46 protein-coding genes and 1 riboswitch are annotated in these 57,671 nt (G+C 47.5%); of the genes, 20 read left to right on the top strand and 26 right to left on the bottom strand.

Annotated elements, in window-relative coordinates:
• Window positions 1–1,059: 1,059 nt before the first annotated feature.
• Together AB8599_RS20475 and AB8599_RS20480 are read right to left on the bottom strand one after the other, a co-directional pair.
• Window positions 1,060–3,768: an Ig-like domain-containing protein gene (locus AB8599_RS20475; RefSeq protein WP_407333576.1), complete on the bottom strand. Its 2,709-nt coding sequence runs from the start codon at window positions 3,766–3,768 to the stop codon at window positions 1,060–1,062.
• Window positions 3,769–4,402: 634 nt separating this feature from the next.
• Window positions 4,403–6,655: a peptidase U32 family protein gene (locus AB8599_RS20480; protein WP_407333577.1), complete on the bottom strand. Its 2,253-nt coding sequence runs from the start codon at window positions 6,653–6,655 to the stop codon at window positions 4,403–4,405.
• Between the two features lie 180 nt (window positions 6,656–6,835).
• On the opposite strand from AB8599_RS20480, the gene AB8599_RS20485 reads away from it, so the two are divergent.
• Window positions 6,836–7,489 (top strand): glutathione S-transferase, encoded by a 654-nt coding sequence (locus AB8599_RS20485; RefSeq protein WP_407333578.1) that lies wholly within the window; start codon window positions 6,836–6,838, stop codon window positions 7,487–7,489.
• An 85-nt stretch (window positions 7,490–7,574) separates the two neighbouring features.
• On the opposite strand, the gene AB8599_RS20490 is transcribed toward AB8599_RS20485, so the two are convergent.
• Complete coding sequence (locus AB8599_RS20490) at window positions 7,575–8,588, bottom strand: DMT family transporter (RefSeq protein ID WP_407333579.1); 1,014 nt, start codon at window positions 8,586–8,588, stop codon at window positions 7,575–7,577.
• A 149-nt stretch (window positions 8,589–8,737) separates the two neighbouring features.
• Here AB8599_RS20490 and AB8599_RS20495 point away from each other — a divergent pair, with 149 nt between their 5' ends.
• Window positions 8,738–9,193: an Lrp/AsnC family transcriptional regulator gene (locus AB8599_RS20495; protein WP_407333580.1), complete on the top strand. Its 456-nt coding sequence runs from the start codon at window positions 8,738–8,740 to the stop codon at window positions 9,191–9,193.
• Between the two features lie 115 nt (window positions 9,194–9,308).
• Here AB8599_RS20495 and AB8599_RS20500 read toward each other — a convergent pair whose 3' ends face one another.
• Window positions 9,309–9,782 (bottom strand): peroxiredoxin, encoded by a 474-nt coding sequence (locus tag AB8599_RS20500; protein WP_407333581.1) that lies wholly within the window; start codon window positions 9,780–9,782, stop codon window positions 9,309–9,311.
• Between the two features lie 670 nt (window positions 9,783–10,452).
• Here AB8599_RS20500 and AB8599_RS20505 point away from each other — a divergent pair.
• The 6 genes from AB8599_RS20505 to AB8599_RS20530 all read left to right on the top strand — a co-directional run bounded on the left by AB8599_RS20505 (window position 10,453) and on the right by AB8599_RS20530 (window position 14,296).
• Window positions 10,453–10,740, top strand: coding sequence for an acyl carrier protein (locus AB8599_RS20505; protein ID WP_407333582.1), 288 nt, complete (start codon window positions 10,453–10,455; stop codon window positions 10,738–10,740).
• On the top strand, window positions 10,733–11,983 hold the full coding sequence (locus AB8599_RS20510; RefSeq protein WP_407333583.1) for a beta-ketoacyl-[acyl-carrier-protein] synthase family protein: 1,251 nt from the start codon (window positions 10,733–10,735) through the stop codon (window positions 11,981–11,983). The genes AB8599_RS20505 and AB8599_RS20510 overlap by 8 nt, the downstream gene beginning before the upstream one ends.
• 26 nt (window positions 11,984–12,009) lie before the next feature.
• The gene (locus AB8599_RS20515; protein ID WP_407333584.1) at window positions 12,010–12,519 is read left to right on the top strand and encodes a 3-hydroxyacyl-ACP dehydratase FabZ family protein; all 510 of its coding nucleotides are present in this window, start codon (window positions 12,010–12,012) and stop codon (window positions 12,517–12,519) included.
• A 217-nt stretch (window positions 12,520–12,736) separates the two neighbouring features.
• Window positions 12,737–13,087: an N-acetyltransferase gene (locus AB8599_RS20520; protein ID WP_407333585.1), complete on the top strand. Its 351-nt coding sequence runs from the start codon at window positions 12,737–12,739 to the stop codon at window positions 13,085–13,087.
• Window positions 13,080–13,688: a GNAT family N-acetyltransferase gene (locus AB8599_RS20525; protein ID WP_407333586.1), complete on the top strand. Its 609-nt coding sequence runs from the start codon at window positions 13,080–13,082 to the stop codon at window positions 13,686–13,688. The genes AB8599_RS20520 and AB8599_RS20525 overlap by 8 nt, the downstream gene beginning before the upstream one ends.
• Window positions 13,685–14,296: a CPBP family intramembrane glutamic endopeptidase gene (locus AB8599_RS20530; protein WP_407333587.1), complete on the top strand. Its 612-nt coding sequence runs from the start codon at window positions 13,685–13,687 to the stop codon at window positions 14,294–14,296. The genes AB8599_RS20525 and AB8599_RS20530 overlap by 4 nt, the downstream gene beginning before the upstream one ends.
• Window positions 14,297–14,455: 159 nt before the next feature.
• On the opposite strand, the gene AB8599_RS20535 is transcribed toward AB8599_RS20530, so the two are convergent.
• Entirely contained in the window at window positions 14,456–16,153 is a 1,698-nt protein-coding gene (locus tag AB8599_RS20535) for an ABC transporter ATP-binding protein (RefSeq protein WP_407333588.1), read from the bottom strand.
• A gap of 923 nt (window positions 16,154–17,076) precedes the next feature.
• Here AB8599_RS20535 and AB8599_RS20540 point away from each other — a divergent pair.
• The gene (locus AB8599_RS20540) at window positions 17,077–17,358 is read left to right on the top strand and encodes a hypothetical protein (protein ID WP_407333589.1); all 282 of its coding nucleotides are present in this window, start codon (window positions 17,077–17,079) and stop codon (window positions 17,356–17,358) included.
• A 44-nt stretch (window positions 17,359–17,402) separates the two neighbouring features.
• Window positions 17,403–18,218 carry an alpha/beta fold hydrolase gene (locus tag AB8599_RS20545; RefSeq protein WP_407333590.1) on the top strand — a complete coding sequence of 272 codons (816 nt, stop codon included), beginning with the start codon at window positions 17,403–17,405 and terminating at the stop codon, window positions 18,216–18,218.
• 84 nt (window positions 18,219–18,302) lie between these two features.
• On the opposite strand, the gene AB8599_RS20550 is transcribed toward AB8599_RS20545, so the two are convergent.
• Window positions 18,303–21,293, bottom strand: coding sequence for a methyl-accepting chemotaxis protein (locus tag AB8599_RS20550; protein ID WP_407333591.1), 2,991 nt, complete (start codon window positions 21,291–21,293; stop codon window positions 18,303–18,305).
• Between the two features lie 238 nt (window positions 21,294–21,531).
• Between AB8599_RS20550 and AB8599_RS20555 the strand changes: the two genes are divergently transcribed.
• The 6 genes from AB8599_RS20555 (at window position 21,532) to AB8599_RS20580 (ending at window position 31,680) form a co-directional block, all read left to right on the top strand.
• Window positions 21,532–21,972, top strand: coding sequence for a hypothetical protein (locus AB8599_RS20555; protein WP_407333592.1), 441 nt, complete (start codon window positions 21,532–21,534; stop codon window positions 21,970–21,972).
• 433 nt (window positions 21,973–22,405) lie between these two features.
• A complete protein-coding gene (locus AB8599_RS20560; RefSeq protein ID WP_407333593.1) occupies window positions 22,406–23,863 on the top strand; it encodes a circularly permuted type 2 ATP-grasp protein in 1,458 nt (485 codons plus the stop codon).
• Window positions 23,863–24,807 carry an alpha-E domain-containing protein gene (locus tag AB8599_RS20565; protein ID WP_407333594.1) on the top strand — a complete coding sequence of 315 codons (945 nt, stop codon included), beginning with the start codon at window positions 23,863–23,865 and terminating at the stop codon, window positions 24,805–24,807. Before AB8599_RS20560 ends, AB8599_RS20565 begins: the two co-directional genes overlap by 1 nt.
• The gene (locus AB8599_RS20570; RefSeq protein WP_407333595.1) at window positions 24,804–28,142 is read left to right on the top strand and encodes a DUF2126 domain-containing protein; all 3,339 of its coding nucleotides are present in this window, start codon (window positions 24,804–24,806) and stop codon (window positions 28,140–28,142) included. Before AB8599_RS20565 ends, AB8599_RS20570 begins: the two co-directional genes overlap by 4 nt.
• 86 nt (window positions 28,143–28,228) lie before the next feature.
• Window positions 28,229–30,802 (top strand): circularly permuted type 2 ATP-grasp protein, encoded by a 2,574-nt coding sequence (locus AB8599_RS20575; RefSeq protein ID WP_407333596.1) that lies wholly within the window; start codon window positions 28,229–28,231, stop codon window positions 30,800–30,802.
• A complete protein-coding gene (locus AB8599_RS20580; RefSeq protein WP_407333597.1) occupies window positions 30,799–31,680 on the top strand; it encodes a transglutaminase N-terminal domain-containing protein in 882 nt (293 codons plus the stop codon). Before AB8599_RS20575 ends, AB8599_RS20580 begins: the two co-directional genes overlap by 4 nt.
• A 125-nt stretch (window positions 31,681–31,805) precedes the next feature.
• Here the strand turns inward: AB8599_RS20580 and AB8599_RS20585 are convergent, their stop codons facing one another.
• From AB8599_RS20585 to AB8599_RS20625, 9 genes are all read right to left on the bottom strand, one after another.
• The gene (locus AB8599_RS20585; RefSeq protein WP_407333598.1) at window positions 31,806–32,975 is read right to left on the bottom strand and encodes a UxaA family hydrolase; all 1,170 of its coding nucleotides are present in this window, start codon (window positions 32,973–32,975) and stop codon (window positions 31,806–31,808) included.
• 2 nt (window positions 32,976–32,977) lie between these two features.
• Complete coding sequence (locus tag AB8599_RS20590; protein ID WP_407333599.1) at window positions 32,978–33,265, bottom strand: UxaA family hydrolase; 288 nt, start codon at window positions 33,263–33,265, stop codon at window positions 32,978–32,980.
• 69 nt (window positions 33,266–33,334) lie between these two features.
• On the bottom strand, window positions 33,335–34,354 hold the full coding sequence (locus AB8599_RS20595; protein WP_407333600.1) for an alcohol dehydrogenase catalytic domain-containing protein: 1,020 nt from the start codon (window positions 34,352–34,354) through the stop codon (window positions 33,335–33,337).
• Between the two features lie 58 nt (window positions 34,355–34,412).
• Window positions 34,413–35,192, bottom strand: coding sequence for an SDR family NAD(P)-dependent oxidoreductase (locus tag AB8599_RS20600; protein ID WP_407333601.1), 780 nt, complete (start codon window positions 35,190–35,192; stop codon window positions 34,413–34,415).
• Between the two features lie 13 nt (window positions 35,193–35,205).
• The gene (hisD, locus tag AB8599_RS20605) at window positions 35,206–36,507 is read right to left on the bottom strand and encodes a histidinol dehydrogenase (RefSeq protein WP_407333602.1); all 1,302 of its coding nucleotides are present in this window, start codon (window positions 36,505–36,507) and stop codon (window positions 35,206–35,208) included.
• 84 nt (window positions 36,508–36,591) lie between these two features.
• A complete protein-coding gene (locus AB8599_RS20610) occupies window positions 36,592–37,902 on the bottom strand; it encodes a TRAP transporter large permease (protein WP_407333603.1) in 1,311 nt (436 codons plus the stop codon).
• An 8-nt stretch (window positions 37,903–37,910) separates the two neighbouring features.
• Window positions 37,911–38,426, bottom strand: a complete 516-nt coding sequence (locus AB8599_RS20615; protein WP_407333604.1) for a TRAP transporter small permease — start codon at window positions 38,424–38,426, stop codon at window positions 37,911–37,913.
• A 92-nt stretch (window positions 38,427–38,518) separates the two neighbouring features.
• Window positions 38,519–39,673: a TRAP transporter substrate-binding protein gene (locus AB8599_RS20620; protein WP_407333605.1), complete on the bottom strand. Its 1,155-nt coding sequence runs from the start codon at window positions 39,671–39,673 to the stop codon at window positions 38,519–38,521.
• A 26-nt stretch (window positions 39,674–39,699) separates the two neighbouring features.
• On the bottom strand, window positions 39,700–39,927 hold the full coding sequence (locus AB8599_RS20625; protein WP_407333606.1) for a hypothetical protein: 228 nt from the start codon (window positions 39,925–39,927) through the stop codon (window positions 39,700–39,702).
• Window positions 39,928–40,172: 245 nt separating this feature from the next.
• Between AB8599_RS20625 and AB8599_RS20630 the strand changes: the two genes are divergently transcribed.
• On the top strand, window positions 40,173–41,231 hold the full coding sequence (locus AB8599_RS20630) for a LacI family DNA-binding transcriptional regulator (protein ID WP_407333607.1): 1,059 nt from the start codon (window positions 40,173–40,175) through the stop codon (window positions 41,229–41,231).
• Between the two features lie 144 nt (window positions 41,232–41,375).
• Here the strand turns inward: AB8599_RS20630 and AB8599_RS20635 are convergent, their stop codons facing one another.
• The 8 genes from AB8599_RS20635 to ribB form a co-directional block, all read right to left on the bottom strand.
• Complete coding sequence (locus AB8599_RS20635; RefSeq protein WP_407333608.1) at window positions 41,376–41,954, bottom strand: hypothetical protein; 579 nt, start codon at window positions 41,952–41,954, stop codon at window positions 41,376–41,378.
• Window positions 41,955–41,959: 5 nt separating this feature from the next.
• The gene (locus AB8599_RS20640; RefSeq protein WP_407333609.1) at window positions 41,960–44,077 is read right to left on the bottom strand and encodes an LruC domain-containing protein; all 2,118 of its coding nucleotides are present in this window, start codon (window positions 44,075–44,077) and stop codon (window positions 41,960–41,962) included.
• Window positions 44,078–44,307: 230 nt separating this feature from the next.
• Complete coding sequence (locus AB8599_RS20645; protein ID WP_407333610.1) at window positions 44,308–45,417, bottom strand: ABC transporter permease; 1,110 nt, start codon at window positions 45,415–45,417, stop codon at window positions 44,308–44,310.
• Window positions 45,414–46,592 (bottom strand): ABC transporter permease, encoded by a 1,179-nt coding sequence (locus AB8599_RS20650; RefSeq protein ID WP_407333611.1) that lies wholly within the window; start codon window positions 46,590–46,592, stop codon window positions 45,414–45,416. The genes AB8599_RS20645 and AB8599_RS20650 overlap by 4 nt, the downstream gene beginning before the upstream one ends.
• Before the next feature lie 5 nt (window positions 46,593–46,597).
• On the bottom strand, window positions 46,598–47,590 hold the full coding sequence (locus tag AB8599_RS20655) for an HlyD family secretion protein (RefSeq protein WP_407333612.1): 993 nt from the start codon (window positions 47,588–47,590) through the stop codon (window positions 46,598–46,600).
• 6 nt (window positions 47,591–47,596) lie between these two features.
• Entirely contained in the window at window positions 47,597–49,069 is a 1,473-nt protein-coding gene (locus tag AB8599_RS20660) for a TolC family protein (RefSeq protein WP_407333613.1), read from the bottom strand.
• Between the two features lie 157 nt (window positions 49,070–49,226).
• Window positions 49,227–49,931, bottom strand: a complete 705-nt coding sequence (locus tag AB8599_RS20665) for a pseudouridine synthase (protein ID WP_407333614.1) — start codon at window positions 49,929–49,931, stop codon at window positions 49,227–49,229.
• Between the two features lie 123 nt (window positions 49,932–50,054).
• Complete coding sequence (ribB, locus tag AB8599_RS20670; protein WP_407333615.1) at window positions 50,055–50,717, bottom strand: 3,4-dihydroxy-2-butanone-4-phosphate synthase; 663 nt, start codon at window positions 50,715–50,717, stop codon at window positions 50,055–50,057.
• Window positions 50,718–50,837: 120 nt separating this feature from the next.
• A riboswitch (FMN riboswitch) is annotated at window positions 50,838–51,013 on the bottom strand.
• A gap of 222 nt (window positions 51,014–51,235) precedes the next feature.
• On the opposite strand from ribB, the gene AB8599_RS20675 reads away from it, so the two are divergent.
• Entirely contained in the window at window positions 51,236–51,844 is a 609-nt protein-coding gene (locus AB8599_RS20675) for a DedA family protein (protein WP_407333616.1), read from the top strand.
• A 114-nt stretch (window positions 51,845–51,958) separates the two neighbouring features.
• Window positions 51,959–52,435: a DUF2127 domain-containing protein gene (locus tag AB8599_RS20680; RefSeq protein WP_407333617.1), complete on the top strand. Its 477-nt coding sequence runs from the start codon at window positions 51,959–51,961 to the stop codon at window positions 52,433–52,435.
• Between the two features lie 15 nt (window positions 52,436–52,450).
• Here AB8599_RS20680 and clcA read toward each other — a convergent pair whose 3' ends face one another.
• Entirely contained in the window at window positions 52,451–53,896 is a 1,446-nt protein-coding gene (clcA, locus tag AB8599_RS20685) for a H(+)/Cl(-) exchange transporter ClcA (protein WP_407333618.1), read from the bottom strand.
• Between the two features lie 270 nt (window positions 53,897–54,166).
• On the opposite strand from clcA, the gene AB8599_RS20690 reads away from it, so the two are divergent.
• A complete protein-coding gene (locus AB8599_RS20690; protein ID WP_407333619.1) occupies window positions 54,167–54,712 on the top strand; it encodes a GNAT family N-acetyltransferase in 546 nt (181 codons plus the stop codon).
• A gap of 61 nt (window positions 54,713–54,773) precedes the next feature.
• Here AB8599_RS20690 and AB8599_RS20695 read toward each other — a convergent pair whose 3' ends face one another.
• Both AB8599_RS20695 and AB8599_RS20700 read right to left on the bottom strand, forming a co-directional pair.
• On the bottom strand, window positions 54,774–55,664 hold the full coding sequence (locus AB8599_RS20695) for a pseudouridine synthase (RefSeq protein WP_407333620.1): 891 nt from the start codon (window positions 55,662–55,664) through the stop codon (window positions 54,774–54,776).
• A 351-nt stretch (window positions 55,665–56,015) separates the two neighbouring features.
• Window positions 56,016–57,608: a diguanylate cyclase domain-containing protein gene (locus AB8599_RS20700; protein ID WP_407333621.1), complete on the bottom strand. Its 1,593-nt coding sequence runs from the start codon at window positions 57,606–57,608 to the stop codon at window positions 56,016–56,018.
• Window positions 57,609–57,671 lie beyond the last annotated feature (63 nt).

Below are 57,671 nucleotides of genomic sequence, written 5' to 3' on the forward strand. Positions count from 1 at the left end.
GCCGAAGCTCCACAACTGACATTCATTAGAATTCCCAACACTTTTTATGTTCGTCACCGCGATGAGATCGCAATACGATTTTTCGCCTAGCAGTCGACGTATTATGCAGTGCTGAGTGAGAAGGTACTGATATGACCGACGACATTCTGGTCTAGTACCTATGCAGAATGTAAATGTACAAAATTCTGTGACAAGGGGTAGGCTCAGAATTAAGTGGAATATGGAAAATAGTCTGACTTAAGTGTGACCATATTTCTTTTAAAGTATGTAGTACGGTCTAATTATAGTGGTAATAAAGACGGGGAAAGACAATATGATAATCTTTCTCACCAAGCGGTAAATCGCCAGAAATCCCTAGGCTTAAGACTTAAAAACCTTAGGGATTTATGAATATGGATTTTAAAATTAATCTCACAATGGCATTATGTGGAAAATGAATATTCCATGTGCATTTGTATGAGTATTTGTGCATAGGCTTGTGGTTGGCGCTATTAGGATCTCGACCTACGCTTAACGCCATCAATGCGAAAACATGTGTTTGGTTATGTAAAAAACAATAAATAAAAAAAACATCAAACAGATATAAAAAATCGGTCACCGCATCCATGCTCAATGGCTGTTCATGGTTGTCAATGTTTGGGTAGCAAGCTAGGTTGGACAGTCGCTTTTAGAGAAGCAGCGTTTAATTCAAGGCGATAAACTGTCAGAGGCAAAAGCTGAGCGATATCTTCTATTCTTCAGCCATTAAGCTTAAGAAAAATCGCCTGTTGGTCTAAAGGGTCGAAGACAGGTGAGGTAAGTTATATTTTCAAACCTGACTGATGAGCGTGTCCCTCCCCAAAACGGCGTCATGCGCCAACCTGAGATTGCGAAATCGCTTAATCAGGATCGTCTATACATATCCCGTTTTATCTCAGTTTAACCTTTCAAGTAGAGGCTTTTAGCCTTGAATCGACAGGAAATACGGAAGTTTGAAGTTCAATTGTAGAGTGTATGGAAAAGAAAAAATAAATAGCGCCTGATGATGTCAGGCGCTACTTGTATTGGACATATTTACAGTTAATTGCTGTCGTGGTCGTGAATGGTAATTACGTGAGTTTGGTAGTCACTCTTATCAGCTTTAGACCAAGCACCAATGGTGAAGGTTTCATTTCCTTCGGTGATTCGATCCAGTTCTGCCGACAAGAAAATTCCAAACGCTGTTGAACCCTTTGGCAAAACGATTCGTGTGCCTGAAGAAGTAAGTGAGTATGGAAACACTTCTCTCGATGGGAAAACACTGGTATTTCTGAATGACGAAATATCAGTACTGGAATCGGTTGGAACTCCCACTTTTGCAGAGCCGCTGATCATCTGTACATAGATTGGCATGTTGTCTGTCGTCGTGGCTTGAGAAAACTGAACGTTCGCATTGAAGCCTGTCGCACCATTTTGTTGACCGGAAGGTGCACCAGGTTCCCAAAGATCGGTACGTCCAATAATTTCTGTCACAAAGAAGCCATTGTTATTCTCGCCTGAACCCAACACAGTAATTGTGATAGTTTTCGGTAAACTCACTGCACCATCGTTATCTGTCGCTGTGTAGCTAAACGAGACATTACGGCTTTGACCTGACGTCAAATCAGAGAAGCTGCTACCAGGAACAAAGGAATAACTCCCATTTGCGTTGAAAGACAGGCTACCTGCGCTGACATTTTGCACTAGTTGATAGCTAGCTATCGAACCATCAGAGTCTGTTGCTGCGGGTACGCTGTTATTCAAAGTGGCATTATTGCTGGTTGAAGTAGAACCATCGTAAGCGATTGGTTTTACGTTTGGCTCTATCACGTTCGTGCCATGTACGGAGATAGTTATGGTTTTTACTTCACTTGCTGCACCATCATTATCCGTTGCAAGGTATCTGAAGGTCACATTGCGGCTTTGACCCGATGTCAAGTCAGAGAAGCTGCTGCCAGGAACAAAGGTGTAACTGCCATTTGCATTGAAAGATAGGCTGCCTGCGCTGACATTCTGCACTAGATTATAGCTTACTACTGTGCCATCAGAGTCTGTGGCGGCAGGTACATTGCTATTGAGGGTGGTGTCGTTATTGGTTGACGCTGAGCCATTATAAGCAACAGGGTTTGCATTTGGCGTTGCAGTATCTGTGCCAAAGACTGTGATCAAAACGGTCTTGAGTAAGCTCACTCCACCGTCATTATCTGTCGCAGTATAGTTGAAGAAGGTTACACGGCGCTGACCAGAAGTAAGGTCAGCAAAGCTGCTTCCTGGAACAAAAGTGTAACTGCCGTTTGCGTTAAACGAAAGGCTACCTAAGCCCACATTCTGTACGACCTGATAGCTGACAACGGTACCATCAGAATCTGTTGCTTGAGGTACAGCATTGCTGAGCGTTGCATTGTTAAACGTTGAAACTGAGTCATTCTGTGCAACAGGTATAACGTTAGCGCCATTTCCACTGTCGATGTCAACAATGGTTACGGTACTTACACGAATGTTTTTCGCTTCTTTTATTCTCGCTAAAAGGTTAAAGCTTTCCTCTGTTTCACTGATGCTATCGACGTTAGCAGATACTTCAAATTCCGCAAAAGTGACGCCTTTCGGTAATGCTATATCTACTCCCTGCTCCAAAAGAGTCGCATCGACGCTTGTTCCGTTTGAAAAGCGGACAACAATGTTTTGATCAAAATCATCAGCAGAGGCTGAGTATAAATTAGTCTCGCCAGCCAACAACAAAACATTATTCGCGTTTGGCGTGGCTTCACTGAAATTGATTCGTATTACAGTTGCCTTTCCTTCATCTACAGTGCTTACGGCCGGAGTAATGCTGTCAACTTCTACTTTTACATCTTCATTATCGCTCGGAAAGATGGTTCTCTCGTAGCAGGTGTGTTCTTCAGAAGTCACCGTTGCCATTGCGCTAATACGGGTTGGGAATAGGCCCACCTGTACTTTTTCACCGGTTTCTGGTTTGAAACGCCAAAGGTGGTTACTGTTGACATTGCCTGTTACGTTTTGGTTTTTTGCGGCCATGATTAACTGGCCATTTTGATCAGTTGTTACAGATGTGACGAAATCAACAAAGTGGAAGGCTTTTAAGGTGAGTGCTGCAGTGTCTAAGTCTACGACGAAAGTGCGGCCATTGGTCACATACAGCAGTTCATTGTTGTAAAATTCGAAGTCACCCCAGTTTGTAAAGCCACCTGCGCGAGCATTTAAAGGCAAGAGAGCAATCTGATTCACTTCACCAGTTTCGGGGTTAACTTTGAAGAGGCGAACACTATCGGACGCGTAAAGCTCTCCGGTTTCTGGGTGAAACGCCATGCGGTAGATACCAAATTTTGTCTTGGCGACTTCAACATGCTCTTGAGTGCCTACATCAAAATAGGCGAGTGTAGAAGGTGAAGAGCTTTTTGCGTGGAAATCTAGGCTTCTTAATTCATCTTCGGTAAAGAGCGTCTCAGCGTTAGCCATGTGGTAGGAAGTTGGAGCGGGTACATTAGCATAGTATATTCGGTCGGTATTTTTGTTGTATGCCATGGCTGAAGAGCTAAACAGTGCCTTGGAGTGAATTTCGGCACGGGTAGCAGCATCTTGTGTATAAGTTGAGCCTGGAGTGTAAGCGCTTTCTTTTATGTCAATAAGAGCACCAACATGTCCTCTTCCTGCGTTCATACTGTATACATTACCAAGACAGGCGGCATAACTTGTTGTCGATGCTACAGCACCAGTTAACATAATGAGTGATGCTAAGACGTTCTTTTTCATCGTTATTGGAATCCATCAATTGAATGATTGGTTAATTGGCTTGTTTATTGCCGATTTACGAACCTGACTTCAAACCCGATCGGAAAATCGTGATTGTTTATCGTCGTCCTTGAAGTTGCAGCACGATATCATCTTGTTGAGTTACCCTCTCTAAAATGCGACAAAAATCACTAATAAATAGTCATGAAAACTGTACTTTCGTTAAGGCTTTATTAGTATTTGCTAACTTTTCTAATGCTTTTTCCCATATTGAGTATTAGGAATGAATGTTTCTATTTTTAACGTATTGTATTTTATTAATGAGATGCTGAGTGTGTTTATTGATACAGTGCAATGTGTTTTATATTTGGTTACTGGAAATATTACTTTTTAATGCGCATATATCTGAGAAAGGAAAGTGCTGAAGAATATATGAGACTGTTTTGGGCAGTTATTTCAGAAAATCATGGTTTTATCTGTGTCATGAGCGTGTTATTTTCGGCTGGAAGACCTGAAGTGGTGGGGTATTTTCGAATTATCCATGGCAACAGAAAAATGTTTGGTTATGCCAATAAAATAAATAAAAAAGCCGCGATTCATCATCGCGGCTTGGTGTTTTTTCTAAAGTGCTTAAACAAGGTTCTCTAGGGAAGTATTACAACCCTTGTTGATACTGATCGTTGGTATTGATTGGCACCATAGTAAACAATTCTTCTCGAACACTGACATCGCCATTCACCAGTTTCTCGAAGTGTTTAACAAGCTCAACTTTGTCGGCTTGTTCTTTCGAACCACCGCCGATGTTTGTTAAATCAATAAAGAACTCATCAAACAGATATGAAAGATCAGCCACTGCATCCATGTTTAAGAACTGTTCATGGTTGTAAATGCTTGGGTAGCCGCCTTTTTGCTTATCAACCGCAAACGAAATGCCCTTCACATTGGTGATGGTTGTCGCTTTCTCACATCGCAGCATGCAGCCCGCTTCAATTGCGGGTTTGTTACAGCCCACCGTTTGTTGGAAGAAGCACTGGCGGCTTGTCATCATCAGAATCGGGTGATAGATGCTATACAGTAATTTGAAGTTTTCAGGTCGACGAATTTGTTTGATCTGAACTTTGTTGATCTCATTGGAAATAAACGCGCCCGCACAGTTCAGCGACTCTTTCATCGTGATTAAGGCGTGGGAATTCGTCGTGTTCAGGAACGGGCCAGCAATCCATTCAATGCCCATTTCAAAGGCTTTATAGGCAATACCCGTGTTATTGGTCACAATGCGTGCGGGTTTCACTTCTTCAAGCACTTTGACTGCTTCATCGTAATCTTTGCCAATAAGTACGGCAGGAAACCATGGGATCAAGCGTGGGTTGTCTAAGAAAATATTGATGTACTTACGGTCACGCTTTTTGAAGCTTTCAGGTAACTTGAAGTAAATATCCGCGTCTGTGACATCACAAACATTCAAGTCAGCGATATCAGCAATGAGCATGGATAGCTTAGGCTTCTCTTCTACTTTTGGCTGCTGAGGCAGGGCAGGGACTTCGACGTGCTTGATGACGTCTTTAGAGTCATTCAATAGGAATGCGACGCGATCTTTCACTTCGGTTAGCTCTCGGAACGGAATCGCCAAGTTTTCGCCTAATGCAGAGAAATCATAACCGAGCAGTTCGTAGTTAGGGTTGATCACGCCTTTGAAGCGTTTTTCTAACTCGTCTGACGTAATGGCTTTCTCGCCCGCTTCTCTTAGTCGCGAGGTTGATTGCACTTCAAATGTGTCGCGCGTGTTGTCACTCGGTGTAACAACGACACTGAATGGTTCACCCAGCGACGCGTTGAATGCAATGGTCACCGCTATCTTATCAATGCTTAGGCTTTCTACTTTTTCTCTCAGTGTTGCGCCAATCGCATTCTTATCATTATAAAGGTCGGTTCTTACTTCTTGAATTTGAACCACATCAATCGCATTTCTCTTTTCAACGGCATAGTTAACGCTGTTATCACGAGGGTTGTCGATAAACATGTCTCTGGTCAGATTACCTTTTAAGAACTTATTGGTTAAACCACGGTTGAAGACTTTATGTAGATTCGAATCGTCTTCATATAGCTCGCCCGTTTCAACGAACGTGTTGATATTCTTACGCCAGTTTTCCACCACGGTATAAACGTAGTGAGCACCTTTGATGCGGCCTTCAATTTTCAATGAGTCTACTTTCGCATCAACCAATTCAGGAAGATCAAAATACGCGGAGTTATCTTTTAGGTTCAGTGGGTACTTAGTGCCGACGTTGGTCACTTCGTATTCATCGCGACACGCTTGGCTGCAACGGCCACGATTGCCTGAGTTACCTACGCTCACCGAGCTTGAATAGCACTGGCCGGAGAAAGCGATACAAAGAGATCCGTGAACAAAGACTTCGGTGAGCATGTCATGCTCATGAGCAACAGCCGTCATCTCTTTGATTTCGTCGATGTTCAGTTCGCGAGATAAGTTAACGCGTGAAGCGCCGATTTTTGAAAGAAACTTGAGTTGGCCTTCATTGTGTGTGGTTAACTGAGTAGAGGCGTGAATATCTAACGTGGGGAAGTGTTTCTTTATCAGGTTAAACACGCCAAGATCTTGCACGATGATGCCATCAAGTGAGGTGTTCACTAATTGATTGAGCAACTTTACGAGTGATTTGATTTCATGCTCTAGAATCACCACGTTTAGTGTGAGAAAGACTTCACAACCGTATTCATGAGCCAAGCGCAACACGCCATTTAGCTCGTCAAATGAAAGATTGGATGCGCGGTTACGGGCGTTAAAAATATCTAAGCCACAATAAACGGCATTTGCCCCAGCAACGATGGCCGCTTTGATCGCTTCAACATCACCACCAGGTGCCAATAATTCAAGTTTTCTACTCATTGTGAGACTGCTCGCTTCGGTTTTTTGTAATCGTTTTTTTGAGCGGGCATTCTACTCGCCTCACGCTTTCATTGCCACTCATTAGGCTTTCGTTGATCTGGATCATGAATGAATTGGGGTGAAACCCAGTTTTCCTTCAGTTACTATCCAGTTAATGTCTTCATTTTAAAGCTTTTCATCATGACAACGCCGATTCTTTATTCATTGAGACAGTGCCCTTACGCGATGCGCAGCCGATTAGCGATTTTGCATGCGCGTCAAACCGTGATTTTGCGCGATATTGACATGAACAATAAGCCCGAAGAAATGCTGCTTATCTCGCCAAAAGGCACAGTGCCAGTATTGGACCTTGGTGATGGCAAAGTGATCGATGAGAGTATTGACATCATGGTGTGGGCGTTGACGCAATCAGACCCCTCAAATCTGCTCTATTCTCACGACGATACACAGCGACCCGCGATGCTTGAATGGATAAAAAACAATGACGTGGCGTTTGTCGGCGCATTACAAAAATACCGTGCGGCTTCTCGTTATCATGATGATAACAAAGAAGAGTATCGAGACATGTGTTGCAAGTGGTTGATGCCTATTGAACAGCGGTTGTCTCAACATGCCTATATCATGGGGGAGCAGCCCAGCTTGGTGGATTACGCCATCTTGCCATTTATTCGTCAATTTTCTCGCGTAGATAAAAAATGGTACGCCCAAGCGCCTTTGCCGAATCTACGGGCGTGGCTCATCAAGCATTACGATGATCCCACGTTTTCGAAAGCGATGGTGAGCCATCCCAAGTGGAAAACAGGTGATGAACCTATTGTATTTGGGAACGAGTAGCGCTGACAAAACAGCAGATTTTGACAAAGAGATGGATTAAAACCGTTCAAGACAAGTCTCTCTGGCTACTTGTTTTTTACGCCTATCATTGCTGATGGGAGGGCGGTTGATAGTGCATTGAAGTATCTTGTTTCAAGAAGATATTACTCGCCACCAAACTTCCTAAGCATACAAACACCAGCGCGAGACTTGTCATTGCATCAGGCTGTTCGTTGAAGATTGGTATGGCGAGTAGGGTAGCAACTACAGGTGTCGCACTACCAAACGCCGCACTTCGTTCCGCACCGAGTTGTTTAACGGCATATAAGTAAGTACAAGAGGCGAGAATTCCCGCCCCCACGCCCTGCAATAACGTATGACTTAGCACTTCTTGCCAAGGCCATGCTGAAGCAGGGGTGCTGCTCAGAGTGCTTGGTAGCCACCCCACACCAATGGCAACGCCTAAAGTCAGGCACGAAATAATTGCCAATATGCCTGAACATGCAAGGGCTTCAAGGTTGGCGACACGCGCACAAATCGTGAACGTTGCCCACATCAGACTGCCAAGCAGAAACAAGAGATGTCCTTTGGATTGCGCCCAATCATAACTGCCCTCGACGCCGCTAGATCCCATGTTTGTGCCAAGAAAAAGTGCTGTACCTATGGTAATGGCGGCGAGCCCAATAATGCGATGTGAGCTCAATGGCTGGTGAAAAAACACCACAGCAATGGCAGTAACAAACAGCGGCAATGTGCCAGGGACGAGTGCGCTGCCATGAGAAACAGGGACGGTTTGCATCGCGGTACTGGCCACCAATAAATAGGGTAAACCACTGCCGATAAACATCCCGAACATGTATTTACTTGGGATTGCCGCAATCCGGTGACGGGCTCGATAAACGAAAGGTGAAAGCAACAGTGCAGGAACAAGAAAGCGCATCAACGCGAGATCAGCGGGGAGGAGATCTGAATTCGCACCGCCTTTGAGTGAAAGAAAAAAGCCCGCCCACAGCAACAGCGTTGCAAGCATGGCCAGATAGCCCGTCACTTTGTTTTTTGATGATGTCTTGGATGTATCTGATGCCTTTTGCGTTTGCGATGCAAGCTGATTTGTTGCCATGTGTTCATCCCTTTCTGCACATGATCTTAAAACGCTATTATCGTGCACCACGATTGGCGATAGGTGGCAATGTTGAGCTTCATATCGGTATATATTGATGGTTTCCGCTATCATTCTTATATGTTTTGATGAATAGCGGTGTGTGATGAATGGATCGTATTGATAAGCAGCTTTTGGAATTGATGCAAAAAGACGCGAGGCTGACAACTGCAGAACTTGCGGATTTAGTCGGGCTTTCCCCGTCGCCCTGTGCAAGGCGAATCAAACGGCTTGAAAAGGACAAAATCGTCGCCGGTTATCACGCTTCACTTTCTCGCGATAAAATTGGCATTGCCATGACCATGTTTGTCGAGGTGAGTTTGAACAATCACCAAGTCACGTCTGTGGATGATTTTGAGCAAGCGATTGGCGATATGGCGGAGGTAGTGAGTTGCCACGTGGTGTCAGGCGCTTATGATTACTTGCTGGAAGTGGTGGCGAAAGATCTGGCTGGTTATGAGCAATTCACTCGCAAGCTACAATGCCTGCAAAACGTGAAAGACATTCACACACAATTGGCGATACGTAAGGTGAAAGATCGCGGCATTCTGCCTATCTACGTTTAGTCACTGTTATGCATTGCCATTGCGCAACGGTATGGCGAGCCAGAGAAATTAGATACAAAAAATCGGAAGCATTGGCTTCCGATTTCGGTATTTAGCAATGTTTAGCGCCAATCAATTACAGCGCAGTAAGGATCGCTTCTGCTGAACTCACTTCAAACGTTTTAGGTGCTTCCACATTCAGTTGTGTCACAACACCATTTTCGATGATCATTGCATAACGTTGTGAACGAATACCGCCGAAGGTTGCGGTGTCCATTTCCAACCCCAGTGCTTTTGTGAAGCTGGCGTCGCCATCAGCTAGCATCATGATTTCGTCAGCATTCTGTGTTTCGCCCCAGGCTTGCATCACAAATGCGTCGTTCACAGACACGCAGATAATCTCGTCCACGCCTTTTGCCTTAATTTGGTCTGCAAGCACGATAAAACCGGGCAAGTGAGATTCTGAGCAGGTAGGTGTGAACGCGCCAGGAACAGCGAATAAAACCACTTTCTTATCTGCAAATAAAGCGTTCGTGTCGTGATTGACCATCCCATCTTTGGTGAGTTCGCTCAAAGTGGCAGACGGAAGGGTTTGGCCTTGCTGAATCATGTTAGCTGTCCTTATTGTTGTGATTGCAACCAGACTAGCCCGATTTGTCTTTGAATACCACGGAGAGAAACTAGGTGTATAAATGATAGCTGTCAGTATCTTCTCTAAGTCACCAAATTGACTCGCAAAATAGCGACTGCCATCAACTAATCCACGGACTCGCTGTGACATTTAGTTCGCAAAGCGTTGAATAAATCGTTTAAATGACGATTGTGTCTTTTATTTGAAATTTGAGCGGTGCGTTTTTTACCATCAATCTCTAATTTGTTTATGGTTTATATCTAATTCTTTAGATGCGTATTTATAATTAGTGTGTCAGTAATTATCATGAGGTTTAGCTTATATTTTTAGCTGTAATATTAATGGCTGGCAATTTAGGTAAATGCGCTCTCACATCGTGAGGTATTCTGATAACCTCACGGAAAATCGCGCGTGAAAGCAGTACGCGCAAGGTTTTACTAGGCAACGGAAGATGTACAGTATCTAGGTCCTGCACAGGATTGATATACCCAAGCATCTTGAGTTTGTTTGGGTGTGAACACGCTTAGCGCAATGCATGTATCTCTAAGATAATTGACGATGATAAAAGCCATTGTTAGTATTTTTATTAATAATAAAAAAGAAAATACATTATTTCTTTGACGGTTTTATTGGCTTGAGTGGTAATAATATGAGCACTATTGTAAAAGAGACTAAATATTTAACAGACTCAATAATATCGGAAATCATGAGTCGATTAGAGTCCGAATCAGAAAATGCCATTGCAGCGAAAGACATTCTACCCTCAATGTCACTACGTAGTGATCTTGGTATGGATTCCATGCAGGCTGTGTCATTGACACTCGACTTAGAAGATTCTCTATCAATCTCTATAGATGACGAAGACTTAATCAAACTTGACACTGTTGGCGATCTTTTAAACATCATTGAATCCAAGCTCAGTGAAAAAAATGGATAATCGTAGACGTGTTGTGGTGACCGGCGTTGGTGTCGTTTCGTCAATCGGCAATGATTTTGATACGTTAACGGAATCTTTGAAGCTTGGTCGCAGTGGCATTCGCGCCATGGAATCTTGGTCTGAGTATGGATTGACAAGTCGCGTTGCGGGTTTCGTTGATTTAGAAGAATCAAAAGTACAGTCTGCGAACATCCCTTTGAAACTCCTCAGGGCGATGCCCACCTCAACGCTGTATTGCAGTGTTGCTGCCAATGATGCGATATCAGCCTCTCGTTTGACTCCTGCAGAACTCGCAGACCCACGAACAGCGTGTCTTGTTGGCAGCGGTGTGGCGGATGTGAGTGTGATACACAGAGAAGGGGCCAGGTACTATAACGGCCAGGTTCGCAGAACGGAGCCTTACACTGTCCTCAAATCCATGAGCAGCACCGCGAGCGCAATACTCACTAAGCTCTTCGGGATCACTGGGCGAAGCTATTCAATATCGTCTGCTTGCGCTACCGGAGCACACAATATTGGACATTCGTACGAGCTTATACGCGATGGGGTTATCGATAGAGCAATAACAGGCGGTTGTGAGGAAGTGAACGAGCTGATTGTTGCTTCTTTTCAAGCTTTGAGAATGGCGCTGTCTACTGGCTTTAATGACACAGCAGAAGGCGCTTCTCGTCCCTATGATCGTGATAGAGATGGCTTTGTGATCAGTGGTGGGGCCGGTGTTTTGGTATTAGAGTCGCTTGATTCAGCGTTAGCACGCAATGCACCAATCTATGCAGAAATCATAGGCTATGCAGCGAATTCTGACCCGTATGATCTAGTGCTACCTCAAGCCGATGGTGGAACATTTGTTGATTGTATTGCCAGCTCATTGGAAGACGCGGGAATGTCTTCTGCCGAGATTGACGCCATTAATACGCATGGGACAGGCACTGTGGCTGGTGACGTGGCCGAGGTCAATGGTTTACGTAGAGCATTTGGAGGCAATGTTCCGAGGTTCTCATCGACCAAATCTATGACAGGACATGCGATTGGTGCAGTCGGGGCCATTGAGTTAATTGCCTGCATTGCGATGCTGAAAGAAGGCTTTATCGCGCCCTCCATCAATATTGATAATATTGACCCTTTGTTCGCTGATATGCCCATCGTGCGTGAAGCCACACAGGCTGATCTGAAAACCGTGCTCTCTTTAAATTTTGGTTTTGGTGGCACAAACGCGGCCACCATCCTGCGAAAAATGGACTGACATTACTGTGTCACTGAGTTGGCTATATGAATAGAAACGTCATTGATGGGCTGAGGGATACGAAAGGCGTGTTGGGTAAAGCTGCTATTCGCTCCATTTTACCCTATGGCGATGCATTCCTATTTGTGGATTCAGTCAGTGATTTGACTGAGTCTAACGTCGTTGCGCAATACAAGATCCCTGAATCCTCTGAGCTGATTAATGCGCATTTCAAACACGTTAGCATGATGCCGGGCGTTTTGATGGGGGAGGCACTCGCGCAAGCCGGTATCGTTTTACTTCATTATCGAAGCGAGTTTGAAGAAGAAACGGATGTTATTGCGAGTACCGTGAATCAAATGCGGTTTAAGTCGCCAGCGCTACCTGGGGATACCCTAGAAGCCCATGTCAGCATAAAAGCCATCAATCGTTTAGGCGCAAGGTTAACCGGCAAATCCTATGTTAATGGACGTGAGGTACTGTCAGCCACGTTTGATCTTACGTTTATAAAACGGAAAAATCTTATTGAACATATTTCTCAACATGTCATGCGTTGAGCAACGGTTTCGTCAATATCCCTTATCTGATCGCTAATTTATTTCAAGAACACGTGAATAAAAAAACGGTTTAATTTTACGGTTGAGTGATCTGAAAATATGAGTGGTGATTTTAGTGTTGTTTAGATTGGCAACAGTGGATGATTTCTTAGATGTGGAATCATCGGATTTTAAGTGTTCGACGTATAAAAACCTCGCGTATCCTCTTGGTTGTTCAATGTCAGAGCTCGATTCGGCGTTGGGCGATGGCGATTTTGTTGTATTTAATGAAAAAAAGACCAAGGTTGGCTTTGTTAGAATAAAAGCCATGTTCGAGGGCATTGCCTATCTCGATATCCACTTGTTACATGATTTTGCTGATAGTCCTCTTCAGGCAGTCATGAGTTGGTTGTCCGAACACTATCACCTCGGAAAGTATTACATTCAGTTGCTTTCTAATGAGCAGCGAGAAATAGATTGCTTAGCACGTCTAGGTTTCACGGAAGAAGCGCGATTAGGAAAGCAGCTTTTTGTTGAGGGTGCGTATTGCGATTTATTGATGATGGGGAGTGAGGATAACCGTGTTTGATAGTGTTCGTGGAATCTACTGCGCGTTGCGCCGTCCTAACATCGAAGATATAGACACCATAGCGCGATGGTTGGATGATCCCTACCTCAATTCGACGGTCTTTGATAGCTCTACCTATGTCAATGGTGCTAAGGCGCAAGCCATGACGTGGCTTGAGCAGAACGCGACTGTCTATGGTGCAGAAAGCCTTTTGGGATTGGTGTATTCCGTCAAAAGTGGTAAGCCAATAGGGATGGTCTGGTTCAACAACATTGATTGGAAAAGCCGCACAGCAGATCTTCGCTACTTAGTCGGTGAAGAAGCGTACCGTACCAGCGTATTTGGGCCAGAGATTGCACTGCTAAGTTTGCAAATGGCGTTTAACGTCATGAATTTACATAAAATATATGGCTATGTTTTATCCGGCAATGAGGATTCCATTCGTCTTGCGGAGTTTGGTGGAATAAAAGAAGGGGTACTTAAAAACTACGTTCCTGTCGGTGATGGATGGAATGACTATCATCTGTATGCCATGTTTTCAGAAGACTTCCGAGATTTCTTACAAAAACACAAAGAGGGTGTTTTACGCCGTCACTTTAAAAAAGGAATTTTCCAAGAGTGAGCTTGCTCGCTTTCCTGCTTATTGCAGTTATCGCTTTATCTTTTCTTTATCCCCGAGTCATTGGGGATCGTCTTGCTTTTCTATTAATGCTGCCCGTGATCGCTTATACGCTCTATTTCTATATAGATTGGCAGGTTATACCTTTGTTGGAAATGAGTGTACTTATCGCAGGTGGCATGTGTGTTGGGGTCGCCTTGTTGTTCGCCGGATCACCAATAAGTTCACCAGATCCAAGAACATTTGCTATCAACTGTTTTAAGGGGGTCAAGCTTCTTAAAAAGAATCGAGACTATCTCTTGTTTCAAATCGGGATCACGGGATACGAAGAGATCATATGGCGAGTGTTTTTAATGAGCACATTGTTGTTGGCGCTTCCTCTGTGGGGCGCAATCTGTGTTTCTTCGTTACTGTTTTGGTTTGTTCACGAAGAAAACCGGCCGCTTGGATGGCATTCGCTAGAATTCTTTCTCTTCGCGATATTGCTTGGCGTCGCTTACGCTGTGACTGATTCATTGCTCTTTGTTTGGGTTGTGCACCTCACCAGAAATGTCCTTATCCTGTCTGCGGCATATTATGAACAGCAGCAAGCGAAAGCCATGCCGTCATGAATCCCTGAGTGCATCCACTTGATTGTCGAAAGCCTTGAAAAGTATGGCTATTCCTTCGGGTTTTCTCCTCAAATTGAAGATGATGAGAGGCTCTGAATCTTGGATCTTGAGGTTGCATAGGGATATTTACGTTCCCAGATACGTCAAACTGTCATCCAATTAAACTTCTTTGGTGGCAGTTTCTGTGACCCGAGTAGAGTTACGTAAACTATCATTTTCAAGGTAAACGACGCGATCGACTGCATCAAATAGGCGATCATCATGGCTTACAATCACAACAATTTTCGACTGTTTTTGTGACCTAATAATATCGATGAGCAACTTCACCGCTTCACTGTCTAAGTTGTTCGTAGGCTCGTCCATTAGCAGAATAGGTGTATCACGCAGTATGGCTCGTGCGAGACCCAGCTTTTGGATTTGGCCTCCAGATAACTCTGAATGCGCATCTTTAATGACATGATCAATACCTTCGTCTAGTCGATCAATCCACTTATCCAGCCCGACTAGAGACAGCGCTGTCTGAATTTTGTTTTGATCAATATCCTTGCCGAAAGTAACGTTGTTTCGAATGGAATCAGAAATAATGTGGATTCTTTGTGGAACCATAGCAATATACTGAGACCGATTTGATAAGTCACTTAGGTCAATGGTATCTAGTTTTATTTTCCCAGATTGAGGTTTCAGTTCTCCACTCAGGATGGTGAGTAGCGTCGATTTACCTGCACCGTTACCGCCATTAACCAAATGCGCTCGACCTCTATCGAAAACCAAGTCTAGGCGAGTGAATAAGGGGTAGCCTGGATGATAGGAAAAACTCATGCCTTCTAAAATCATTGATTCAAATACGGTGAAATGTTCCTTTTTTTGGTCAGGACTATTAGCTAAACCTTGTTTAGGCAGCACTTGAGCTAAATCGCACAATTCTTTTAGGCGCATTAACGCTGTCAATTCATTGGGGAGGCTTGAAACAAACTCAATAATTCTAATAAGAGAGGGTACCATCAAGTTTAGCGTTGCCGTATAGGTGATTATTAAGCCTATCGTGAGTTGCTCCTCAATGACCATAGCACCACCAAGATACCAAATAATAACCATGGCCAGCATAGGAATGCCCATAATAATCATGCTAACTTTGGTGTCATAGAGTTGCCGGATATAACGTTTACTTTCTAGTCGCTCAACGGCTTTTCTACAATGTGTAAGGAAAAAATTTTCAGCGTCGTATATCTTTATTTCTGCATCAGCTTCAATGGTTTCTTGTATGACAGTGAGTTTTTTTGCTGAGGCATCAGTTTCATCTTTAGATGAGGACCACAATGCGCTGTCGAACCTCATGTAAACAATGACCGCAGCAGGCAACAGGACAAGAAGTATTGAACTTAATTGCCAGTTCAAGAAAAAAACGATCACTAGCAACACGATAGATAAGACGATGTGATGAATTGCACCTGATAACCCATAGGGCATAATGACTTCAAACTGGTCTATATCTCTTGTAACGCGAGATAACAAATCGCCGTTATTAATGTTGAGTCGATGATTATAATTCATGCCCAGTATGCTTTTAATAACATCCTGATTAAAGTCAATCATGATCTCTTTCCGAACCTTTAGACGAAACCACGCGTTAACATAATTTAGTATCAGGAAGCAGCTATAGAGCGCTGCGAGTAAACAAACGGCCTGTAGAAGTAAATTAGAATCCTCGCCAGGTAGAACCTGATCGATGATGTATCCAGATAGATAGGGAAGTGGGGCTTGAAATGCTGTTAATAGCAACGCCAACAGTAAAAAAGAAATCGATTGATATTTTCTTTTTTTATAGATGAGATCATATAAATAAGAAATTCGGGTCACAGTCTGATCCGGATGTTGAGTGAGAATTGCTTATATTTTATAAAAATCTTATAGGATTTATTTTCAAATATTGAATCACAACGATAAAGAGGGGATGTTAATTCATCCCCCTAATTTATGGTTGAAACACCAAAACCGAAATTTTCTTTAAGGTATTTTAAATATAAGCCTATATATAAATGTAAGAATATATTCTATTGGCGTGATTTAAGGTGTCCCGCAGCAAGGGCCTGGATTGCTAGGGTCTTTTTTCTTCGTAGCAAGTACAGGTCCTTTTTTTGCAACAAATTTTAATTTTTTCATTATCTTTCCCTTCTATGAATAAAGCCAATTTTTGACGTGGTTAATGTATGTTGTTTACTGACTAAACAAATACCACACTATTGTTGTGGTCGTGTTTTTAAAAGTCAACCTTTAAGGTGGAGCATGGTGGGTTAACAAAATAGAATTGTTAAAATGATGAAGTTGTCTTTTGTTTGATACCTGAAAATATTATTTTCTTTTCATTTTTTTCTAATTGGTTGGGTATTTATATCTCATTAAACGCTGGTTGGTTTCTAATTATTTTCTCATTTATTTTTATGATGTTCGGCTTATTTTTTTGATTTCAAGTATTGGTTGTTCAACAACTCAGTTCTCTCCCTGCCCTTGGAAGGTCAGTCGCCTTTATTTTTGTGTTTTAGGACAAAGATATTCAGTTTAATGAATCAATGATGTTGTCAGCGCGCTCAGGATAAAGCACACGAGTAATGGCTTTGGAGAGGCTTGTAGTCGGGTGACGCATGAGTGTCTATTTTTTCGCTTTGAATTGACTGTTTTATCTGGGGATGGCGCTTCACGTGGTAAAATTGGTCCTTACCTGCCGAACCAGTGAGATGTCGCGCAGACTTTTTTCTGGATTTCAGTGCCTTCAAGGGGTCAGCATGAATGTAGACAAAGCGAAAAAACGAATCGCTAAACAGGTCAAAAAGGGCTTCAAGGGCTATCCCCAAATATCGATACAGTATTTTGGTCAAAACGCAGACTGTGCGTCTGAAGTGGCGGTGCAGTTCACCCTCGATGATGGCGGAGAGGTTCAAGAAGAGCGCTTTGCGAGTAAAACAGATGCCAGAGAAAATGAAGTGATCCAATCGGCGCTGGTGAAGATCATCGAACGCGCGAATGCGAATACGGTTATTGAAGTGGAAGGCGTCACGCCTTTATAGTCACCTACCTTGATGCACATCGAGAAAATTTACAGGGATTCGAGATGCAAAAAATTCGGATAAACGGCAGAAACATGTCGTATTTAGATGTGGGCCAAGGCCCGGTTGTTGTTTTCGGGCACAGCTATTTGTGGGACAGCGTGATGTGGCAACCTCAAATTGAAGCGCTGAGCAAACAATATCGCTGTATTGTGCCGGAGCTGTGGGCACACGGCCAATCTGACGCTGCACCAGCATCAACCAACACCTTGGTGGATTATGCTGACGATATTTTGAGCTTGATGGATCACTTGGACATTGAGCAGTTTGCGCTGGTGGGATTGTCAGTCGGTGGCATGTGGGGAACTGAGTTGGTGCTAAAAGCCCCGACTCGTGTGAAAGCGCTGGTACTTATGGATACTTTCGTGGGCTATGAACCAGAAGTGGCGAAGGCGAAATACGTGGCGATGTTCAACACGATTGAGCAGTTAGAAACGGTACCGCCGGCAATGATAGACGCCATTACCCCTCTGTTTTTTGCTAACGACGCGGAGCAGGATAACCCAGAGCTGGTCGCCGGTTTTAAAGCGATGTTGGCGGGTCTGTCTGGTGAGAAAGCGAAAGCCATCGTGCGCATAGGCCGTATGGTGTTTGACCGTCGCGATACGTTTGATGATATTGAAAAACTCACGCTGCCAACCTTGATCATGGTTGGCGCTGAAGACAAACCTCGTCCGCCATTGGAATCTATGCTGTTGCACGATGCCATCCACGGAAGCGAGTTTGTTTTGATCCCCAAAGCAGGGCACATCAGTAATCTTGAACAACCTGAGTTTGTGAACGAAGCACTGACGCGTTTTCTGGCGAAGAGTGTTGCCTGAGCCAATGTCATAGGCTTTAAAAAAAGCACGGTGTGATAGTTAGTCACACCGTGCTTTTTTGTGTTCTCTCTACCTATTGATTCATCAATACTTGAACCGCCCAATCATGGCATTGAGATTTTCAGCTTGTCCACTCATTCCGTCCATGTTGTCATTAATGCGGCTGAGAATGAGGGCGCTCTGTTGAATGCTATCACCGACACCATCTACTCCATCTGAAGCATCTCTCACACGATCAAACTGTGCTTTTATAGAGATGTCCACGCGCTCAAAGTTGGCGCACACTTCGTTGTTTGACTCGGTAATCTTCTTCAGCAAATCACCTGACAGATTCACTTGTTCTGCACCCAGAACAATTCGCTCATCAGACTCTGTGATCAAGGCTGAAATCTCTTTAGCGGCCTCTGCACTTCGCTGCGCTAAGTTGCGCACTTCTCCTGCCACAACAGAGAATCCACGCCCTTGTTCACCCGCCCTGGCTGCTTCGACGCTGGCGTTAAGGGCCAGCAAATTGGTTTGAAACGCAATGCCTTCAATGGTGCTAATGATCTGTTGCATTTTGCGGCTGGAGTCGATGATCGAGACCATCGCATTTTCAATTTGTTTGACTAATTCTTCACTTTCACGCGCGTGCTCCAGCGCCGTTTGCGAAACCGACACTGAGACGTTGGCGTGATCGAGCGCCTCATCAATGTTGCTGCGCATGGCACGCATTAGGGTGGACACGTCCTTTAGGCTTTTCACTTGCGTGTCTATTTGTTGATTTAGCTCTGAGACTTCTGCTGAGGTTTCTTCCGATTTGTCGGTCACAGTTGACGCTGTGCCTTGAATCTCTTGGAGCATGTCAGCCAAGCTGGCCATGGTTTGATTGATGCCGTGTTTCAAGGTTTTGTAATCACCTTGAACGTCGAGTGTAAAGTGGTCCGTCAGGTTGCCTTGTGCCAACTGTTCGAGCACTTGGCGTGTATGCGTCAAAATATGCTCGATGTTTTCCGCTGATTGATTCACTGAGGTGGCCAGTTGTAGCAAATCGCCAGACACCTTCGCAGTGTCACATCGTGCGGTAAAATTACCGTTTGATACTTGCCCCATCACAGACACAATGTTCGCGATGACAGCCTCGGTTGATGTTGATGCGCCGTTTACCGCGACTTTCATTTCATTCATCTTACCTTGAGCGTCCATCGACACCGTTTGTCCAAAACGTCCTTCGCTCATGGATGCCATGACATCGCAAATATTGACGATGATGCCTTCCGTATTCTCCATGGACTGGTTGATGGAATCTTTCAATGAGGCTAAATCACCCGCGGCAGAGGCGGTTACCCTCTGGTTGTAGTCGCCGACTTTTAGTGCCGCCATGGCGGTTTTTGCATCTAATATAAAGGCCGCCGTGGTCGCCGCAGAACAGTTCACCTGATTTTTTAGCGTCGCCAATTGACCTTGAGCATCCACGGTGACTCGGCTATTGAAATCGCCTTGTTCGATCTTTGCCATCACGTTGCCAATGTCTTCAACTGTGGTTTCTATTTCTCCTGCAAATTCATCAATACTGCGTTTCAGTATCAGTAAATCACCGTTCATATCAGATTCTACTCGTTGGGAGAAATCCCCTTTGGAAAGGCCTTTCATGGTTGACGAAATAGCGCCTACCGCGTCGTTGAGCGACGCCAGCATGGTGTTTAGCGCTTCGGCCGCTTGTCCTGTTTCATCTTTGCTGTGCACTTTGGCGCGGTCAGAAAAATGCCAGTTTTGTCTTAATGTGAGGATAAAGGAAGACAGTTCCTGAATCGGACGTGAAATACGCAGTCCAAACGTTTTTGCGGTGAACAGCACCAGAGAGACCAACACCACGACCACTAAAAAGTAAATGATTTGCAACGTGAAAACGGCAGCTAATGCCTCGCTAGATTCTTGTTCAACAATGATGATCCATTCCACATCAGGGCTGACGTTTACCTTTTCATAGACAGTTAAGGTTGGCTTGCTGTTATAGTTTTCGCCATACAATGCAGCATCGGGTTCGAGCGTGGTGCTTGTAAACGCAGCATTAACGGCTTCAGTATCGATGATGATGTTATTAATATATGAAGATGTAACCGTGAAGTTTGCATTGTGAAAAGTGTCTGAACGTAAGCGCTTGTCGGCGCCAATCACGAAAGATTCTCCGGTTTCACCAAGGCCGTAATCTTTGCTCATAACGGAAGATACTTGGTCAATTGGCATCTGAACAATCAGCACTGACACAGCCACGCCATCGTCATAAACCGGTGTGGCGATGAAACTTGCAGGTGCATCATAAGAAGGGCGATATTGCTCATAGTCAACAAAGACGGTGTCAACAGGTTGTCCTTCAGCAAGGTGGTCACGCACTTGGGTAAAAGCCTTGCCTATACCGGAATGGGCAAACGGGCCATCAATTAAGTTAGTGGCGAAATCGATCTCTTTGTAAACGGAATAGACAATATCGCCTGACGCGAGATCGACTAAAAATATGTCGTAAAGCCCAAAGCGTTGTGCGTAATTTCGAAAGTCATTATGAAAGCGACGATGAGAAAAGTCGTATTCTTGGTTTCCTGCCTGAGTAAGCGCTTCTTTCTGCCCAAGCGGGTTGGGATTACCGGCAATATAAGCATGCTGAAGCGCATAAGCTTTCGGGCCGATATCTTCAAAAATCTTATCCACATCCGGCGCTGTACCTGCACGTTCTGTAAATTTTTCGCGGAATGACTCTTGATAAAAACGCTGAAGCGAAGCCAGTTGGGTTTGTTGAAATGGCGGGTACAGCGCAAAAGTGCGATTAAACGCAGAGGCAGCAGATATTGTCATCGGGTTGTTGGCGATATTGAGGACCAGATTGTTGCTGTTTTTAAAATAGCTTTCTAATGCATCACTCTTTAAATGTGCGATTGCTTGGAGCGACTCGCTTTTCTGTGTCTCAATGGATGACCATGAGCTATACAAGCCAATCACTGCAGTAACAATGGTCGGCACCAGACCGATGAGGCAAAGAATCACAGTGAGCTTCTTTACCAGAGCAAGATCCTCGTATTTCCGCATCCACGTTTCAAACACAGCGCTATCCCGTTTATGAATTTAACGTCTCATTGTTAATGAGTGTAGGAAGGAATTCCAATACTGTGTAGTCAGTTAGGCAGGGTAGGTTGATGAAATTTCAGTAACATATATGATTTATAAACTTGGGAATAGCCTTGAAATTTTGGATGCTATTGTTAACTCTAGCAACGCATTGCAAGAAATACTGGGGATTCTCCGTGTGACAGGCGAGAGCAATACGTGCAAGTTTTAACAGATGCTAAGTACAGAAAATGGAGTATTAGAGTTGCACGACAAAATGGGCAAAGAACCCAAAAATGAAGCCGTACTGAACAAACCACTGTCGTTTGTTATTGTCATGGTGGGCATTGCTTTTGCGGTGTTAAATCTTCAATTAGTGTTGGGGGGCGATCAAACCAGCCTGTGGCAAATGATGCTCTATGGTGCATTGGCCTTTTTGTCCATTTTCGTTGTGATGTTTTGGGTGTTTGACTCTAAAAGCACCGTGGTCAATGAAGACTTTATTGCTAAAGGAAAAACCAAAATCTACTGGCAGGACGTCACGGCAACAAAAAGCAATGATTTCTCCATCGTTATCACGTCAGGTGATAAGAAAGCGGTGATTAACTACTACGCGTATTCCAATCCTGAACATTTAATGGCTCGTATTCATCATCTACTGGGAAAGCGGACATGATTTTCACGGTCCGGGATCGGCTAACTTTTGAACAATACGGTCATAATATTTCGTAAAACTCAATAAATTCCCACTAAATACCGTGATTCTCTCTGTTTATCTAGTCATCCAGTTTAAATAACTTCACTGAATTACCGCTCTTTTACGCCTGCGTCGCTTTTCATTTTACCCACAAATTGGCGTTTTTTTCGCGATCAGCACTTATAAGGCCAATTATCTAACATCCCCTTTATTCGTAGACTATATTTTTATCACCTGATGTCTCATTACTTGTCTTTGTGTGTGCTTGCTGCGTTGGGCGTTTAAAAGAGAAAGCAGGTGGGCTGGAAATTGTTTATAAAATCAGCATAAAACCCGACTTTCCGTCACATTCGAGGGTGCATTTTGCAGGTAATATTTGCAAAGTGGATCGCAAAAAAAGGAAGGACCCGCCATGAGTGATTTAATGGATAAATACAGCTGTGGAGAGTTCTTTGACGAACTCGTTGACAGTGAAGGCCAATGCCGCGTTGCGTCGGGTCGACTCATTAGCTATTTACAAGATCTACCACCTGATGAGCTTGAAAAAAGAAGGCAAGCTGCCGAAGCGACAATTCAAGACATGGGCATCAGCTTTACCGTGTATACCGATGAAGGCAACATCGACCGTGCATGGCCGTTTGATATCGTTCCAAGAACGATCGATGCTGATGATTGGGCCGTGGCAGAAAAAGGGTTAAAGCAGCGATTGACTGCACTTAACCGTTTTATCGATGATCTTTATCACGATCAAAACTGCATCAAAGATGGCGTCATCCCCGCCCATATCATCAGAGACTCCAAAAATTTCCGCCCTGAATGTGTTGGCGTGTCACCACCGTTTGGCGTGTGGGCACACATTTGTGGTACTGACTTAGTGCGCGCAGATGATGGTGCATTCTACGTGCTAGAAGACAATCTGCGTGTACCATCAGGCGTGTCTTATATGCTTGAAAACCGAGCGATCACAAAGCGTGTTTTGCCTGAGTTGTTCGAAAATGATGATATTTTGCCCGTCGACTCCTACACCTCTGAACTTTTCAATACATTGAAAGCGCTTTCCCCTAGAGCCGTGCGTCGCCCTGAAATTGTGGTGCTCACACCCGGCATTTATAACTCCGCCTATTTTGAACATGCTTATCTAGCTCAACAAATGGGTGCAGAACTGGTCGAAGGCGGTGATTTGTATGTTGGTGAAGACGAATGCGTTTATATGAAAACCATTTTTGGCCCCGAACGTGTTGATGTGATTTATCGTCGTATTGACGATTTATTCCTCGATCCTGAAGTGTTTGACAAAGATTCTATGTTGGGTGTGCCGGGGTTGATGCGCGCCTGGAAAGCAGGAAATGTTGCACTGGCGAATGCGCCGGGTGCAGGCGTTGCTGATGACAAAGTGGTGTATGCCTACGTGCCAGCGCTCATTCGTTACTATCTCAACGAAGAGCCGATTCTTCCAAACGTTGAAACCTTCCTGTGTGAAGACAAAGAGCAGCGCGAATATGTATTGGCCAACCTCGACAAGCTGGTGGTGAAGCCTGCCAATGAGTCTGGTGGTTACGGCATGTTGGTGGGCCCGCATTCCACGAAAGAAGAACAAGATCAGTTCGCGAAATTGATCACTGAAAATCCGCGAAACTATATTGGTCAGCCGACCCTAAAACTCTCCACTGCGCCAACGTTGGTTGAGCCCGGAAAGCTCGAGCCGCGTCATTTGGATTTACGTCCTTTCATTTTGCAGAGTAAGAAAACCTATGTGACAACAGGTGGTTTGACTCGCGTTGCCCTGAAAAAAGGCTCGTTGGTCGTCAACTCCTCGCAAGGTGGTGGCAGTAAAGATACATGGATTGTTAAGACAAAAGGAGCGAAGTGATGCTATCGAGAGTTGCTGAACGTTTGTTTTGGAGTGCGCGTTATTTAGAGCGCGTGGAGAACATTGCTCGCTTGGTCAGTGTTTATGACGAATTACTGTACGATTTGCCCCGCGACGTGCGTGTGTCTTGGTACAACTTGATTGAGATAAATGGCAGCCCCCAAGAGTACTCCGAGAATTACTCTGATCACGGTGAAAAAAGCGTGATGCGCTTTTTGCTCAGCGATAAAGAAAACCCGAGTTCTCTGTTGTCTTCACTCTTTATGGTGAGAGAGAACATTCGCACCACGCGAGATGTGGTCCCAGAAGAAATGTGGGAGCTGATCAACGAAGTTTGCCTCCACGCGAAAAAGCACATTCAGAGCGGCATTAACCGTGCCGATCGCCACGCCTATCTCAATACCGTTATCGAAGGTTGCCAAAAAATTAACGGCTTACTTGGAAGCGTGATGAGCCGCAATGAGGCATGGAGCTTTGTTTCCATGGGTCGCTATGTGGAACGTGCGGACATGAATACCCGCATTTTGGATTCAGCCGTAAAGTTGAAATTGCAGTCGCCACCAGAAGAGCATGTACTGCTCGACCAAGTCATCTGGGCGAAGGTACTCAAATCACAAAGTGCTTACCTTAACTACCTAAGAACGATGCGCATTGGTATTGACGGTGTGAATACCGCGTTGTTCTTACTTACCGACGAAGATTTCCCTCGCTCACAGGCGTTCTGTCTTAAACAAATCAAGAACGCAGCGGCCTATTTGCCGCGACATAACCGTGTGGTATCCGAAGTGACAAAACTGCAAGACAATACCTATGATATTGAGCAGGAAGGCGATATTAGCCAAGCACTGAGTGATTACCTCAACGATATTCAGCTAGCACTGATCGCGCTGCAAAATGACATTCGCGAAACGTGGTTCCACTTCTCTGAAGGAGAAGCTTCATGACCATCCGTGTTGCGATACTGCACAAAACCTCTTATCAGTTTGATAAGGAAATTAACGTCTTGCCGCATATTTTGCGGTTAAGACCTGCGCCTCATTCGCGCACTCACATTCACGCGTATTCGCTGAAAGTCACCCCAGAAGATCATTTCGTCAACTGGCAACAAGACCCATTCGGAAACTATCAAGCCAGATTGGTGTTCCCTGAAAAAACCAAAAAACTGGAATTTGAAGTGGAAGTGATCGCCGATATGACGGTGATTAACCCTTTCGACTTTTTTATTGAAGAATACGCCGAAACATTCCCATTTGATTATGATGCGCAGCTAAAACGTGAGCTAGAAGCATACCTCCATGTGACCGAACAGTGTGACGAACTGGATGAGTGGATCACCGGTATGGATTTGGGCGAAACACCCATTAATGACTTCCTCGTCGCACTGAACAGCAAGCTAGCGAACGATATTCAATACGGTATTCGTATGGAACCGGGCGTGCAAACTTGCCAAGAAACCCTCACGCTGAAAAAAGGTTCATGCCGTGATACCTCTTGGCTCTTGGTGCAAATTTTGCGTCGTCTCGGTTTGGCCGCGCGATTTGCATCAGGTTATTTGATTCAGCTGACATCTGATGTGAAAGCGCTCGATGGCCCTTCAGGCCCAGAAGAAGATTTCACGGATCTGCATGCATGGTGCGAAGTGTATTTACCGGGTGCAGGTTGGGTAGGTCTCGACCCGACCAGTGGCTTGTTTGCCGGTGAAGGGCATATTCCATTGGCTTGTACACCGGATCCGATTTCCGCTGCTCCAATCAGCGGGAGCACGGAAAAATGCGAGGTAGAATTCGATTACAGCAACACTGTGATTCGCATTCATGAAGATCCCCGCGTCACCAAGCCTTACACTGACGACGAATGGGAAAATATCAAAGCGCTTGGTTATGCCGTAGATGCCGAGTTGGAAGAAGGTGATGTGCGCTTAACCATGGGTGGCGAACCGACGTTTGTTTCTGCCGAAGACATGGATTCAGAGCAGTGGAATACCGAGGCGTTGGGCGCAGACAAATTGCGCTTAGCTAAAGATCTGCTGATCAAACTGAAAGACAAGTTTGGGACACATGCTTTGCTGCATTACGGACAAGGTAAGTGGTATCCAGGCGAAGAGCTGCCACGTTGGGCGTTGGGCTGTTTCTGGCGCACCGACGGTGAAGCCTTATGGCATGATCCAGAATTGCTTGCTCGTGTGGATAAAGACTACAAACACACGATTGAAGATGCAGAGAAAATCGGTAAACATTTATGCCAATCCTTGGGGCTCAATTCCCGTTATCTGCAACCTGCTTATGAAGATTCCCTCTACTACCTATGGATGGAACGTTCTCTGCCTGAGTCGGTTAATCCTCGCAAAGCCAAACTAAGCGATGATTTAGAACGTCGACGCTTGGCAAACCTGCTAAGTCGGGGATTGAATACCGTCTCTGGCTACATTCTGCCTATCCAGTTTGATGGGAAAGCGTGGACGAGTTCACTCTGGCCTGTTCGTTCTGATGTGATCACGCTGATCCCCGGTGACAGCCCAATGGGCTTGCGTCTGCCGATAGGATCGCTGCCGCCAGTGAGCCAGGAAGAGAGGATTCCTGAGCGCGACCCGTTTGAGCCAAGAGATGAACTTGAGGTTTATTCTTTCGAAAAATCAGATTCGGACAAGCAGAAGCAAGAGTCAGCACCCGAGCCGCGTGAAACGAAAGAAGTACCCGTGATCATTACTTCGCTGTGTGTTGAGCCAAGGGAAGGGCGAATTCATGTGTTCTTGCCGCCACTCGAAAAGCTCGAAGACTATGTCGCACTTATTCATCACGTTGAAAAAGCGGCAAAAGCGCTGTCTACCCCTGTGGTGATTGAAGGCTATGAACCACCGAAAGATCCGCGTTTGCAGAAGTTTCTGATCACGCCAGATCCGGGCGTCATAGAAGTGAATATTCACCCTGCGACGAATTGGGGCGATTTGATTGATAACACAGAAACCCTTTATCAAGCCGCTCATGAATGTCGTCTAGGGACAGAAAAGTTCATGCTAGATGGTCGCCACACTGGTACAGGCGGTGGCAATCACATTACGTTGGGTGCTGCATCCGCTGCAGACAGTCCGTTTTTGCGCCGACCGGATTTGCTGCGTAGCTTTGTTAACTATTGGCAGCACCACCCCGGGCTCTCTTACCTCTTCTCCGGCATGTTTGTCGGCCCGACGAGTCAGGCACCACGCCCTGATGAAGGTCGTGAAGAAATGCTCTATGAAATGGAGATAGCGTTCCAAAACTTCCCTGAAGGGGAGGTGGATCAGCCTTGGTTAGTCGACAGATTAATGCGCAACATGTTGGTGGATATCACCGGAAACACCCACCGCTCTGAGTTCTGTATCGACAAATTGTATGCAGCAGGCTCGAGTAGCGGCCGTCAGGGCTTGCTCGAATTCCGTGGTTTTGAAATGCCACCGCATGCGCGTATGTCTCTGGTGCAGATCTTACTGGTGCGTTGCTTGGTAGCACGCTTCTGGAAAGCCCCGTATCACAAGCCATTGGTGCGTTGGGGCACGACACTGCACGATAAATTCATGATGCCGCACTATGTGTGGGAAGACATCAAAGAAGTGGTGGACGATCTACAGCGTCATGGTTTGCCGTTTAAGCTGGAATGGCTGGCGCCGTTTGAGGAGTTCCGATTCCCACATTACGGCAGGCAACAAATCGATGGTATTGAGCTCGAGTTACGTTGGGCGATTGAACCTTGGCATGTGCTGGGAGAAGAAGTCACACAATCGGGCACGAGTCGATATGTGGATTCTTCTGTCGAGCGTTTGCAAGTCCGCCTAACTGGCTTAACCGAAAATCGCTACGTGCTGTCCTGTAATGGCCGTGGCGTACCGCTTAAATCAACGGGTCGACAGGGTGAATACATCGCGGCAATTCGCTATCGTGCATGGTCACCACCGTCAGCATTGCACCCAACATTGGGCGTTGATGCACCACTGGTGTTTGATTTGATTGATACGTGGAATGGCATGTCGATTGGCGGTTGTACATATCATGTCAGCCACCCTGGCGGCAGGAGCTACGATGATTTGCCGGTGAACAGCAATACCGCAGAATCACGACGTGTGAGTCGTTTCACTGATTATGGATTTACACAGGGCCCACTCACGCCGCCACCTGCTTTTAATGCGCTTAGGGAGTTCTATAATAATCAAGAGCCTCCGAAGCCCATGGCACCACCAAAAGAAGAAATCAGCATTGAATACCCAAACACGCTGGATCTTCGTAAGCAAAGTGGACGCATTGCGTAAACCTGAGACGTTAGGGTGTGATCATTTTATGATTTATCAGGTAACGTATACCGATATGCATTGCTAAGGTTGTAAAAACAATAATGATGAATCAGTCAGATTCTGAAAATAGCGGGGCGGCGGTGAACGCGCCCCTGCTTTATCCTTCTCAAACGCAAGGAGATGCGTTCGATGAGGTTTATGACGTCAATTTCCAGACGAAGAAACATTGGTTACCCGTTTTATCTCACATTACGCAGCTCAAAGAAGAGAGAGTGTGGGAGTTGCATCGCCGTGCGCAACGCATCCTTCGAGATGATGGCGCAACGTATGATCTGAAGAATGATCCCCTATCGCCGGATGTGTGGTCGTTAGATATCATTCCTAATGTCCTCAATATTGAGCAATGGCGGATCGCAGAAAAAGGACTCAAGCAGCGCTCTGAGCTGTTCGATCTGATTTTGAAAGACATCTATGGCGAACAACGCTTAATCAAAGAAGGCATTGTTCCAGCCGAGCTGATTTTCAACCATCCCGATTTTATTCGTCAGTGTCACGGCCTTGAAATACCGGGCGTGAAAAGGCTGATCTTGCACGCCTGTGATCTGGTTCGCGACATCAATGGCAACTTCATTGTGATTGGCGATCAAACCCAAGCGCCTGTAGGCGCGGGGTATGCGCTAGAAAATCGCACCGTGATTTCGCGCGTGTTACCTGCGGTGTTTCGTCAAAGTCATGTTCGGCGCCTGTCCGGATTTTTCCAAACGCTAAGAACAACACTGACGCAGTTAGCCGCCCATAAAACGGATGATCCAAAAATCGTGCTACTCACGGTTGGGTCTTCAAGCAGCACCTACTATGAGCACGCTTACCTAGCTAACTATCTGGGTTACCCCTTGGTGCAAGCGGGTGATTTGACGGTACGAAACGGCAAAGTATGGCTGAAGTCGCTGAACGGTTTGTCGCCTGTTGATGTGATACTGCGCCGAACCGATGACAGAGATTGCGATCAGGTTGAACTGAATGCGAACTCAATATCGGGTGTACCGGGGCTGCTTGAAGTCGTACGAAACGGCAACGTCATTCTTGCAAACCCCCTTGGCAGTGCCGTATTAGAGTCATCGGCCTTAATGGCATTTTTGCCGCGTATCAGTCAGTTTTTCTTAAACGCGCCGTTGTTGCTCGAAAACGTTGAAACGCGCTGGTGTGGTGATGCGCAAGCGTTGAATTATGTCGAAAATAACCTCGACAACTTGATCATCAAACCCGCGTATCGGCGCTCAAAAGGCCGTTCGATATACGGCCACTGTCTGACGCCAGAACAAAAGCAAAAGACGTTGGAAAAAATCCGCGCCAACCCAAGCGCCTATGTTGCGCAGAATTATGTGCCCGGTTCACTGGTGCCGGTTTGGGCCAATGCTACCCTTGAAGCGAGACCCAGCCTGCTGAAAGCTTTTGTGGTTGCCGACAATGATGGCTATTCCGTCATGCCCGGTGGCTTAAGCCGTGTGGCTGAATCTCAGCAAGATTACATGGTCACCCGTTTGTCAGGCTCGTTGAGCAAAGACTTTTGGGTGACCGGAGATAAGCCAGATCTCACGCATCAGTCATTGCTTGAAAACATCAAAATTGACGACGTGCAGGAAGGAAATATCCCAAGCCGCGTCGTTGATAACTTCTTCTGGTTTGGCCGCTATGCCGAACGTGCCGAGATGAGTATTCGCTTATTGCGCGTGGTGTTCAAGCAGCTAAACGGCATTGAATTGCTCGAACCGGAAAGTCGCGATGTGTTGCTCAAAGCGGTGTCGTATCAAACCACTTGTTTACCCGGCTTTGTCAAAGGTGAGCAATCGATGTTTGACAACCCAGAAGTAGAACTTGCCGATCTGGTGGTGAATGGCAACCGTGTGGGCTCAGTGAAATCGAATCTGTTGGCCATGTTGGCGTGTGGCGAACAGGTGCGAGAGCGTCTTTCTGCCGACACCCGTATTGTTCTCAACAAGCTCAGGGATAACTTGAACGAACTCGACAGAGCATTCATTCATGGTTTGCCTGAAGCGCCGGAAGAGTCGTTAGATAATTTAGTGACTTCGCTGCTTGCGCTGTCGGGCTTGAGCAATGAAAGCATGCTGCGAGGGCAAGACTGGTTGTTCCTGCAAATGGGGCATTGCACTGAGTGTGCTATTCAAACCGCGAAGTTGCTCAAATCAACGCTGGAGCCCCGTTTAGAAGGGGTTGCGCAGCAACAAGTGTTGGAGTCAGTGTTGCTAAGTGTTGAAGCCTTGATCTCCTTCCGTCGCCGCTATCGCACCAAAGCGCGTGTGTCGTTTGGTTTGGATCTTTTGATGGTGGATGGCACTAACCCACGCTCTCTGGTGTTCCAGATCCAGCGCTTGTTAGAATTCCTCGCGCTCTTGCCAAATCCAACCACCTATATTCCGGGTGGGCTGACCAATGAAAATCGATTGGTGCTGAAAACGCTGAGCGAAATTCAATTGACGGATCTCGAAACCTTATCAGTGTCGAATACTAAAAGTCAGAAGCGAGAAGCCTTGTCATTGCTCATGACGCAAGTCGCGGATCAACTCGAACTCTTTACTTCAATCATCGGCGATAAATACTTCGATCACACCGCTGGGCCTCAGCAGTTGATCAAGCCAAAATGGAAATTGGATGTATGAAGTATAAAGTCCGACATATAACAAGCTACGCTTACAGCTCACCCGTGACGCTTTGCTACAACATGGCGCATTTGGTGCCGCGAGACACGGAAAATCAACGCTGTTTTAACCGCATGATCCATGTGTCACCGACGCCTGTGTATCAAAATGAAGGGGTGGATTACTTCGGCAATCAAACCTTCTATTTCTCGATTCAAGAGCCGCATCAAACGCTAACAATTGATGTGATCAGTTATCTGGATGTGCAGCCTACCCAATGGCATTCTCTGATTGGCACTCACACGTTAACGTGTGGACAACTGCGTCAAATCTTGGCGGAGGCCGCCAGCGAAGAAGCCAGAATGGCGATTGAATACAGCCTTGATTCACTGCAAATTCGTCGCTCTGAGAAACTAAGGGGTTTTGTCGCTGAACTGTTTGTTGATCACGCCCCCGTTCTTCAAGCTGCCAATGCGTTGATGAATAAAATCTTTACCGAATTTACCTTTGATCCCACGGCGACAGATGTGACTACGCCACCTGAAAAGGTATTAGAACAAAAACGCGGGGTATGTCAGGACTACGCGCAATTGGCGATCGGTTGTTTACGCTCGGTGGGATTGGCGGCGCGCTACATGAGTGGTTACATTGAAACCCTTCCGCCAGAAGGCCAAGAGCGGCTGGTGGGCGCGGATGCCTCTCATGCATGGTTCGCGATCTTTATTCCGGATCTTGGCTGGGTTGAATTCGATCCCACCAACAACATTTTGGCGAGTGACCAACATATTGTGACTGGTTGGGGCAGGGACTATGCCGATATTACGCCACTGCAAGGGGTCGTCTTTGAAGGGGGCGATAGCCATAGCCTGAGTGTGTCAGTCGATGTGATGCGAATATAGCTATTTGCGAAACGCATCGCCGGATGTCGACAAGCTCGCTTTTACAACATCGAACGAGCACAAAAGAGAAAGACCCCGCAGTTGGCCTGCGGGGTCTTTTTTATTGCGCGGTTAGCGAGTGGAAATTATGCGCTTCGGTACAGCTTGGTCAGTACGAATTCACGGTGACCAAGTGATTCAGCAGCGGTGTAACGACCGTTCGCCGTGCGAAGTGTCATGTCGATCAGGGCATCACCCGCTGAGTCCATGTTCAATTCGCGGCGCAAAATACCAGACACATCCACATCAATGTGCTCGCCCATGGTGCGCACAGTACGTGGGTTGGCGGTGATCTTGATAACCGGCACAATCGGGTTGCCAATCACGTTACCTTGCCCCGTTGGGAATAGGTGAACGGCAAAGCCTGCTGCGGCTTGCAAGGTGACACACTCTGCCGCGGCAGAAGAGGTATCCATGAAGTACAAGCCAGGGCCTGCTGCTGGGCGTTCAGCTGGCGCAAGCACATCAACAAACTGGGTGGTTTTACCGATTTTCTGGTAGTTACCAAACGCTTTTTCTTCGATGGTGGTTAAGCCGCCTAAGATGTTGCCTTTGGTCGGTTGGCTGTCAGATAAATCCGAGGTTTTGTGTGGTTCGATAACCTCGTCCATGTAAGCCTGCCACGTGTCCAAGAACTTCTGGCCGATCTCTTCGTTAATCGCGCGTTTTGCACAGATGGTTTCAGCACCCGTTAGCTCAGAGGTTTCACCAAAACACAGGGTTGCACCTTGTGCAGACAGTTTGTCACACAAGTTACCCACGGTTGGGTTGGCAGCAAGGCCTGAGGTGGTATCAGACTCGCCACATTTCATGGAGATCCAAAGCTCGCTGATGTCGCACTCTTCACGTGTAATTTCACTGGCGGCCTGCACGTACTCTTTAGCAACGCGAGACGCGGAAGCAATGGTGTTGATGTCGCCGTTTTGCTCAATAGCAAAACCTTGAACCGGTTTGCCTGACGCCGCAATGCCTTCAACAACACGTGCCGTCCACTCAGGCTCGATACCGATAACCACAACCGCTGCCACGTTCGGGTTACAGCCCGTGCCGATCAGAGTGCGGAAGTGCAATTCCAGATCTTCACCGAACTGCAAACGTCCATATGGGTGTGGGATCGCCATGGTGCCTTTGATGTTGTTTGCGACGGCTTCACATGCTGCATTCGAGAGATCATCCAAAGGGAGAATGATGGTGTGATTGCGGACACCGACACGACCATTTTCGCGGCGATAGCCCATAAAAGTTGTATTGCTCATGGTTACCACCTCTTCGTTTTCACGTTTTGAACGTGGACATGTCCGCCTTTAGGGATGTCCGCGATTGCTTTGCCAATGTCGTTGTCGTACTTCAAAATCGTATCGCCTTCTTTGATGTCATTCAGCGCGACTTTATGACCCAAAGGAATGGGGTCGAGCGATACGACTTCAATGGTTTGGTCAGTATCCATGACCCATCCGACAAGCGTTTGGCCAGCTTCAATGCCCTCAACCACTATCACGCCGACGGAGTCGGTCGAATCGTGGACGAGAAAATCTGGTGTTTGCATTTTCATCTCCTTTTGAATAAACGTGTAGATGTTGCGCGTTACGTAAACATCGGTATTTCGTTTCTTGGGTTACCCTTCGGGCAGCAGCACAACCTTGGCGGCGGCAATACGTCCGTTAAGTAAGTCGTCAAAAGCGTCCGCACCTTCACTGAGCGGGCGTTCTTGAATCCAGTCCAACGCGCCAAGCGCGCCGTTATGCATGGCTTCCACTGTGGCGCGGAAGTCTTGCATGGTGTAGGTGTAACTGCCTGCAAAGGTGACTTCTTGCAGGGTGAACTTGCGTATATCTAAGCCTTCAAGACTGTCTTGAAGACCAACATGAATGATCACACCGCCGGGTTTGACTGCCGCAGAAGCACCCATGCGGGTGTGTTTGTTACCCACACAATCCACCACCAAATCCATGCTGTTATCGGCAACCAACGGGTTGCTGGTGGGATCGAACACAGTGCACACTGCAGCGTTGTTTACCGTGTCTCGGCGCAGTGCATTGGTTTCTGCTAGATAAATCTGACGACAACCTTGTGCATGCAGTGACAAAGCGGCGGCTAAACCGACCGCACCGCCGCCGTAAACCAAGGCTTTGCTTTCTGCCAATGGACGAGTGATTAAATTCGCGCCTTTGGTTACGGCGTGCCAACCTGTTGCGATGGGCTCCGCGAGGGATGCCGTTGCGAGGGACATGCCTTCTGGCACGGCCACAAGGTTGCGTCTTGGAATCGCCACGTATTCGGCAAACGCTCCTTGTCTGGGTGTCATGGAAATAATTTCGCGTTGCTGGCATTGGTTGGTAAGCCCGGTTGTGCAATATCCGCAGGTGCCACAACTGACTAAGGGGTTGATGACTACGGCTTGCCCATCTAAGTCGCTGTGCTGATCCGATGCACTACTGCGCACAATGCCAGCCCCTTCGTGACCTAATATCAGCGGGGCAGGGCGACGTTCGTCATGACCTAGGTAGGCATGAAGATCGGAGCCGCAAATACCCACTGCGCCAATTTGCACCAGCACTTCGCCATCTTTTGGCTCAGGCATGGCCTCGTCGCGAAATGTCATTTCTTTTGGGCCTGTGTATACCAGTGCTTTCATGTCGCTCATCCTTTGGGTACGTTCACGCGTTTACTTGCTGCTATGGCGCTGTTAGCGGCTACTTAGCGGTGTAACCGCCATCAAGAGAAATCATTTGGCCTGTGATGTAATCCGACGCATGAGATGCCAAAAACACCGTGAGCCCATCAAAATCTTCCAATTCCCCGTTGCGCCCTACCGCTGTCATCGACGCATGGTGCGCGGAGAGCGATTCATCGCTAAACACCCGCTCGGTGAGTGGTGTTTGGAAGAATCCCGGTGCAATGGCATTGGTGGTGATCCCTTCCGTTGACCAAGCCTCTGCCATGGCGCGCGTTAGCTGGGCCACGCCACCTTTGGACGCGCCATAAGGGATGGAGTTGGCAAACGCTCGGTACGATTGCAGTGACCCGATATTGATGATCTTCCCGCGGCCTTTTGCTCTCATGCCCGCTAAGCAGGCTTTGGCGAGAAAGAAGGGCACGGACAAGTTGAGATTGATTGTCATGTCCCAACTGTCGAGGGAAATATCATCCGCTGGCTGACGCAAATTCACGCCCGCTGCGTTAACCAAAATGTCAGGAGCGCCAAAAGGTGCCGACGCGCGTTGAACAAACTCAGTGAGCGATTCCCGTTTGAGGAGATCCACCGTTTCAACCGCTGAGTCTCCCCCTGCTCCTGCAATCAATGACGCGGTTTGCGCCAAGGTTTCGGAATGACGACCCGCCAGCACTACCTTTGCGCCTGCAAGGGAAAGGGCATACGCCATGCGCTGCCCAATGCCGGAGCCTGCGCCTGTGACAAGTGCCACCTGATCGTTGAGGTCGAATAAGTGCTGCATAGGATTGCTTGTCATCATTCCGTCCCGTCCGTTAAGGCTTCAGATCAAACTGTTCATCAGGGAAGTATTTCGCCAAGCGTGCATCACCGGTTTTGGCGTGCGCTTCCATGCCTTCAAGGCGAGAAATACGTGCGGTTACCTGTGCCACATCTTTGCTGGCTTCAATGGATGAACGTTGATAGGTCACCACCTTGATAAACTTGCCAACACTCAAACCACCGGTGTATTTGGCTGCGCCTTTGGTGGGCAGAATGTGGTTCGGACCAGATGTCTTGTCGCCAAAGGCCACATTGGTTTCTTCGCCGAGGAAAAGTGAGCCGTAGTTACGCAGGTTTTGCAGCCACCAATCGAGATCCGCAGCATGCACTTCTAAGTGTTCAGAGGCGTATTCATCGCTCACTTTTACCGCTTCTTCGCGTGTGTCGTAGATGATCACTTCGCCGTAATCACGCCATGCGGCTTCGGCAGATTGACTGTTAAGCTCAGGGAGTTCAGCGATGAGTTCAGGCAAACGTTTCATCACGGTGTGCGCTAGTTCTTCTGAATCTGTCAGCAACCAAGCTGGGGTATTCGGGCCATGTTCGGCTTGACCGAGCAAATCGACGGCGACCAATTCTGGGTCAGCGTCAGCGTCTGCAATCACCATAATTTCAGACGGGCCTGCAAACATGTCGATACCGACACGGCCGTAAAGTTGGCGTTTGGCCTCTGCCACAAACTGGTTACCTGGGCCAACAAGAATGTCCGCGGGGTGACCAGTAAACTGTCCGAATGCCATGGCAGCAATGCCTTGCACGCCGCCGAGGTTCAAGATGGTGTCTGCACCGCACAATTGCAGGGTATAAAGAATGGCAGGGTGTACGCCGCCTTCACGACCCGGCGGTGAACAAGCAACCACATGATCAACCCCTGCCACTTTGGCAGTGGTGACGGACATAATGGCGGATGCGATGTGTGAATATCGACCACCGGGCACATAACAGCCTGCGGCTTGCATCGGAATCAAGCGTTGTCCGGCAAATAGGCCGGGAGAGAGTTCGGTTTCAAACTCACTCATGCTGGCAAGCTGCGCGCTAGCAAAATCACGTACACGTTCATACGCAAACTGAATGTCTTTTTTCAGCTGTTCGGGGATTTTGGCAGCCGCCGCATCGATATCTTCTTGTGACACGATGATATCGCCGTGCCAGTTATCAAATTTTTGTGTGTAAGCGATGCAGGTTTCTTCGCCGCCTTTTTCTATGTCTTTCAACATATCAGAGACAATCGTGCGAACATCGTCTTCGCCGGTCGATGCGTTTTTTTCTGCTTTTTTCAGATACTTAACAGCCATGTCTTTACATTCCTCGTTAAAATTTGGACGCAACTTCCCTGTCTGGCTAACGGTGAGATAGCCAGAAGGGTTAGTGAGTGCAGGTTAATCTAGTGCCCAGAGCGAAAGTTCGGGGATGAATGCCAGTAGCAATACCACCGTTAGCATGGATAACACGTAGGGCCCCGACCGCGCGGCGATCTTCAGCACCGAGGTCCCCGTTAATCCGGATACAACAAAGAGGTTTAAACCCAGTGGTGGGGTGATAAATCCCACCCCCAACGCTGTCACCATCATGATGCAGAACTGAACATCCTCCATACCTATCTCCCTCGCGAGCGGAAGCAGAATGGGTGAGAGGATCAGAATGTTCGGCGTGGTTTCCATAAAACAGCCAGCCAGAATCAAGATCCCAATCATGATAAGAATCAGCAGGGTTCGACTGTCTGTCAGCGACGTCATCGATTCCACAAATGCTTGTGGCACTTCAAGCGCGGCCAATGTTTGTGCCAGCGGTAAACTGAGCGCGATAATCGGCAAAATTACGCCATTCACTTTGGCCGAGCTTTCGAGCATTTTCGGGAAATCACTGATTTTTAGTGTGCCCTGAAACAGCCCAATAATGATGGTGATCACCACGGCCACAGCGGCGGCTTCGGTTGGGGTAAATACGCCAGAGTAGATACCGCCAAGAATAATCACTGGCACAAGCAAGGCGTAGCGAGCATCGACAATTACGGAGAACCAGCGTTTAAACGAAAACCCTTGCCCTGCGTTTTCATAACCATAAATGCGGTTCATGACGACGTTGGTGAGCATGATTGCCATCATCACCATGATGCCCGGTACAGCAGCAGCAAGGAAAAGCGTAGAGGCAGATATTCCCAATACCAAACCAATGATGATGTAAGCGATAGACGGTGGAATAAGAATCCCGGTACACGCGCCTGCTGCAACCAGCGCACAGGCATACGGTTTTGGATAACCTTGTGAAACCAGTCGATCAATGGTCATGCGGCCAACGGCTGCAGCACCTGCGGCATCTGAGCCTGAGATACAGGCAAAGAAACCACAACCTAGTACGGTAGCACTACCAAAACCCGCTCTTGCGCCACCCACACTGGCTTCCGCTACATCGAGCAGTTTATTCGACAATCCGGTACGAACGAGCACATCACCTGTCAGGATGAAAAGAGGCACGGCAATCAGCGCGAACGCATCAATACCGTCAAACAATGATTCACCGAACAAGGATAGAGGTAGTACGTCAGTGAGAAACAAGAGGGTGATAGAACCAATGCCCAGTGACACCCAAACGGGCACCGCGAGTGCAATCAACACCAACATCGCGATCACTGTGCCATAGAAATCCCAGCCAAGTTCGACAGAGGTTTGCTGTACGTAATAATTAAGCATGCGTCCTCCTAATCGAACAGTTTATTGCCTTCAAACACAGGCGTGTTTTGAGTCAGGCTGCGAATGTCCCGATACATGGATTGCATGAGTCGGTACAACATGAGTGAAAATCCGAGCGGTACAGCCGCCATAAACCAAGCTTGGCTGATCCCCAAACCATGCGTCACAGAACCAAACTTTAGCGACACCAAAATAGGGTGGATTGACCAATACAAGGCAAACAGCGCAACCACTAAAGTGACAACGTCACCGAATAGATAGATCACGGCTTTGCCTCTGTTCGGCAAGTAATGCAGCAGCACGTCTATGCGAATGTGTGCTCTCTCTTTGACTGCTGCGGAAGCGCCAATCCAAGCGAGATAGATAAAGGCGTATCGGGCGACTTCTTCTCCCCAAATGGAGGAGTAGCTGAACACAAAACGTCGCAGTACTTCCATGGCGATAGTGAAAACGATGGTGGTGTAAAAGAACAGCAGCAGCCAGCGTTCACCATTTTCATCAATGTTTTTTAAAATCGATTTCATCAGCGGCATCCAAGGTGTGTGTCAGAAAAAGGGAGCCAATCGTCTGGGTGAGCATGGAGGCACCCAACCCAAACGATGGCGTTTTTCAGTCATTACACATCGTGGACGTAGGCGCCGTTGTTGTTGTTTGCCGCATCAAGCAGGCGGTTGAAGTTTTCTTTCGAGCCAGCAAGCTCCACTTTGAACGCATCCCATTGCGGCAGCTGGTGGCCTGCTTTATCAACCCAGAGTTTCATTTCGTCATCATCTGGGGCATAGAATTGCACACCCGCCTGACCGAGTTCCGCCATGGCATACGCGCGAGCGGCAGGGACTTTGGCGAGGTTTTGCAATGACGTCACTTCACTCGCAAACTCAATCGCTTCTTGAATGTTAGGTGGCAAGCTGTTGAACCATTCCAAGTTACATGAGAACACTTGTGAATCAGGCACTGCTCGGTTGAATGTCACCCAAGAAAGCACATCTTTAAAGCCAAATACGTTAAGTGCTTCTACGGATGGGTCGAGCGCATCTGCGACGCCTTGTTTAATTGCTGAAGGCGTTTCGCCCCATGCAACAGGCGTTGGGTTAGCCCCAAGCAGGCGGTAGAACTGTTGCAGGATCTTTGAACCCGGCACACGAAATTTAATGCCAGCGAGTTGGTCAGGCGTTTTGATTGGGCCTTCCAAACCTTGGCGGATTGCCACAACACGCGGGTCGATAACGACATACCAAAGTGGCTTAAAGCCTTTGGCAGCCACTTTTGGGTGAATTTCACTTTTCCATGCATCTGACGACACAAGGTTGACGAATTTTTGGTTTTCACCACACCAATATGGAATGTTGATCAGATCAACCGCTGGCGCAAATGGAGCAAAATTAGACAGCGAGTGTTGCGCCGCTTGAATAGTACCGGCCTGCACTTTTTGCGCCAGTGCACCGCCTGCACCCAATTGACCACCGGGTGCGAGTTTCACGTAAACCGCGCCGTTGGTCATGTTCTGGATGTTTTCTTTAAAATCGAGCTGCATGATCGGGTAGCTACGCGATGCGCCAATGATATAGGCCGTCGCAATGGTCATGGTGTATTTGGCGCGTTTTTGTCGTTCTTTCTCTTCGTTGACTGCGGCCTGCGCGGAGGTTGAAGTTAGCAACGCCCCCGATGCACCAGCAACCACTGCGGCGGTAAAGCCGACTTTCTTCGCTACTTCTAGGAAACGGCGACGCTCTGCACTTTGTGGGGAGTCATCCTTTTGGTGAACAGACATAAATCTACTTCCTTTCTGCGTTTAAGTTATTGTGCCGAACGGTTGTTTGCTTCTTTCTCAGCAGACAGCATTGCGACAACGAAGGTTAGCGAGGTAAGGATGAGAAGAAGAAACTCACCCACATCACCAACACGAACAATGGACGTGTTCCCTAAAGAAATTTGAGCCTTGGTGGCAAGCACATTGAGCAAGTACAGCGAGAAGAACACTAAAGGTAAGATGTAGCGTTTCTTGATGTGAAATACAGAGCTCATGGTTCAGCCTCTCAAGGTCAGTTGGCGAGCAGACGCCGTTTTATTATTTGTTTTCTAGGTATAGCACTTACTGCTTTGTGAAATGATTGTTAAATGTAAGCGCTTACATTGTGAAGCGTAGTGGGCGAGTGGAAGTGCTGTCAAGTTTTTGACGGCAAGAATTTCATGTGGCGCTATAATCAGTTAAATTGTGGCTTTACAATCTCAATAACGAGTCAAAGAACTAACGAGCTATGACACGAGCTATGACAAAAGAGATACAGCCTTTGCGTAAGCGCTTACAAAAACGACCTTCAGATGCACCCACAGCTGAAAATGTAGCTATTTCAGCAGGGGTTTCTACGGCCACGGTTTCGCGCTTTTTAGCGAATCCAGAGTCGGTAAGTGAGAAGCGGGGCATGCTGATCCGTGCTGCCATTGAATCGCTTGGCTACATTCCTCATGGTGCAGCTCAAGCGTTAGCATCACAGCATTCCAAAACCATGGGGGTGATTGTTCCCACCCTTGATAACGCGATTTTTGCCGAGGGCATCCAAGCGTTTCAGCGACGGTTGCAGGAAAAAGGGTACACCTTGTTCATTGCCAGTTCTGACTATTCGGTGGATGAAGAATTGGCACAGGCAGAAAGGTTGATCACACGGGGCGTGGACGGACTCATGCTGGTGGGCGCAGAGCACCATCCGCAGTTGTTTGACATATTGAATAAGAAACAATTGCCGTATTTGTATACGTGGTCGTTCAAACCCACGTTGGATCATCCTTGTATTGGCTTTGATAACTACCGTGCGTCGGTACGACTCACTGAGTTTCTCCTTCAACTTGGTCATACGGAGTTTGCCGCCATTCCCGGCATTACCCGCCTGAACGACAGAACTAAAGATCGTCTGGCAGGCTGTTTGGATACGCTGGGAAAAAGCGGCATCGCATTGACGAAAAATCGCATTATTGAATGTCGTTACGATCTGGCGGAAAGCCGGCAGGCACTGCGAAAGTTGCTCGCGACCAAACCCAGACCGACCGCCATTGTGTGTGGTAATGACATCATTGCGATGGGCGCACTGCTTGAATGCCAAACCATGGGCGTTCGTGTTCCCGAAGACGTTTCCATTGTTGGGTTTGATGACGTGGCAATGGCGTCGCATATCCATCCTGCATTGACCACGATGCAAGTGCCCTCTCGGGAAATGGGGGAGAAAGCGGCGGATTACTTGCTTGCGAAACTCAGCCAAGAAGCCGTTGTTGATAAATTAGAGCTTGAAGCCAAATTGGTGGTTAGGCAGACCACCGCAGCGGTTAAAAAATAGAAACCACCGATACGATAAACGTTTTCGCAATAGCAACAAGGGCAGATTAACTGCCCTTCGGACTATTGGCCTGAATCCAACATGGTTAGGTTAATCGGGTATAACACTCACCTTTCGAACACCTGTTGATGCACCTCGTGTCGATCACCAAACCCAGCTAGTTTGCTCATTGGTGATTCGCGTTTGGATTGGCATTGAACCATCATAGAAAAACACTTCAGCGAGCATGTAATACTGCGAATCCGCTATTAAGTAGTCCAAACTTATGGTGCCGTTCTCCATCGTGGCAGCCTTGATCCGGCTGTTGTAATCCGCGGTGTATGAACCATCGCTGTTCTGTGTAAATGCCCCGTAAATGGAGATGAAAGCACGGCTTGTGTTGTAACTTGTGATATCGACCAATACGTTTTTTGTCACCACAGGGTTGTAGCTAAATGTGTCGGGCACAATGGTATTTGTCATCGCTGTTGCGGAGCTGGTGACCGTTGGCGGAATGTTGGCTTCCAGCACTGAGGTGTCAGTCATCATGCCTAAGCTGGTGCTTGTTGTTGATGGAACGTTGTCGCTCGAAGCGCTAGGGCTCGTTGATGAACCACTACTGACAACGTCACCGTCGCTCACTTCCGGCGAACTTGATGCACCGACGGTACTTTCACCACCACCTCCACCACCACAGGCGGTAAGGAAGCCTATAAGAGTAATGATTGATAAAGGATATTTCATGACGATTACTCCTCTGCCATATAGTAAGTGTCGGTCGCAGCGTTCTCTACCGCGTTCCATGTGGTGTTGTTTGTGCCACCTGTTTCTGCATAGCCCGCAAACTGTGGGTAGGCAGTAACAAGGTCCACGTGTTCTTTGGGCCACTTCCACTCGCCGGGGATTAACAGTGCCCACGGATGATTGGATGATGTTTTGAAGTAACGATTTTCTGTAGGGTTACCCGAATCAGACCACCATCCATACCAGTAGGTATCAAACTTTTCAGTGGGCGCTTGGTCTGTCACATGCACTTCTAAACCGCGTCCCGGGTTGTACCACAATCCATCGCGAACATAAGGACCAGGGGTGGCGAACATAAACGGGTCGTAGGGCATATCCATTAATCCGTAGGTATTCACGCCTTCGTTTAAATAGATATCGAGCTCGAACTCAAACGCGATGTCTTGCTGGCAATGCTGCGCGGTGCGGTAATACATGCATCCATCAGGTACATGCAGTTTGACATCGTTAGCAATAATAAAGGTGGCCTCATCGGAATCACTTTCAAGCCCATTGGATTCTTGAATCACGGCATTGTGAGAAAGCGAGGTGGTAAGATTGTCGATGTCGGTCCGGTTTAATCCCGGAATTCTGAAGGCAAACCCGTTGTGATAACCTGCCCCATACGCAGCCAGATAGCCTTGAATGAGAATACGTGTTGCTTGGTTGTTCTCATCCAATGTTTCTGTCATGCGAAAGCGGATCACCATGTCGTTCATGTCATAATCGCCTGCTTTCGGCCAATTATCTTCAAACGCCAATGTGGCGTAGCCTCTTTCGTTAGGGTAATGAATCAGTGTTGTGCCCGTTTTGATGATGGTGACAGGGTGATCTTCGACCTCTCCACTTGCTGCGCCGCCGAAATAGTCGAGACCCGCTTGTTCTGAAAAGCGAAAGCGACTGTATGTTGAGCCAATAGCCGCATCAACAGGTACCGAAATGATCATGGTATTGGCACCCGCGCTCAATAGGTTGTCGCTAACGATTTTCTCGCCGCTGTCTTCGAAGTCGCCATCTTTGTTCCAGTCTATCCAAGCTGACAAATAGCCTGCCATTGACGCTTGCACTGAGATGATGGCGTTCTCCCCCGCCTCAACTGCGGTCACAAAACCCACACCGTCTTCGTCGCTCAATCCGGCTTTGTTATCATCAAGTGGAGAAATCAAGCCGTCCCCCTCGCTGTCTGGTGCAACCATGCCTAGGTAGTGGCCTGTCCCTGTTTGGTGACGAGGGCCATTTGATGCGAGTAGGGTTTTGTAGCTGTCTGGCGCATCACCAAAGTCAATGGTGGAGTCTTCATCGATGACGGGGGCGTTGGCACAGCGCGCACCGTCATTTTGGCTTGAGTTAGGGCCATCTGCGAATTTATCCGCAGTGACAATGCCATTTGCAATATTGTCTGGATTGGACAGATCAATACGAAAAATGTCACCGTCGCTGTTGCGTGAGATGTAGTAGTAGCCATTGACGTCGAAATAGCCCGCTCCAAACGTGCCTGTGACGCCAATATCGCCGATATACGTTTCCATACCTGTGGTCGTATCAAACTGGAACAGTCTTCCGGTAGAGTTATCGACACCGTAAAGCTTTGAGTCGCCAGGATGGAATGCAAAATCAGTCAAACCGATCACGGCTCGGGCGCTAATTCGTTCAACTAGGAGAGTGGCATTAGGATCGGCATCCAAAGGCGCAAGGTCAATTTTGAAAAGGCCTTTGTTTTGGCGGTACAGATAATAGGTATGCTCGAATACGTCGCCCACGAAAAACGTGTGGTCGGTGGGGAGGCCTGAAGTGTTTAGCGTTTGCGCCTGGAAATCTTTGCCTAAGCGAACCACTCGCATCCTTGAAGTATCGTAACCATAAATGTATCTGTCCTCGAAATCGAAGCCAACACCATTGATATTGCCACTCACTCCCGTGTCGGCAGCATATAGCGTGGTCTGTCCGGTGACCAAATTGACGCCATAGACTTGAACAGGTTTGGACTGAAACAAAAAGGCTTTGCTTGGGCAGGTATCAAAAGGTTCTGCCATTGCAAATGGCGAGGCGAGGGCAAGCCATGCGAATGTGGTGAGACGAGACATGTTTCTCTCCTGTAATCGAATTTCTATTCATGACATTACAAGGAGTGTGCCAGTTTTATCTCATTGATTTTATGGGTGAATAAATTTATGCCGGTAGGGCGGTATTGAGAGATTTGTCAGATTGACAGTCAATTGAACAAAGCGCCATGGCTTTTCTCAAAATGAGAAATTGACGTGGGAGGGGGGATCGTCGGTGAGAAAAAGACCTCATTGCTGAGGCCTTATCTGTGTTAATGCGTTTTGCGGGTGGATGGCGTTAACAGCAATGCCGTGCCCAACAATCCGATGGCCAGCAACCAAAGCTGAACCAGATGCCCAGATTGACTGTGTATCGTCGCGCCCATTTGGTTGAGCTGAATGGTTGCCTGAATGGCCGGCGTTGACGGTGACAGTTGTGCCAACATGCTGAGCCATTCCGGCAAGGCGCTTGAAGGCCAAACGAAACCCGAGGTGAATAGCAAAGGCATGGAACTGAGCAAGACAATCAGCGTAATAATTTCAGGTCGATTGATGACTTTCCCTAACAATGCGCCGAAGCCAATGGTTGCCAACAAGAATGGCAGCATCACCATGGCCAGTTGCATAGGTTGGGCGAGACGGTTGACGCCATTGATGTCCAGACTCGCGCCGAGATAGTACATGGCCATGACTGTGTATATCACTACCAGTATGGTGGTGCGAGCCACAACGTTTCTTCGACTGGTTTCTTTATCGCCGCAGCCTAATAAACCCGCAGCAATCAGAAGTGTCTGCTGCAAGATCAAAATAAACACGCCGGGTACGACGTAGTTGCCGTAACCCATTGTTGGGTTGAAAACAGGCACCAGATTGAGTGAAAACGGAGAGTTTTGCTTGGCCGCTAGCGACAGTGGCACATCGTTCATCATCGCTTTGGTGATTTTAACCTTTGCGCCCAACGTGCTGCCTGCGGCTATTACGCCTTCCGCAATCGTGCCGTAAGTGAGGAAGAACGACGCATCGCCACCGACTGCGACTACCGGGCTTTTTCCAAGCAATAAATCACGATAGAAGTATTCAGGTACGCTGATCACACCTTCAATGTCGGCATTGGCGATGTGGGTTCCCGCCTGATTTTCGCTGCTGAGTTGTGACACCACTTTTAGTTGTGGTGTGGCATCGAGCATGCGGATAAAGGTGCGGCTCTGTTGGCTTTCGTCATGATCGACCACCGCCACGCGTAGTTCTCTTGGCAATTGATTGGCATAGGGAAGCGGATACAACAGCGAGTAAATCACAATGCCGCCAAACACCGTGAAGACCACGGCCGGATTAGAGAACAGCTTTTTCAGTTCAACAACAAACGATGTGCGCCAATTCATGATGCGATCTCCTGTTGTGCGTTGCTATTCGTGTTGGCGTCTACGGTGCGTTTGAGTTTCAGCACGACGAGCGGCCATAAAATGGCAAATGCCCCAAGCGCCAGAAGCGATGGCATGGCTTGTTGTAAGGTCGCGCCGTAATTGAACTGTCCGATCTGTGCCGTGATGTAGTGGCTCACTGGCAATAAAGCGCGCCAGCATTGGGCAAGAAAGGGCATGTCGCTGGCAGGGAAACTTACCCCCATAAACGCGAACGCAGGGGCGGTGAAACCTGCGACTAAGCTCATGGCTCGCGTCGCATTGCGTGTACCAACGTAAAGCAGCATGCCAACAGCAAGCCCCGCCAGAACCATTAACCCTTGTGCCGCAAACACTATCTGCCAACTGCCGTTCATTGGCCAGCCCAGCAAGAAGTGCATCGCGGTGGCGAATCCTATCCCCAATAACCAAAGTGGGATTAATAAGCCAACCACTTTTGCCGCTAACGGTTTCGCAATAGAAGACGAAAATGCGGTTTCAAGCGTGCGTTTTTTGTCCGTTAACGCCATTGATAGCATTCCACAGGCCACAATGGTGATTTGCCAAAGAGCAGGGATAATCGCTGAAACTAGAAACTGTGCGTAGTTTGTGCCGTTGTTGAACAAGGGCACGAGCTGGAAGCGAATTGGGACCGATTGCGCAGCGGCTTGCGCGGCGACAGTTGTGCCGTGCAGCATTTTGCCTTTGGCTTCGACCATGGCAGCAAACGTGCCTTGGCTTTGGCCGATGGCGGCGCTGACTAACTTACCAATCAAAATATATTGGCTGTTATAGAACGCGGTTACATCTGGGCTTTCACCTCGTAATGTGTCTTTTTCAAAGCCTTGCGGAATGATAACCGTGGCAAATGTTCCGGCACTGTTCAGCGCATCGGAGGCTTGTTCCACATCGCTGAAAGCTTGGGTTTCAAGGGTTGGGCTGGCGTTGTAATAGCGAACTAGCCCGCGAGACAGGCTGCTGTTATCCAAATCCACCACGCCGACAGGTAAATCTCGGCCTGTGCCGGATGAGAATATCGCCCACACCAGCACAAATAACGCCAAGGGCAAACCGCACAAGAGTAGGGTTAACCAGCGGTCTGACAACGTAGAGCGCCATTCTTGCCAGAGTAGGGGAAAAAACGAGGCACTGTTCATGATGATCAGCCTTGCGCGTCGTTTTCAGTCACCAACACACTCATGCCTGCACGAAGGCCATCAATGGCTTCAACAGGGCGGGCTTCCACTTCAAAGGTGCGCATGTCATAACCTTGCTGACTATTGGTCGCTCGCCATGTGGCGAAATCGCCCATCGGTGCAACGTGTGTCACTTCGAACGCATAGGCTTGGTCGCTCAGTGAAGGGATCGAAGCGTTAAATACCGCCCCCTTTTTGAATTGGTTCAGCTTGTCTTCACGGATATTAAATACCGCCCAAGCATCTTGCATATCAATGATGGTAACGACAGGAAAACCTTGTGGCGAGAGCTCACCCGGTTGCAGCAGAATTTGGCTCACTTCACCTTTGTACCAGCTGTGGATCTTGGTGTCTTTGGCATAGGCTTCCACTTCTGCAACGGCACCTTCCGCCATGCGGACTTGTTCTTGCGCAGCACGTTTGGTTTCAGAACGTGCACCTTCTTTTGCCATGTCGTACATCTGACGCGCCGCATTTTCGGTGTATTTGGCGGCTTGCCATTGGGTAAAGGCTTCATCGCGTTTTTGTTCAGCGGCCACGCCTTCACGATATAGCGCATCGACGCGTTGAAACGTTTTCTCTGCCAGTTGGGCTCCAGCGCGTGCTTTTTGCCACTGATCACGCGCTGCATTGATTTCTTGCGCACGCGCGCCGCTTTCCGCTTGCTCAGCCATCGCGCCTGCGGCGGCTTTTCCGGCTTTCGCTTGTTCAAGCTTCGCGGCGATTTCTGGGCTGTAAAGGGTGAAAATTAAATCCCCTTTGTTCACAAGTTCACCTTTGCGCACCAGCACTTCGTCTATGCGCCCCGCTACTTTGGATGACACAGTGTATTGCTGCGCTTCAATTTGGCCTTGAAAGCGCTCGGGTTGTGGCTGGTATGCTTGATAAAAACTGTATCCCACCCATCCAATCAAAGCAGCGGCTGGAACAGCCATAAATGCGGATTTCAATTTACTCATGATGGATTATCCCTGTTGTGATGGTAGAGAGTGGGTAAGGGCGGCAGCTTGAAAATCGGGGAAGCGGTTCATTTCTCCGCTAATCGCCAATAAACGAGAGAGCGACAAGACGTATTGGTAAGACGCTGCAAGTTGTTGTGTTTTGATGCTGGCGAGATAGAGTTCTGCATCAACCACATCAAGCGAGGTTGAAAGCCCCTGCGCAAAGGCTTTCTCGCGCAGGCGAAGGTTTTCATCCGCGAGCGAGATGCTGGACGCTAAACCTTGGTATTCTTCCAATGCTTGGTCGGCTTCACGCCATGTTTTTTCAACCAATAGCGACAGGTTTTGTTCAGCCTGTGCGCGTAAATAATTGACTTGAAGGGCTGTGCTGTGTGCAGCTTTAAGTTTGTCTGAACGACCGCCGTTATCAATCAGTGGAATGCTCACACCTACGCCAACCGCCCAATCTGGTGCCAGTTCAGCGGTCAGCGAGTCGCCTTCATACAGGTTGTAATTGCCGTATAAATAAACTTGAGGGTAGTATTTACCCTTTTCGAGGTCTACAAGGCCATCAGCCTGACTGCGTTTGGCATCCAAGACTTTCAAGCCAGGATAACCTGCGAGTGTTTTTTGCAAAAACGGTGACATAGCCGGTGCTTGGGTTTGCGTAAACAAGGCACTGGAAGGAGAAACATCGCCTGTGCTTTTCACCAAGGTTCTTAATGCTGCTTGGGCAATTTCCAAATCACGTTCTGCTTTTTTGCGCTCGGTTTTGGCTTTGTCGTACGCCACTTCGGCTTGTAGGCGTTCAACGCGAGCGATTTGGCCTTGCGCTTCGAGTTTCTTGGCATGATCGAAATGCTTCGCCAGCCCTTGTTCGACCTCAGCGCGAGTCTGCAACACTTGTTCGGCCAACACGGTTGCGAAATACACCTTGGCCAAATCTTCAAACTTGGCCTGTTGCTCCATTTGCATCAAATACGTCGCTTCGTCGCGTTGCGCATTGGCAATGTCTTCCGCCGCGAGAATGCGCCCGCCCGTGAATATCGGCCAAATAGCGCGAATCGAGCTGGTGTAAATGTCGCGATCGGCGAGGGTCGTTGTCATCAGGTTATCAAGATTGCTGACCAAGCCACCAATGCCTGGCACTGAGGCAGCTATTTGACCCAGCGCGTCTGCGCCATTCATGTGGTTGGCGAGTTGGGATGGTTTGAGTTCTACGTTTTGATCAAGACGCGTGTAGTTGCCACTTAGCGACACACTCGGCAGATGGTGAGCGGAGGCTGCGTTGCGCATGTGTTCAGCACGTTGCACGTTTGCGCGTTGTGCGGCAATACCATCGTTGCGTTCTTGAACCGCTTGCCACGCCTGCTCGAAAGACAGGGTTTCCGCATAAGACCTTGTTTCCGCATAAGAAAATGTGGAACACAGCATGAGGGTAACGCCGAGTGTTAGGAGGCATAAAAGTGGCGTAAACGACGTTTTTCTGATCAACATAAAACTTACCGTTTGGGAAAGAGAAATACAGTTTAGAGTTTATGCTCTAATTTTTCCAGCGGTAAGTGAAAATGCAGCAAAGTTAGAATGCGAATGAGTGCATGGAGGGCTTCATGCATAAGGGTTAGCGAGTTAGTCGGCATTGATGCCGCAGCCTTCAAAAATGCCTTGATGAGGTTGCGAGTGAGGCGACTTCATCGTCGGTCAAAAAGCGCCAGTGACCGACTTCAACATCTAACGCAACATTGCCAATTCGCTCTCTGTGCAAGGAAATAACGCGATTCCCAACCGCAGAGAACATCCGCTTAACTTGATGGAATTTGCCTTCAGTGATGGTGAGATAAACATCTTGAGGCCCAATAATTTCAAGCTTTGCTGGCAGGGTTAATTGGTTTTCTCCTTGCAGCTGAATGCCTTGTTCAAATTGGCGAGCTACGCCGTCGCGAAGAGGGCGAGAAAGTCCAACGCGATACACTTTTTCGCAATGTTTGGTGGGGGTGGTGATGTTAAATGACCAGTGGCCATCATCTGTGATCAATACCAAGCCCGTGGTGTCCGCATCTAGGCGTCCGGCAATATGTAATTCTTCAGTGTTATCGAGTTCGATTAAGTTAAACAGCGATGGATATACTTCATCAACATTGGAGCAAATCGTTCCCGCAGGTTTGTTCATCAAGATATATCGAAATGGGCGCGGCCTGAGTGTTTCCCCCGACAGGGTGACGGTATTGTTTTCGTGCACCTGCGCTTTCTCGTTTGTCACTACCTCACCGTTGACACTCACCGCACCCTTGTGGATAGCGTCGGTCGCACCTTCTCGGCTTAACGCGGTACTTTTACAAACAAATTTATCTAGGCGCATCAAACCACTCCGGATGGCGTAATCTCTAACCAGTCAGACAAACGAAACAAGCTCAGGTTTGAGCATCTCAAAACCTGAGCTTGAAAGCTGACGACGCATTTAACCATGAAAAATGGCGGTCAATTAGGCAATTTTTTCCGCATTTGCGAGACGGTATTGCACCATGTCTTCAATGGTTAACACGGGCATATCATGCTTTAGGCCGAACGCTATGATCTCTGGTGTTTTCGCCATGGTGCCATCTTCGTTTTGTACTTCACACAGAACGCCTGCTGGCGATAAGCCCGCCATTTGCATCAGATCAATCGTGCCTTCGGTGTGACCACGGCGAGTCAATACGCCGCCATTACGGGCGCGAAGCGGAAACACGTGACCAGGACGTGCAAGATCAGAAGGTTGTGCATCAGGGTTGGAAGCGGTTTTGATTGTGGTCACGCGATCTGCCGCAGACACACCGGTAGTCACACCGATTTTGGCTTCAATGGAAACAGTAAATGCGGTTTGGTTTGCGCTGTTGTTGTCTTCCACCATGGGTTTAAGTTCGAGCTTGTCAGCTTGCGCTTCTGGCAGGCAAAGACAAACAATACCGCTGCATTCGCGGATCATGAGCGCCATTTGTTGGTTTGTTAGGTGGTCGACTGAATAAATAATGTCACCTTCGTTTTCACGATCTTCGTCATCGAGAAGCAATACGCCTTTACCTTGACGAAGCGCCTCAAGGGCTGCATCAACGCGTTCAAACGGGGTGCCAAATTGAGCAAGTAGCGAGGTGTGAGTCTGATTCATGGTAACTCCTAGGTTAAATACCAGAATCAGGGCATAGATGAGCAGTGGTCGCCAGTAGCCGCCACATACAATCCACCTAAACATGCGCGCGTGTAAGCCGCCGTGTTACGGGTGCATTTTTATCATCCTCTTTCATCCGGACTGTAACCGTCGGCCTTGGCATCGCACCAAGTCTGCTGACCCCGAACTCAGTTCGGGCGCTCGCGGGCTCACCTTTGCTTCGCATTGCTTTGCTACGCTCCGCTTTGCATCGGTATACCGCCGGTGGGGAATTTCGCCCCGCCCTGAGAATAATTGTTGATTGTGATGCTCCAATGATGGAGCCATTGAATACTACTGCGTTTTCAATCAAAAAGGGAAGAGCAGCGCGATTGATTGGGTAATTTGTCGGCAATCGTGAAGGTTTTTCTATCGCTAGGTCATGGTTCCTAACCTTTTTGAATCTAAACGTGGTGATCCAAATAGCTTAGACATAAGTATCAATAGGTTAGCATTCATAGTGAGCATCTGTTGATACCATGGAAACCATTTTAAATATTGTGCGTGATTACGGCCTGCTGAGTTACGCCATCCTCTTTTTGTACTGTGGTTTGAAAAGCGGATCTTTACCGCTTTTTGCTGGTATTGCCGCCCATTTTGGCGCGTTGAACGTCGCATTGGTCGCGACAGTGGTTTTCGCTGGTGGCTATCTAGGTGATGAATTGCGTTTCTACTTGGGCAGAAAATATGGCGTTGCGAAGCTTTCTTCGAACCCGAGATATCGACAATCGGTGAACACCGCCAAACTGCTGCTCGACCGTTATGGCAAAGCCTATATCTTCCTTTATCGCTATCCCAAAGGCATGCGAACCATAGGTGCCTTGCCAGTGGCATTAAGTGATATGCGCTGGCCTGTTTTCACGGCATTGAATTTTGCGTCGGCAGTGACGTGGACGTTTGCTCTCGTTGGCACCGGCTATCTGTTTGGCTCGGCACTTGAACACACAGTGGGGGATAACTGGGGGCTATTCAGTGTGGGACTGCTTGCTGCGTTTTCGTTAATGACCTATCTCGCTTGGCGTCGCGTGAGTGCATTGGCGAAAGAAACACCAAGGGCTGAATCAACGACGTTAGCCACTCGGCTTTAGACGTAATTAAAACAGGTCAGCTGACGCTGTCGTCGCAGAAATCTTGCCAATGCTACGAGCAGAATGGGATTCTTCGCCCACGCTTAAACATTCATTTTTGCGTGTGGCGAAAGCATGTTGAAACAACCGAAAGCGCTTAGGGCAATTGCCTTGTTGGAAGCATCAAAAGGTACGCTGGCGATCATCGTCGGTTTGTCCCTTCATGAACTTGGCGGACGGGAAATACAGTCTCTGTTTGAAGAGTTAGTGCAGCATCTGCATTTAAATCCTGCGAGTGAGTATCCCAGTGTGATCCATCATGCGATTGCCAAAATCAACGACAAAAACATCACCATTATTGCACTGGGTTCATTGCTGTACGCTTCAGTGCGGTTCGTCGAAGCCTTCGGCTTATGGCGCGGATACGCTTGGACAGAATGGTTTGCGCTCGCGAGTGGTGCTATTTATTTGCCGTTTGAGATCTATGGTGTGGTCACACAAAATAGGTTGTTAGATTGGCTAGCTCTGGTGATTAACCTTATCGTGATAGGTTACATGGCATTGTTGATACAGCGGCGGCGTAAAGAAAAAAGTGCCAGGCATTTTCCGTAATCCGAACCCCAGTTTTTAGCGACTTTGGTTCGTTTCTGTTTTGTTACCCGCTTCATCTTCTTCGCTACCATTTTCTGGCGGCAGCTCCGCTTTTTGCTTTGATAAAGCGCGATGCAAAAGTTGGCTATAAAGCGGCTTGCCGCCCACTGCCTGCGCTGTCATGGTCGCGCCGAGCGACGTGATCAGCAGGGGCAAGATTAGCTCGTAATTGTGGGTGAGCTCTATCACCAATAAAATACCGGTGACAGGCGCTCTGACTGTCGCGGCAAACAACGCGCCCATGCCCGCCACCGCGAACATTCCCATCGTGATATCGAGATCAGGGAACAGCATGATACAGACAGCGCCAAAACAGGTGCCGAACAATGTCCCTAGCGCCAGCATAGGCGCAAATACGCCACCGGGTGCGCCTGATGAAAAACACGCCAGCGTGGTAATAGCTCTCGCAAAAAACAGCATCAGTAACAGCGACAACGAGAAAGTGCCGGAGACGGCATCAGGGATAAGATCCGCCCCCTCACCTGTAAGTTTGGGAAGGAATAGAGCTAACAGGCCAAACACCGCCCCCAATGTTGCGCCAATACCCACGAAGCGTTTTGTTTCATGACGATGAAAGCGCTCGAAGCCGTCCATTGACATAATCACAAGACGATTAAACAACACGCCGATAAAGCCAAAGACCAAGCCTAAAACCAAAAATAGCGCCAGTGACGCGAGTGGCACTTCATCATGGGCGGGAAGGGGGATCATTGCGCCTTGCCCAAGAAAAAATCGGTAAGTAATGGTCGCCATGATGGAGGCAATCATGACAGCTTTGATGGAAATAAGGTTGTATTTAAACTGCGGACGCATTTCCTCAATCACAAACATGATCCCAGCCAACGGCGCATTAAAAGCGGCAGCAAGGCCAGCCGCTGCGCCAGCCGCAACCAAGGAATGGCGGCTTTCATCGCTGTCAATTTTGAATATGTCTGTCAGCATTCTGCCGACACTCGCGCCCATTTGTACGGAAGGGCCTTCCCGACCAAGCACCAAGCCTGCGCCAATCGCGCCAATACCGCCAAAAAACTTCACGGGGATCACCCGCCACCAACGTACAGGGCGAACACCATCTAGTGCACCTTCAATCTCAGGGATGCCAGAGCCTGCCGCTTCAGGTGCCACGCGTATCACAAGATAAAAGCCAAACGCAGATAAAATCGAACTGCTCAGCATAATGACAAGAATGGTCGACCATGCCAGATCAGAGCGCCCATCCAGCCAATGCTCACGTTGATTGATGACCCAATCGATAGTGATATCAAAGAAAGTACACAGAAGCCCTGCAAATAGGCCAACAAACACGGAGAGAAATAAAATGGGCAGGGAGCTTTTGTGAGTGGCAAGAAAGCGCCGCATGACGCCTGAAGTTGGCTTCCTTTCTGGATTGCTATCGGTATCATCACCAGATGGGGTGGTCATACAGCTTCATTCCCTATGAATTACTAGATACCTAACCAGCATAGAGCAGTTATGTGGCTCACTATTCTTCGGAAATGATACAGGTCGCGATCAAACGCTTACTGATGTAATCGACGTATAAAAAACGTCATCACAAAGGCGACGAGGCTCAAGATAAGCAAAAGCCAAAATACAGCACGTTATTTGACGCTGACTGCTTTTGAACTACGTGTATCATTCCGCGAAGCACAATTTGTAATGACGCTTTAGCCGCGCGAAAAGGAAGTAGAAATGAAAATCGTAAGTGCGCGTTTAGAAGATATGCCTGATTTGTTTGCGTACCTAAACCGCCAGTTAGAACAAAACGGGGCAGAGGGCGGAGCCTTGTTTCAGCCATTGTCTCGCGACGAATGTGTTGTTTCTGACGATTTAAAGAAGCGCTTTAACGATGGTGTCCTGGCCGACCGAAAATCGTCAAACTGGCGTAAGGTCTGGTTGGCGAAAAACAGCAGCGGAAACATTGTGGGTCACATTGATTTACGGCACTATGCCGACGCGCATTGTAGCCATCGCGTGTTGCTGGGGATGGGCGTTGATCGCGCTGCTCGTCGTCAGGGGTTAGGTGAATCACTTCTTAAAGCCGCGATCGCTTTCTGCCAGAACGACGAAAAAACCGAATGGCTGGATTTGAATGTGATTGGCTGCAACGAGAAAGCCATCTCGCTATACCGTAAGCTCGGATTTGAACAACTGGGCGAGATTTCTGATTACTACCGTATTGATGGCCAAAGCTACTCGGAGCTGACATTTGCATTGCCAACATCTCATAAGAGCTGACGCACAAAGAAGCCGCCACCCTAATCGTCAGTCAATCAGAAAAAATACAGCGCGGTTAGCGTTAATTCAGTGACAAATGATGGTCGGAACGAAAATGTCGAGGTTGATGCGAAATGGGGTCGATAAATTCCACCTCTTTGGCCAGCAACTGCAAGGGGGCTAAATAGTTGTCAGCGCTTAGAGGTTGCAATTCAGGGTAGTACTTGTCATTCAAAATCGGCCAGCCAAGCGTTTGCATGTGAACGCGCAGTTGATGGGTTTTACCTGTCACTGGATGCAGCTCAAACAGAGCCTTTTCGTTGGATTGCTTTAGGCATCGAATCACGGAATGGCTGTTGGCTTTACCCTCTGTGACCTGCATGCGAAAACGCGGTTCAGACTGCTCAATTCGGTTTTTCACTTCCCATTCACGACCAACAATGTTTTCTCCCTCTCGAAGACTGGCAATCGCTTGGTAGGTTTTGTGTATTTGCCGCGTTTCGAACAAATGATGGTAAAGATGGCTCGTCTCAGGGTTGACTGAAAACATGACTAAGCCCGCTGTCACTCGGTCTAACCGATGTAACGCTTGCAGTTCCGATATACCGGTACTTTTTCGTAACCGATTCTGCAAACATTCATTCACGTAAACACCGCCGGGTAAAACCGCGAGGAAATGGGGTTTGTAAACCACCACAATGTGCTCATCCTGGAATAGGATCTCTTCTTTGAAGGGAACACGAGGCTCGTTTTCAACTTCTCTGTAGTAGTAGATCCGCTGTTGCGGTTGAAACAGAGATTGCGCGGAAACGCGTGTTCCATCGTGGTAATGAACCTTGCCATCAGCCATGCGTTGCTGCCAGACCTGAGCGTCAATGAAGGGAAACTTGATAACGAGGTATTCCAACACGGTTGAAACACCCGGATTGGTCTGCGGTAGGCTCAATTTTGAGGGATAGACGGAAATGGTCATTGAATGGTCCAGTTCATACCCAAATATCTTGAGCATATGAAGACAGCAGACGCGGATTTGCGTCTGGATAGAATGCAGCCCTCTTATTGTACTGTCGACGATTTGTTGTATCGAGGATCTGTTTTATCGACGATCGTAGTGGATGACAAAACTAGCGATAAGAGTGCGATGCATTTTAAAGGATAATACCGTGTCGCACCCGCGCTAATATCATGACCTGTCTTTGATAGCACCCAAGCCTCTGTGACCACAGAACGCTTTTTAGCCACCCAAACCTCTACCACTCAAACTGCTACCACCACCAGACGCAAATTCTCTCGTTTTGACTTGGGTGCTTGGGTTTCAATGTCGTCATACTGAGCAGCATTTGTCGGAGAATGTGTAATTGTTTTTCCCGTTACGCTTAATTTCATACATCGCGTGGTCGGCAAGTGTCACAAGCTCTTGAGGTGTGTTGGCATGGTCAGGGTATAAGGAAATACCAATACTGGCGGTTACCCTTACTTCTACATCGCCAAAGTGGAATGGATTGGAGACGGTTTGAATCATTCTTTCTGACACTTTGTAAATCGTTTCAGTGTCAGTAATGTTGGTTAACGTGATCAAAAATTCGTCGCCACCAATACGCGCGACAGTATCAATATCTCTTACACAGGCACTCAATCGCTCGGTGGTTTTCTTTAACACCAGATCGCCTGCATCATGGCCGTGAGTGTCATTCACTGATTTAAAACCATCGAGATCAACAAATAACACAGCCACTTTTCGATGATGTGCTTTTGCATGAGCCATTGCGTTGGTCAGGCGTTCCATGGAAAGTTTTCGAGTGGGCAGTCCCGTCAGTGTGTCGTGATTCGCTAAATGGTCGATGTGTTTTTTCGCTTCTTTTAAATCAGTGATGTCTTCTTTTACTGCAACAAAATGACTGATTTCACCGTTCCGTTGTTTCACTGGCGCTATTGAAGCAATTTCCCAAAAGAATTCGCCGCTCTTCTTGCGATTATAAAACTCACCCCGCCAAATTTTCCCCGTGGAAATTTGATTCCAAAGCGAAGCGTATTCGTTCTTGGACATTTCACCTGATTTCAATATACGAGGATTTTGTCCAATGAGCTCTTCGGGAAGATAGCCTGTTTTTTCAGTGAACGCCGGGTTGACATAGTGAATCAAACCCTTGCGATCGGTAATGATTATTGATGAAGCGGATTGCTCTACCGCAAGAGAAACGATCCTGAATTCTGACTCAAGCACTGAATAAGTTAATAATATCAGCGTAATCGCCATGCCGCTGATGATGAATATTCCGGCTAAGAATACAAATGATGAAGTCAGGTTTGGGTCCATAAAATACTGGCCCGTTGGCAAAAATAACGAGAGCAGCCCTCGTGTGCCATGAAGAATGGCAAAGAGCCCGAACACGGTCGCGACAGCGAATCCGGCTGATCGCCAAGGTGCTTTTTTCTCACCCATAAAAGTCACAACGACACCGCCACAACTGAGGAAAAATGCGACGGAAAGGGTAGTTATTCGAATGTCTAAATTTGGGTCGATGTAATTGAAATAGTAAAAAAGAACGGCAGCAACAGGGAGCAAACCATAATCCAAAATTAGAACGGGTGGGCGGCCTACAAAAATCCGGATACCACGAAAAATGAGTTGAAAACCGATGACATAGAGCGAATTGGCAACGACGAGAGAGAGAAAGTCAGGAAGCGATCCTCGCGTTGAAATCAATATGCTGCCAAGGGCAACGCAAGACATTCCTACCGCCCAAAAGCCAATTCCATTTCGTGTTGACTGCGAGCGCCATAGCGAAATTAGCGCTACTGCCGAACCAATTGAAATAAGCGCCGTTACAATAAGTAAAGTGCGGTTATCTAGTGCAAGCATCCATTTCCTGCCTTGTAGTGATCTAATTTTTTGGACAACCCCGAGCAAGGTCAAAATGCTCGTTGAGACAAACGTTCCGTTTTTTTAGCGTATTTCATAATGAAATTAGCAAATTCA

Source organism: Enterovibrio litoreus (assembly GCF_045679545.1).
Classification (GTDB): domain Bacteria; phylum Pseudomonadota; class Gammaproteobacteria; order Enterobacterales; family Vibrionaceae; genus Enterovibrio.

Excerpts from the sequence above, each read along its gene's own strand:
- AB8599_RS20600 (WP_407333601.1), bottom strand. The coding sequence starts at position 35,192 with ATGATGACAAGCAATCCTATGCAGCACTTATTCGACCTCAACGATCAG.
- AB8599_RS20555 (WP_407333592.1), top strand. The coding sequence starts at position 21,532 with ATGCTAAGTACAGAAAATGGAGTATTAGAGTTGCACGACAAAATGGGC.
- AB8599_RS20585 (WP_407333598.1), bottom strand. The coding sequence starts at position 32,975 with ATGAGCAATACAACTTTTATGGGCTATCGCCGCGAAAATGGTCGTGTC.
- AB8599_RS20695 (WP_407333620.1), bottom strand. The coding sequence starts at position 55,664 with ATGACCATTTCCGTCTATCCCTCAAAATTGAGCCTACCGCAGACCAAT.
- AB8599_RS20615 (WP_407333604.1), bottom strand. The coding sequence starts at position 38,426 with ATGAAATCGATTTTAAAAAACATTGATGAAAATGGTGAACGCTGGCTG.
- AB8599_RS20490 (WP_407333579.1), bottom strand. The coding sequence starts at position 8,588 with ATGGCAACAAATCAGCTTGCATCGCAAACGCAAAAGGCATCAGATACA.
- AB8599_RS20660 (WP_407333613.1), bottom strand. The coding sequence starts at position 49,069 with ATGTTGATCAGAAAAACGTCGTTTACGCCACTTTTATGCCTCCTAACA.
- AB8599_RS20485 (WP_407333578.1), top strand. The coding sequence starts at position 6,836 with ATGACAACGCCGATTCTTTATTCATTGAGACAGTGCCCTTACGCGATG.
- AB8599_RS20540 (WP_407333589.1), top strand. The coding sequence starts at position 17,077 with ATGAATGTAGACAAAGCGAAAAAACGAATCGCTAAACAGGTCAAAAAG.
- AB8599_RS20500 (WP_407333581.1), bottom strand. The coding sequence starts at position 9,782 with ATGATTCAGCAAGGCCAAACCCTTCCGTCTGCCACTTTGAGCGAACTC.
- AB8599_RS20625 (WP_407333606.1), bottom strand. The coding sequence starts at position 39,927 with ATGAGCTCTGTATTTCACATCAAGAAACGCTACATCTTACCTTTAGTG.
- AB8599_RS20635 (WP_407333608.1), bottom strand. The coding sequence starts at position 41,954 with ATGAAATATCCTTTATCAATCATTACTCTTATAGGCTTCCTTACCGCC.
- AB8599_RS20620 (WP_407333605.1), bottom strand. The coding sequence starts at position 39,673 with ATGTCTGTTCACCAAAAGGATGACTCCCCACAAAGTGCAGAGCGTCGC.
- AB8599_RS20630 (WP_407333607.1), top strand. The coding sequence starts at position 40,173 with ATGACAAAAGAGATACAGCCTTTGCGTAAGCGCTTACAAAAACGACCT.
- AB8599_RS20595 (WP_407333600.1), bottom strand. The coding sequence starts at position 34,354 with ATGAAAGCACTGGTATACACAGGCCCAAAAGAAATGACATTTCGCGAC.
- ribB (WP_407333615.1), bottom strand. The coding sequence starts at position 50,717 with ATGAATCAGACTCACACCTCGCTACTTGCTCAATTTGGCACCCCGTTT.
- AB8599_RS20690 (WP_407333619.1), top strand. The coding sequence starts at position 54,167 with ATGAAAATCGTAAGTGCGCGTTTAGAAGATATGCCTGATTTGTTTGCG.
- AB8599_RS20675 (WP_407333616.1), top strand. The coding sequence starts at position 51,236 with ATGGAAACCATTTTAAATATTGTGCGTGATTACGGCCTGCTGAGTTAC.
- AB8599_RS20475 (WP_407333576.1), bottom strand. The coding sequence starts at position 3,768 with ATGAAAAAGAACGTCTTAGCATCACTCATTATGTTAACTGGTGCTGTA.
- AB8599_RS20480 (WP_407333577.1), bottom strand. The coding sequence starts at position 6,655 with ATGAGTAGAAAACTTGAATTATTGGCACCTGGTGGTGATGTTGAAGCG.
- AB8599_RS20520 (WP_407333585.1), top strand. The coding sequence starts at position 12,737 with ATGTCAGAGCTCGATTCGGCGTTGGGCGATGGCGATTTTGTTGTATTT.
- AB8599_RS20580 (WP_407333597.1), top strand. The coding sequence starts at position 30,799 with ATGAAGTATAAAGTCCGACATATAACAAGCTACGCTTACAGCTCACCC.
- AB8599_RS20570 (WP_407333595.1), top strand. The coding sequence starts at position 24,804 with ATGACCATCCGTGTTGCGATACTGCACAAAACCTCTTATCAGTTTGAT.
- AB8599_RS20575 (WP_407333596.1), top strand. The coding sequence starts at position 28,229 with ATGAATCAGTCAGATTCTGAAAATAGCGGGGCGGCGGTGAACGCGCCC.
- AB8599_RS20680 (WP_407333617.1), top strand. The coding sequence starts at position 51,959 with ATGTTGAAACAACCGAAAGCGCTTAGGGCAATTGCCTTGTTGGAAGCA.
- AB8599_RS20515 (WP_407333584.1), top strand. The coding sequence starts at position 12,010 with ATGAATAGAAACGTCATTGATGGGCTGAGGGATACGAAAGGCGTGTTG.
- AB8599_RS20510 (WP_407333583.1), top strand. The coding sequence starts at position 10,733 with ATGGATAATCGTAGACGTGTTGTGGTGACCGGCGTTGGTGTCGTTTCG.
- AB8599_RS20505 (WP_407333582.1), top strand. The coding sequence starts at position 10,453 with ATGAGCACTATTGTAAAAGAGACTAAATATTTAACAGACTCAATAATA.
- AB8599_RS20645 (WP_407333610.1), bottom strand. The coding sequence starts at position 45,417 with ATGAATTGGCGCACATCGTTTGTTGTTGAACTGAAAAAGCTGTTCTCT.
- AB8599_RS20665 (WP_407333614.1), bottom strand. The coding sequence starts at position 49,931 with ATGCGCCTAGATAAATTTGTTTGTAAAAGTACCGCGTTAAGCCGAGAA.
- AB8599_RS20545 (WP_407333590.1), top strand. The coding sequence starts at position 17,403 with ATGCAAAAAATTCGGATAAACGGCAGAAACATGTCGTATTTAGATGTG.
- AB8599_RS20655 (WP_407333612.1), bottom strand. The coding sequence starts at position 47,590 with ATGAGTAAATTGAAATCCGCATTTATGGCTGTTCCAGCCGCTGCTTTG.
- AB8599_RS20590 (WP_407333599.1), bottom strand. The coding sequence starts at position 33,265 with ATGCAAACACCAGATTTTCTCGTCCACGATTCGACCGACTCCGTCGGC.
- clcA (WP_407333618.1), bottom strand. The coding sequence starts at position 53,896 with ATGACCACCCCATCTGGTGATGATACCGATAGCAATCCAGAAAGGAAG.
- AB8599_RS20565 (WP_407333594.1), top strand. The coding sequence starts at position 23,863 with ATGCTATCGAGAGTTGCTGAACGTTTGTTTTGGAGTGCGCGTTATTTA.
- AB8599_RS20560 (WP_407333593.1), top strand. The coding sequence starts at position 22,406 with ATGAGTGATTTAATGGATAAATACAGCTGTGGAGAGTTCTTTGACGAA.
- AB8599_RS20640 (WP_407333609.1), bottom strand. The coding sequence starts at position 44,077 with ATGTCTCGTCTCACCACATTCGCATGGCTTGCCCTCGCCTCGCCATTT.
- AB8599_RS20650 (WP_407333611.1), bottom strand. The coding sequence starts at position 46,592 with ATGAACAGTGCCTCGTTTTTTCCCCTACTCTGGCAAGAATGGCGCTCT.
- hisD (WP_407333602.1), bottom strand. The coding sequence starts at position 36,507 with ATGGCTGTTAAGTATCTGAAAAAAGCAGAAAAAAACGCATCGACCGGC.
- AB8599_RS20610 (WP_407333603.1), bottom strand. The coding sequence starts at position 37,902 with ATGCTTAATTATTACGTACAGCAAACCTCTGTCGAACTTGGCTGGGAT.
- AB8599_RS20495 (WP_407333580.1), top strand. The coding sequence starts at position 8,738 with ATGGATCGTATTGATAAGCAGCTTTTGGAATTGATGCAAAAAGACGCG.